This is a genomic window from Staphylococcus sp. McC-251-APC-3A2 (assembly GCF_009695665.1).
Taxonomy (GTDB): Bacteria; Bacillota; Bacilli; order Staphylococcales; family Staphylococcaceae; genus Staphylococcus; species Staphylococcus cohnii.
In genome coordinates, this window is sequence record NZ_VUNO01000004.1 from 115,344 (window position 1) to 172,161 (window position 56,818).

The window sequence follows — 56,818 nt, forward strand, 5'->3', positions numbered from 1 at the left end:
TTGTATAGTTCTTCCATTTTTTAAGGCAATATCATGTACATGTTGGTCAATGACGATTTCAATATGGTGTTGCATCAGGTTAACGTTTAATGCAAATGTATGTGTTCCATAGCTTAACATACCAGTTGAAAAGCCTTGGACATCTATATTTAGCGTCACGTGTGACCATTGAGGTTCTTGATGACTTGCTTCTAATTTATATTTACCTAGAATCTGTGATAATAAATGTAGCGTATCTTTTTCATTTTCCCAATCCTTGAAATTCATATTATGAATACCACCTCATATATTATTTACTATAAATTTTATTCCACGGATACTAAAGATAAAACACAATATAAAAATGCTTGTACCAAGTATATTAAAGTATCATTTGTTATAATGAAAAAATGATATGAATATATGAACTAATCAAGTATGTGTTAATATGTAGTTCATAACAAAAACGAATGTGAACGCAGTGCTATTTTCTGAATAATCAAAATACAACTTGATATTGTTCTGTATATTGTAAAATTAATCACCGAAATAAGGAGAGTAACCAATGAATAAAGCAGATTTAATTGCTCCAGAAACATATAACATCGTTAGCGAAATTGAAAAATATGCAAATAATCCGTCAAAAAAAGCGATTATTTTTAATGATCAAACTGGTGAAAAACGGGATATAACGTATAACCAATTGATAAAAAATGCAAACAAAGTTGGTCATATGTTTTTAAAATATGGCCTAAAAAAAGGTGATAAGTTATTAATCATGATGCCACGTGCGATTGAGACATATGAAATATATTTAGCCGCATGGAAATTAGGTATTATTATTGTGCCTAGTTCTGAAATGTTGCGTACTAAAGACTTACAATATCGTATAACACATGGTGAAATTAAGGCAGTTGTAGCCACAGGTGATAGCATCGAAGAGTTCAAAGGTGTTAAAGAATATGACTCATTACTTAAATTTATAGTTGGCAGCAAGGAAGATAATTGGATTAACGTTGAAGACGCGCAAACTGATGCCTCAGATGAGCTTGATACAGAAGCAACTTCAAGAGAAGATATCGCTTTATTATCGTATACTTCAGGCACAACAGGCAATCCAAAAGCAGTTGTCCACTCTCATGGTTGGGGATATGCGCATTTACAGATGGCTCCCAAGCATTGGTTAAGTATAACTGAAGATGATATCGTATGGGCAACAGCAGCACCGGGCTGGCAAAAATGGGTATGGAGTCCATTTTTATCAATTATGGGTTCAGGCGCAACGGCATTTGTTTATAATGGTAAATTTAATGCTGAGAAATATCTTGAATTATTAGAAACGTATCAAATCAATGTGCTTTGCTGTACACCAACAGAATATCGTTTAATGGCAAAATCTCCTGATTTAACAAAATATAATTTGTCACATTTACATAGTGCTGTATCTGCTGGAGAACCATTAAATAAAGAAGTTGTTAATAAATTCCAACAAAACTTTAACTTAACTGTTAGAGATGGCTATGGTCAGACAGAGAGTACGTTGTTAATCGGTTTCTTAAAGGATACAAAAGGACGTCCTGGGTCAATGGGTAAAGCTATTCCAGGTAGTTATGTTACAGTAATCGATGAAGATGGTAATCCTGCACAACCCAATGAAGTAGGGAATATTGCAGTGCCGTTAGACTTACCTGCATTATTTAAAGGCTATTATAAAGATGAAGCACGTACTGCGGACCCACAAGTTGGAGAATACTTTATTACTGGAGATTTAGCAAAAATGGATGAAGATGGTTACTTTTGGTTTGAAGGTAGAAGAGATGATATCATCATAAGTTCTGGCTATACCATAGGACCATTTGAAGTAGAAGATTCACTGACGAAACACCCATATGTAAAAGAATGTGCAGTCGTAGCGAGTCCACATGAAATTAGAGGGAATATCGTCAAAGCGTTTGTCATCTTGCAAGATGATGTTACAGGTGATGAAACTATTGTTAAAGAATTACAAAATTTTGTTAAACAAGACGTAGCACCTTATAAATATCCAAGAGCGATTGAATTTGTAGAAGATTTACCTAAAACAAATTCAGGTAAGATTAGACGCATTGAATTAAGAGAAGCGGAAAAAGAAAAATATTTATAAATCAATGTTGATTCATTAGAAAGAAAGCGCCCATCATTATTATTGTCAGTATGATGGGCGCTTGTTTTGTGTGTGAGTAATGTTATATCAAAATAAAAACATGGAACGCTACCGTTCCATGTTTTTAGTAAATATATTTATTATTGGAAACTTGCTCCGATTAAGGCAAATCCAATTGATACAACGATGTATACAATTGCCCAAATAATTGAAGCTTTTTTAGACAAGCGATTCGTTGCAAAGAGCATGATGCCAAATACATATGCGCTGATGAGTGTTTGTAAGTTAAGTGTGCCTAACATTTGGTTGCCTTTATCAAAGACATTTAAGCTTGCAATATTATAATCTGTAGGCGATAAACCAGCAATCCATTGAATTAATAAAATAATTAAACCTACGATGCCAGTAATTATAGTAAAACTTAATGTTGCAGAAAAGATAGGTTTTGCAGTTGCATCAGATTTCATTATCTTAGAAATAACTAAAAAGATTAAAAATGTAATACCAATACCAAATATACCACCAATTAAACCAGCGACGATGCCACCAATTAAACCAATCATTTGCATATTGCCCATATCTTGAGCACTTGCACCTGCATCTTGATAAATTTCATTGTAATCAATTGACATAGCACCTACTGCAGTTGAGAGTGCAATGACTACGATTGCAATGATTAGTTTGAGTCCCCATTTAGGTTGTTCACGTAATTTTGAAAAATGTTGTGCGAATGGTAAGTTAGAATTTTCCATGAATCCCTTGCCCCCTATATATATTATTTTCCAAAGCATAACATTACCTACAATATTTTAAAACACTTTTAAGAAAAACTTTAAATAAAATTAAAAAAATAAAATCTTTTTGATTACTATTGCCAATATTACAATATTGTTAGGTATATATTCACTGAAAAATATTGTATATAAAATAATGTTATGCATTATATTTTTTGTTGTGTGATTATGATAGTATCTAAAATGAATAATAATTTAAAGGAGTGTTTTAGCATTGAAGAAAAAGTGGATGTGGATTATCGGTGTTATTGTCGTTATCGTATTAATTGCAATTGCATTAATTTTAAAGCAAGCAAATAGTAGCTCAGACAAAAAGGATGGTTATGATACATATAAAGTGGAGAAAGAAAGTCCACTCAATTTAGAAGGTAAAGCTTCACCTAAATCAGTTAAAACATATAATAACAACAGTCAATTGGGAACGTATGTAAGTACTCAAGTTGATGATGGTCAATCAGTTAAACAAGGTGACCCACTCATCAATTATGAAATTAATAATAATAAACGCCAACAATTAGTTGATAAAGTGGACAATGCAAAAGATGAAAATGAGAGAGCGGAAGCACAACAACAACTTAACCAATATGATCGTCAAATGAACGATAGTATTTACGCTGCTTTTGACGGTAAAATTGATATTCAAAATAAAGAAAACGTTTCTGACGGAGAGCCTATTTTACAACTTGTTGCAGATGAACCACAAATTAAAGCAACTGTAACTGAATTTGATTTAGGGAAGATTAAAGAAGGCGACAAAGTAGACGTTAAAGTAACAAGTACTGGTAAAAAAGGTAAAGGCGAAATCAAGAAAATTTCAGAGTTGCCAAAAAGTTACGAAGAGAGTTTAAGTAAATCTGGAGGCGGAGCAGCAGCTGGTTCAGGTAGTGAGGAAGACGGCGGTGCTCAAGCTTCTAATCCAGTTTCTGACCCAAGCAGTGGAAGTGACTCAGATTCATCGAAATATACAATCGTAATTAGTGATATTGATATCCCTGTACGTGCAGGTTATTCCATGGAAGTTGAAGTGCCATTAGATGCCATTAAATTACCAAAATCAGTATTAACTAAAGATAATAATGTTTTTGTATTAGGTAAAGACAATAAAGTTGAAAAACGTGATATTAAAATTGATAAAGTAAACGGTGAAATTTTTGTAAAAGAGGGTCTGAAAAAAGGTGACAAATTAATTAAAAACCCTAAAAAATCTATGAATGATGGAGACAAAGTTGAGGTGTCATCATGATAGAACTTGTAGATATCAATAGACATTTCAAAAACGGCGATGAAGAAAATCACATTTTAAAAGACATCAATATCAACATTAAAGAAGGAGAATTCATAGCAATTATGGGGCCTTCGGGTTCTGGTAAAAGTACACTCATTAACATATTAGGGTTTATTGACAGAGGCTATGAAGGTGCTTATTTGTTTAATAAAGAGAATTATAAAAAAAGTTCGGATAATGAACTGGCAGAAATTAGAAATAAAACAGTAGGATTCGTTTTCCAGAACTTCAAATTAATTCAAAACAATACGATATTGGAAAATGTGAGCATTCCGTTAGTTTATGCAGGATTAGGGTCACAAGCACGTAAAGAAAAAGTAATCAATACATTACATGATGTTGGGCTATATGATAAAGAAAATTTAGTACCTAATAAATTATCAGGAGGGCAACAACAGCGTGTAGCCATTGCACGTGCTATCATCAATAACCCGAAATTTATCATTGCTGACGAACCTACAGGGGCACTTGATTCTAAAACGTCTGAAGATATTATTAATTTATTTATGAAATTAAATAAAGAACATCGCACAACGATGATTCTCGTAACACATGATCGCAAAGTAGCAGATAAAGCAGATCGCATTATTCATATACTAGATGGTCGTGTCCAAAGAGAAGAGGTGGTTGAATGAAGAATTTATCAAATATCATCGCCATTTCATTCAAATCCATTTTAAAGAATAAGCGTCGTAATATTTTTACTATGATTGGTATCATCATTGGTATTGCTGCAGTCATTACGATTATGTCTCTAGGTAATGGGTTTAAACAAACGGCATCAGAACAATTTGAAGATACAGGTGCAGGCAAAGATTCTGCTACGGTTAATTATATGACGAGTAGTGGTGAAGGTGCGAAAGATAATCCTTTTAGCCAGCAAGATTTGGATATTGCTAAACAAGTAAATGGTGTTACAGATGCAAAAATCAAAGAAAGTGACGATCAAGGTTATTCTGCAAAAATGACGAATGCCCAGAAAAAAGGCGACGTCAGCATTTTAAAGAAAAAAGAAATGACTAGCCCAGAAAAAGGCAAAGGCTTTAATGAAGACGATAATGAACTGAACAAAAAAGTCGTTACAGTCGATGACAAAATTGCCAAAGATGTATTCAATAATGATGCGATAGGTAAAACATTATATATTGATGATCAAGGATTTGAAGTTGTAGGCATAGCAAACGACGCTATGAACCCATCAGCTGTTAATATGCCTGCAAATACATTTGATAGATATATGGGACAATTAACGCAAGATTTTCCATCACTCCAATTATCATTAGCAGATGGTGCTGACAAGAAAGAAGTCGCAGACAAAGTCGCTAAAGAATTGAATAAAAAAGGTTCAGGCGCAGGCGATGGTAACTATAGTTACACAGATATGGAAGAATTTATGAAAAATATTAATAAAGTATTTGATGGCATTACTTACTTTGTGGCTGCTGTTGCAGGTATTTCATTATTTATCGCCGGAATCGGTGTTATGAATGTGATGTATATTTCAGTAACAGAGCGTACAGAAGAAATTGCAATTCGTCGTGCATTTGGTGCGAAAGCGCGCGATATTGAAATCCAGTTCTTGGTAGAAAGTGTTGTACTATGTGTAATTGGCGGTATCATTGGTCTAATCATAGGTATACTTGTCGCAAGCCTGGTAGATGCAGTAACACCAGACTATATTAAGAGTGCGGTTAGTCTAAGCTCAGTACTCATTGCTGTAGGTGTTTCTACATTAATTGGTATCGTATTTGGTTGGATTCCAGCACGTTCAGCAGCTAAGAAAGAACTCATTGATATTATTAAGTAATATTTTAAAAAGATGTAAAAAGAGACATTATCTTATATAAAATAGTTTCGTCATTTCATGCTATTCAAGTTGGCTAGAAAAGCGTAAACATTATAGCTCATGTATAAATATGACATGCAACAGGCTGGGACAAAAGAATTGTCTCAGCCTTTTATCCCATTGAACTCTAATTATCTTTGTTGGGTGGAATGATGTAGTCATTTTAAATACAATTAACAGTTAATGGCTTTTAGTTATTAAGTATTTAGATATACATTTAATTAAAAATAATAAAAATAAATATTTTTGAAAAATGTATTGTGTATTATTACGAGGTGTATTATGTTAATTTAGAAAGTGATTTAATGTAAAAGGTTAAGATTTTATCAAAAAATGAAATATAGGGGGTTATCATGGAGTATTTGCTCAATGTACAAAATTTAAACAAAACTTACGTTGATTCAGATTTTAATTTAAATCAAATTAATCTAACAATTGAACCCAATACAGTGGTAGGACTTATTGGAAAAAACGGTTCTGGTAAATCTACGTTGATTAATACATTAGTGGGAAATCGCTTTGCAGATGCTGGGGACATTCGGTTTTTGATACACAGATTTCTCGCGATGACTATGCGTATAAAGAACACCTAGGCGTTGTATTTGATGATCTTCGACTGCCTAATAAACTTAACGCAAAACAAATTAGTAAAGTGTTTTCTAATATTTATCGCACATGGGATGAACAACATTTTTTTGAAATGTTGGAGAATTTTGAATTACCGAAAGAACGTCAAATTAAAACTTTTTCCCGTGGTATGAGTATGAAAATTTCAATATCTATTGCTCTGTCTCATGATAGTAAACTTTTAATCTTAGACGAAGCTACGGCAGGGATGGATGTTTCGGGACGTGAAGAAGTATTAGAAATACTTGAAGATTTTGTTGATGAAGGTAACGGTATTTTAATTTCATCACATATTTCGGAGGATATTGAGACGCTTGCAGATAAATTAGTATTTATGAAAAATGGGCGTATTTTATTACAAGAGCATAAAGATACATTACTAAATGATTATGGCATTGTTTCGTTTGAAGAAGGGGAATTTGATGTTAATCACAGTAATGTTGTTGCTTATCGCATACATAAAGGAACAGGGAAAGCACTTGTAAACCAAAATAAAGATATAGAGTTAGCACAGCCATTAAAAAATATTGATGATGCCACAAAAATATTAATGAGAGGAGAATTAGCATGAAGGGTTACTTACTGAGTTATTATTTTACAAATCAAAAATCAATTTATATATATTTATTGTTAAGTATTCCAATTTGTTTGTTTTTCTCCTTTACAAATCCAATAATGGCTAGTTTCATGCCTATGATATTTTTAGTTTCACCAGCTACAGATAATTTAAAAAATGAAAAAGACTCAAAGTGGATGTATTTTGTTTCTACATTACCCTATAGCAGAAACACTTATGTGAGTAGTCATTTTGCATTTTATAGCTTATTGGCACTAACAGGGATGGTGGTGTCACTTGTGATTAATGCAATTGTTGCAGGTAGTATTGTTAGTGGAGTGAATTCAGCGTTGCTTGGTACAGGATTTATCGCGTTGTATTCGCTTATTTTCCCATTTACTTTTAAAATGGGTGCGGAAAAATCAAATGTCATATTTATGATTGTATCTATTATCGTAGTCATTTTGTTCTTTGTTTATTATTTTGTAGGTATGGCCATATTATCAGGAACAGGTAATCTTATAGAAGAAATTAGTAAAAACCTGTGGTATGGTGGTATTTTTGCATTGATTGGCTTAATCGTTATGGTGCTTTCATTTATTGCTTCTAAACAAGCATTTAAGTATAAAGAGTTATAATGAACAAAGCTTAACTACTGTCTATCTTGACAAACACGAATAATCGTTATATCTTATTAATATTAAAAGTTTAAAATTTAGGCATACTTTTCTATGTTTTTCTATATAATTAAAGCTTTAGCAAGTTGTTAATCAGTGTGTATTGGCAAATTGAAAAAGTGAATAAATAGTAGTGGAAATAAGAAATTGTACGTCTTAACGTAAAAAAATATAAAATTAGCATATTTTAAAATAAATGAATATATAATAGGTAGCAAAGCAAAACACTCATCATATGTGCGTTGTAATGAAGCCGACAATGATAATAAGTCAGTATCGATTTATTATTAATTGTCGGCTTTTTTCGTGGAAAATATAATTTTAAATTAAGTGTTTTATTACTATTATAAATTTAAATGTCGTAGTACAGAAGGTAAGGTGATAATCGTGATTGACGCGCATATTTTTATAACATTATTATTTCTAACTCTAATTATTTCAATTTTAAGTAGTCTCTTTTTCTTAATAAAAAAAATATCGCCTAAATATGCACGAATACATATTTATTTTGTAGCATTACCGGCAATTGTGGCTAACTTAGGTCTTATATTGTCACAGAAAAATATAGAGATAGGTATATGGCGGTCTGACGTATTATCTTGGCCCATGGTTGGTTTTGTCCTCGTTATTGGTGTGATCATCCAACGTTACTGTATTCGTTATTTAGCTGGTGATAAAAGCTATAAAAAATACTTCACTTTATTTACTTTTACGACTACCTTCGCATCATTTGCTTGGTTAACTGCGGATATGAGAATTATGGTGATCAGTTGGGGATGTACATTATTAGGACTTACGATTTTGATTAGTTTAACAAGCGCCTGGAAAGTTACACGTGAAGCAGCGAAGGTAACAGGTAGGTTATTCATGTTAAGTTGGGTTGCGTTATTAAGTGCTGTTTTGTGGATTGGATTATCTACCGGTGAATGGCATTATTCTGTAGCTTTAAATGAAGCACATCTATCCATGCTTAACGGTTTGGCACAATTTGGTATTAATTTACTCATTGTACTAGCTGTTATGATTCCAGCGGCACAATGGCCCTTTCAACGTTGGTTAATCGAATCTGTAGCAGCACCTACACCAGTTTCTGCGATTATGCATGCTGGTATCGTTAATGCTGGTGGTATTATGTTAACCAGGTTTTCAGGCATTTTTAGTGGCGACATTGCATCTGTAATTTTATTAATTTTTGCAAGTGTCTCAGTATTACTAGGTGCAGGCATTAGTTTAGTCCATGTGGATTATAAAAGATTATTGGTGGGTTCTACGATAGGCCAAATGGGCTTTATGTTAATTCAGTGTGCATTAGGTGCATATATTCCTGCAATCATTCACTTGATTTTACATGGTTTATTCAAAGCGACTTTATTTTTACGCTCTGGATCAGCAGTGCGTCATTTTAGTGTACCGAGTCGTGCAAATGAAAGAATGTCATATGTATGGATAGTCAGTGGCCGTATTTTAGCGTTCCTGATTGGGTTAGGCTTTTGGTTGAGTGCACCAGAAGAAAGTTATCGTCTAGTGAGCGGTCTTATCTTAGCGTGGTCCTTATCTGTCTCATGGACACAGTTAGTAGCTTTTGGTGAAGGCAATTTTGGCCGTGTTATAGGTATGACGATACTCATCGTTGTAGGTGCAGTTTATTTTGTGGTGCATCATTATTTTTCAGATGCTTTACATACTCTGACAATTCACAGCGTACAACCACCTACTTTTATCGTTATTGCCGTAGCAATCATTTTATTGTTGGGTAGTTTGATTAGTACCTGGGTAGCACGTCACCGGTCTTCTGTCGTATTTTCAATTCTGTATATGTGGATTGTTCGTTTAGGAGATGCAAAGGTTGAAACGGTTGAACGTCATCCTAATTATTTAAAATCTTATTTGTCAAAAGGAGGGCACTAAATGGGAAAGCATAAAGAAATGACAAACCAAAATCAGCACAAAGATGATATCGATCAAATAATTTCTAAAGCGAGTAGGGTTATCGTTCCTTTATCGCCTATTTCTGTGTTTGCCGCAAGAAACCCTTGGTCAAATTTGGAGCAATATGAATTTAAAGATGTGGCACAATGGTTAGCAAATGTCCGTGACGTAGATATCTATCCTACAATGTATATGTTTGAACAAGCATATCAGCGTGACGAAATTGATAAAGATATGATTGAATTTAAATTACAAAAATGGTTAAATCAATCGGTGATCTCGATAGATAGACAGTTTGCTGAAAGTTATGCTAGAGCGATGTTAGATTTGTCTAATATAGTAGGTGTAACGCGTCATTCTGAAAATAAAAGACAAGTCAATCAACATAATGAAAAAATAAATTTAGACGATGAAACTAATACTGTGCCATTAGTAAGTACATATATTACGGATAAAAATGATAGACGGTTGATAGATGTTGTAGATTATCACGTTATTAAATGGTGCAAATTATATTTAGATGATGCGCAATCTGGATGGACGATGCCTAATAGAGAAAAGGGTTTATTCTTTGCATGGCAACGTTTGGTACAACATGATCCAGCATTGACCAAGCAACAACGTTCACGCTTGAAAACATTGCCAAATCAAGCTGAATCGCTCATTCATATGGTTTTACAAAAGCTGGGTATTGCTGAGGCACAGTATCAAACATATTTGGAAAATCATTTGCTATCATTACCTGGATGGGCTGGTATGATGCTATGGCAAGATGAACAAGCGTCTAATGCTGACCAAATGTTATTGTCTTATTTAGCTATTCGTCTGGGTATAGAATGGGCCATTGTTGAACCATATTTACCTGTGAATTCAGCAGAGAATCCAATAGCATATGAACGCGATGAATTTGCAGAGCATTGGATGTCTATTGGTATGTTTACGACAGAACAATGGCAACAACTATCTAAACTTGAAAAAAACGCTTATATAAATTTTGCATTACAATTTGAAAAACAAGGTCGTAGACAAATTTTATTAACGGCTTGGGAAGCAACATACGAGCATCAATTGGAAGGTACTGTAACCACACACACACATAAAGATAATGAGCAAGAAAGACAAAAGCCGCAAGTACAAATGGCATTTTGTATAGACGTACGCTCGGAACCTTTTCGACGTCAAATAGAAGCGGCTGGTGCATTTGAAACAATCGGTATTGCAGGATTTTTTGGTTTACCAATTGTCAAAGAAGCGTTGGGTCAATCACATAGTCATCCGTCTTTACCTGTGATGAACCTCCCGCAACATAAAATTAAAGAATACACACATGAGCAAGAACCTACAACTTTTCGTCAGCATCAACATATACTAAAATCGATTACGTATACATTTAAAAAAATGAAACAAAATGCTTTGCCGAGTCTACTATTGCCAGAATTAAGTGGCCCTTGGTTAACACTTCAAATGTTTTCACGAAGTTTCGCACCGAGACCAATAGGACAATTGATACGAAAGTTTTATGATAGTTGGTTACAAAAACCAAATGACACAGCGTTATCCTTAGATCATCGTAATATTCATGAAGAGGGTATACCAGTGGGTTTTACAAATGAAGAAAAAGTAGATTATGCGCAACAATCATTGCGCTTAATGGGATTAACTTTAGATTTTGCGCCATTAATCGTATTGTGTGGGCATGGCAGTCAAAGTGTGAACAATCCATATGCTTCTTCACTTGACTGTGGTGCGTGTGGTGGCGCAGCGAGCGGATTTAACGCGAAGGTATTAGCACAGCTTTGTAACTTAGCTGAAGTTAGAACAGCGTTAAATGAGAGAGGTATTGTCATTCCAGAAGACACTGTCTTTGCGGCAGCAGAGCACCAAACATCTACCGATGAATTAAATTGGATATACTTACCAACTATGTCAAAATCTGCGCAAAATGCTTTGAATCAAATTCAAACTGCAATGTCTGATATTACTTATCGAGCAAATGCACAACGATTGAAAGCATTACCAGATAATCACATCTTAAAACAAGACCCAATTAAAGAAGTACATCGTTTATCAAACGATTGGAGTGAGATTAGACCAGAATGGGGCTTAGCGAGAAACGCTTCGTTTATTATAGGGCCACGTGATTTAACAAAAAACAGCGACTTAAAAGGGCGAGCATTTTTACACAATTATGATTGGGAACAAGATAGTGATGGCAGCCTCTTAGCGAATATCATTAGTGGCCCAGCTACCGTGGCTCAATGGATTAATTTACAGTATTATGCCTCAACTGTCGCACCGCATTATTATGGTAGCGGTAGTAAAACAACACAGACAATTACGGCAGGTATAGGTGTTATGCAAGGTAATGCGAGTGATTTGTTGACGGGTCTACCTTGGCAATCTGTAATGTCGGCAGACAATAAAATGTATCATTCTCCTATTAGACTACTCATTGTCGTGCACGCGCCAAATGATTATATTAAACAGCTATTAAATGAACATCATGATTTTTATCAAAAGGTACACAATGGATGGGTTAAATTGGCAAGTATTGATGAATTTGGTAATTGGCAACACTGGTCAGTTGATTAACTTAAAAAGCGCTGTTCCGATTTGTTAATGGACAGAATAAGCAAATGATTTTTATATGATTTATCAAATTATTTTCTAGGTAATTGCGCATAACTATGGAGAAAAATATATAAAAATGATAATGTTAGCATTATTAAATAATACGACAATTAATTTTGATTCTATGGGAGATGCATTCGACATGAAAACAACTAAAGGTACCTATGAGTCTGAAATCAGTAAAGCAATTACACAATGGGAAAAAGACTTTCTTGGTCGTGGCTCACTGTCTGTAAAAACTGATATTTTGCGTGATATGATTATTGTTAGTTTACAAGGTGTGTTGACACAAGCTGAATATAAAGTTTGTGAGACACATGAAGGATTATTAACAATTAAACGTACTAGATCTAAACTTGTAGAATCCGGTATAGAAGCACTTGATGATATTGTTTTTTCAGTTACTGGTGAAGCAGTCAAAGGATTTCACACGGATTTAAGTTCTAAAACAGGTGAACGTGTCATGATATTTAAACTTTACAATAATCTTGAGCAAAAAATAGCAGAATAAAGAAATTATTGATGAAAGTGATAACTAAAAACTGAGGAAATGCTTTATTTCATGGGATGTTTGTAGTAATATTACTTACTGAGTATTAGAGAATCATAATTTTAAATTATGGTTCTTTTTCTTTTGTCTTTTTTAAATTACATAATTTAAATTTAATTAAACGTAAAAATTATATAAACTATAATTAAAAATTGATAGTATAAAGTGGGTAATGATAATATGGGAATTTCTGATTATAATCATACAAGCTGTAGCATGCTTTCTATGTAAATGAAAGTAGATATATACCCAAAATGATACGTTTATTCGTTAGACAAATTTAGTCGGAAGTTGGATGTGTTTAACAGTTTAAATAATTATAATAGAATGAGAAGAGTCTTTGACTAAGGGAGGAAATATTATTGGATCAAATCAAAAGTATCATGTATTCCTTAATAGAACCTTTAACTAAACCAGAAACATATCAAACGCTAATTTCCAATCTTATTATGATTGTGATATATATCATAGTAGCGTGGATAGTATTGCGTTTTATTAATAAAGGAATAGAACAATTTTTCAAAATACAAAATAAAGGTAAAAAAGCGAATAAAAAACGTTCAGCAACATTAATATCATTAGTTCAAAATATCGTAGCGTATGTGGTATGGTTTGTAGTGTTAACAACCATTTTAAGCAAGTTTGGTATTAGTGTTGAAGGTATTATTGCAAGTGCTGGGGTTGTTGGTTTAGCTGTTGGTTTTGGTGCACAAACAGTTGTTAAAGATATTATCACTGGTTTCTTCATTATATTCGAAAATCAATTTGATGTAGGAGATTATGTTAAAATAAATAATGGTGGTACAACTGTTGCAGAAGGTACAGTTAAAGTCATCGGTTTAAGATCAACAAAAATAAATACCATTACAGGTGAATTAACGACATTACCAAATGGCAGTATGGGTGAGATTACAAATTATTCAGTGACTAATGGTGAAGCAATTGTCGAAATCCCAGTTTCAGTAGAGGAAGATATTGATCAAGTAGAAAATGTCTTAACAGACCATTTTCAATCTATACAAACAAATTATTATTTGTTTATCTCTACACCGCAAGTTATTGGTATCAATTCAATCAGTCGAGATGAAATTGTATTGAGTGTATCTGCTGAAACAATTCCGGGCGAAGGTGCTTCCGGAGCGCGTATTTTAAGAAAAGAAATATTTAAATTGTTTAAGCAAAAAGATATTAAAACACCTAAGCCGATGATGTTACAATATGATCCTAATCGACAAAATAATGCTTAAATATTCGGAGGAGTGACAGAATGACATCAAATTACGGTTTAAATGACATTGTAGAGATGAAAAAGCAACACGCCTGTGGGACGAATCGTTTTAAAATCATTCGTGTAGGGGCAGATATCCGAATAAAATGTGAAAATTGTCAAAGAAGCATTATGATTCCGCGACAAACATTTAATAAAAAACTGAAAAAAATATTAGTATCTCATCAAGATACTGAAAATAAGGAGAATGAATAAATGGCTCTAACAGCAGGTATCGTTGGGCTTCCAAACGTAGGGAAGTCAACACTTTTTAATGCAATTACTAAAGCGGGTGCGCTCGCAGCGAATTACCCATTCGCAACGATTGATCCTAACGTTGGGATTGTTGAAGTTCCAGATAGTAGATTAGATGTATTGACAGATATGGTACAACCAAAGAAAACAATTCCCACAACTTTTGAATTCACTGATATTGCAGGGATTGTTAAAGGGGCTTCAAAAGGTGAAGGATTAGGAAATAAATTCCTATCTCATATTCGTGAAGTTGATGCAATTTGCCAAGTCGTACGTGCATTCGATGATGATAATGTGACGCATGTCTCTGGTCGTGTTAATCCTATTGATGATATTGAAGTTATCAATATGGAACTTGTATTGGCGGATTTGGAATCAGTTGAAAAACGTCTACCAAAATTAGAAAAAATGGCAAGACAAAAAGATAAAGATGCGGTTAATGAAGTTCGCATTTTATCAAGAATTAAAGAAGCTTTAGAAGAAGGTAATCCAGTAAGAAGTTTAGAATTTACTGAAGAAGATCAAAAATACGTAAACCAAGCACAATTATTAACATCTAAAGAAATGTTATATATTGCTAATGTCGGAGAAGACGAAATTGGCGATGAAGATAATGAAAAAGTTCAAGCTATTCGTGAATATGCTGGTAAAGAAAGTTCAGAAGTCATTGTCATCAGTGCTAAGATTGAAGAAGAAATTGCTACATTGGATGATGATGATAGAGCAATGTTCTTAGAAGATTTAGGCATTGAAGAGCCTGGTTTAGATCGTTTAATTCGCACAACTTATGACTTATTAGGTTTGGCAACTTACTTTACAGCGGGTGTACAAGAAGTACGTGCATGGACATTCATTAAAGGCATGACAGCTCCACAATGTGCAGGGATTATTCATACTGACTTTGAACGTGGCTTCATACGTGCAGAAGTGACAAGCTATGATGATTATGTAGAGTTTAATGGTGAAAATGGTGCTAAAGAAGCTGGGAAACAAAGATTAGAAGGTAAAGAATATATCATGAAAGATGGAGACATCGTTCACTTTAGATTTAATGTATAAAATAAAAGCTTACGCGTTACTTAATATTGTAATGCGTAAGCTTTTTTCAGAAATTTGGATAGTGAGTATGCCGGGAGTCTAGAATATTCATTTGGTTCATAGAAATGTTTTCATTAAATTTAACTGGCATAAGGTTAAAATTTTAAACTATATATACTTCTTAATTCTTGATGAATGAAATACATAAAAATATACGGTGATTCGAATATAGGTTATAAATAAAAGTGACATGACGTTGGTTGTGTTAAGTTTTACCTATCAAAATAATATTACGAATGCTGCAATGAAAAACTTAAGATGTAAACCACGATGTATCTACACCAGGCCCTGTATAATTGGCGTCGACATTTTGGTTTAATTCAGGTGAGGCATAGCTATCTGTATATTGCCATAACACATGTTCTTGCGTTGGTTGTTCTTGGTTATAGTTAGCGAGCCAATAGCCATCATATTGTCCCACTGATTCTGTAGCATGTTCTTTCATAAAGTTTTCATATGAATAAAATAAGATTTTTTTGTCTCCTGCAAGGCTACGCATTTTGTCATACCATGCAGTTGTACTTTCATCAGCGGTACCCGATGTCACAGTATTTTCTTCAAAATCATTAATATAAAAACTGGCTTTAGGTGCACGATTGTACAAGGTTTGTGCTTCATATCTGGCATCATCAGGGTTTTCATACATACTATAAGAGTAAACACCAAAATCTAAGTTATATTTATCTAATAAATTTGAGTTATGCTCTAATGCCGCATCGACTTTTTCAGAACCATATTGTGCACGAATAATAATGAAATCATAATTTGCTTTTAAATCTTTGACTTGTTGCGCTGAAAGCTTACCTTGCCATTCAGAAATATCTAAGACACGTTCACCAGAAGCTGTTGTACTGGCGTTAGAACGAAAGGCACTTTCTTGAGTTTCATTATTTTTTTCTTCCGGATGCTTTTCAATATATTTTTGATAGCCATATCCCATTGTTCCTTTTTGATTTGCTGTATTTTCAGCTGCGTGTACAGTATTAAATGTTATTGTAGTGGCAAACAGGACACTCATGGACAGCAATCCTTTTTTAATAACTGAAGTCATATAAATCTCCTTTGATTAATTTTGAGTTATGTAAACACGCCCTATGATTGTAATGATACAAATCAAGAACGTACATGATATGCTATTAGAATTAAAATGATTTATCAAGTTTATCTGGAATGACTTTTAAATTTATTTATAATCATTTTAAAGTGAATATAATATGTAATTTTTTATATAAATATTTGTATTAATGTGCGAGCTGTGGATGCTGAGTTGATAAAATGTTTCATATGAAACATGATGCAAAAATGTCATTTTGAACGTCTGATAATCATTGTAAAATGTAAAGCTCTGTGCTATAATTCTTGATTGTGAGTAATGAAAATTATTCCTTGCTTACCACAATGATGGTGAGCCGCATAGACCACAAGGAGGTGCAATTATAAAATGAGAACATATGAAGTTATGTACATCGTTCGCCCGAACATTGAAGAAGATGCTAAAAAAGCTGTCGTTGAACGTTTCAACGGTATCTTAGCTTCTCACGGATCAGAGGTTTTAGAAACTAAAGATTGGGGCAAACGTCGTTTAGCTTATGAAATTAATGATTTCAGTGAAGGTTACTACAACATCGTACGTATCCAAACTGAAGACAATGAAGCGACTGACGAATTCCAACGTTTAGCTAAAATCACAGACGATATCATCCGTTATATCGTAATTCGTGAAGACGAAGATAAGACAAGAAAATAATAAATGGGGGTCGTTTAAATGATAAATAGAGTTGTTTTAGTCGGTCGTTTAACGAAAGATCCAGAATATAGAACAACACCCTCAGGCGTGAGTGTTGCGACTTTTACTCTAGCAGTAAATCGTACGTTTACAAATGCGCAAGGGGAACGCGAAGCTGATTTCATTAACTGCGTTGTTTTTAGAAAACAAGCAGAAAATGTAAATAACTACTTATTCAAAGGTAGTCTAGCTGGCGTTGACGGTCGCATTCAATCACGTAGCTATGAAAACCAAGAAGGTCGTCGTATATTTGTAACTGAAGTTGTCTGCGATAGCGTTCAATTCCTTGAACCTAAAAACCAAAATCAGCGTCATGCTCAAGAAGGAAATAATAATTTCCAGAATTTTGGTGGACAACAATCCGGACAAAATACGTCATCTTATCAAAACAATAACAATAATAATAATTCATCAAACAATAATCAATCAGATAACCCATTTGCAAATGCAAACGGCCCTATTGATATTAGTGATGATGATTTACCATTCTAATTATAATGAACGCATAAAATTAAAAAACTATTAAAAGGAGGCAGTTACCATGGCAGGTGGACCAAGAAGAGGCGGACGTCGTCGTAAAAAAGTTTGTTATTTCACAGCAAACGGAATTACACACATCGACTATAAAGATACAGAATTATTAAAACGTTTTATCTCAGAACGCGGTAAAATTTTACCACGTCGTGTAACAGGTACTTCAGCTAAATATCAACGTATGTTGACATTAGCTATTAAACGTTCTCGTCATATGGCATTATTACCATATGTTAAAGAAGAACAATAATAGATATTGTATCTGAAAACCCCGTAGGCATATACCTACGGGGTTATTTTTGTGGATTTTTATTTGTGAAAAGGGCACTTTTTATTTTTTCTTTTAAATATAAGTAATATAGATAATGTGATAATACTACCTAGATACATAGTTAAGAATAAACCAATTAATAACATACTACCTGTAAAAGATTCATTGAATACTATGATAGGATTATTTTGTTGGTTGAAAACGTATCTCGTTAGTTCTAAGCAAATTAAATGGAATAGTACACTAGGCCAGATCGAGTTTGAATATTCTCTGTATAATTGTAATGTTATTCCAAAAATATATAACTGTATTGATAATACCAAAGGAGGGAATGTTAAGTTCCCTGTGGTAATAAGTGTACCAATTAAGTGACTTAGAAATCCAATTATTGTAAATATAAAAGGTAATAAAAATAATGTGGAGAAAAAAGAAAGCTTTTTTCGTAACTCGCTAAATATAACGCCTCGCATTAGTAACTCTTCTGGGAAAGCTTCATATAAAAAAGCTACTAAAATATTTAAAAGAAAAGCATACCAAGCACTGCCATCGGAACTCAAAGATAAGTTATGTAATGTTCCGGTTGCAAAACCTAAAAGGATTGATAGCATGAATAAGATTATCGGTAATACTAAAGTAATAATTAATGGTCTATTAGCTTTTTTTAATAAACCTATATCAGTTATGATATTCTTATTTGTTTGCTTGTAGATAAATAGAATAAAACTAATGGTAAGTAATGTGAACAATAAACCGCTAAATAATTGTGGTATGTCATTAGGTAAATTCGTTTTGTCTAGTAACTGAGGAGTGTTAGTTGAAATGATAAAAATAAGACAAGTTATAATAATGTAAAATATAAGATTGGTAAATTTAAAGTTCTTAGTGTTCACTATATATACATCCTTTCTAATATGTTCATCATATCTTTAGCCACTTGATCTGTAAGATGGGTGTATATTTCTAGTGTGATTTTATAATCACTGTGACCAACTCTATCTTGTATAGCTTTTAGGTTTATTCCTAATTGAGCAAGTGTAGATATATGCGTATGACGTAGTGTGTGTTGTGACACGCATACTAATTGAACTAACTTAATTATATTGTTCACCTTGTTTAAGTCAAAAGGATTACAAGCAGTGTTGGTAAATATATAACCTATCTATATACTTATCATCTAACTTGTTCTCTATACGGTCATTTAAGAGCAATGAGATTCTTTATGCGAATGTTCTTCATTTTATTTAGACAACCGATTACACGTTCCCATTTGTCTGTGTATGGGTCTTTGTTCTTCTCATAGAACCGATATTGAGTTTGATTATACTTATTAGTGAATTTGCTCATGCCATATGTTATCTTTTCTTGTCGGATTCAGTATTATTTTCTCTATAGTGCTTTAAGTGGTCATAGTTTTTCATAGTAATACTGTAATTGTATGTATAGAAAAATTGTATTGATAATATAAGTATTATAAAGGCATAGATAAGGATAATCATAGGATCTTTGCCAGCAAGTGAAAGTATAAAGATTAAAAAACCATTTATAAGACTACCTAAAAAAATAAAAATTAAAATAATATATCTATAAAGGATTGTGATTTTTAAACGCGAGTATTGTTTTGTTTTAGGATAACGTTTTTCAATCATTTTTCTATAAAAATTAAATTTGAAATTTGAAAGCAACTTTTTATTGCTGACCCTAGAAAAAACTTTAAGTTCAGTTTTTCTTTTTTGTTTATTATGAGCATATAGGTGTTTTTGATATTCAGTCATGTCATAGGATATCAAAGAGGTCCTTAATTTTGATTGAAATCCTAAGAGGAAATAAATTATAAACCAAATAACGAAAATTCCTAAATTAACATATAAATAAAAATAAGGTTTTATTGAAAATTCATTAAAAAATGATACAGCTAATGCGTTTAATACAACAATCATAATAGTTGTTATTATGATGAGGGCAATTGGAAACATCGCAGGCTTGATATTTTTTATGATTTTTACGTCTACAGAAGAATCCATAGGTGAAAGCTTTTTAATAGTGACAATTAGAGTTGCTATAAATGAAAGCATAGAACCCCAGTTGATATAATTAATCAGCCCGCTTAAAGATTCAGAAAAGTGTTGAATTGCTTGTTCATCCATCTAAAAACCCCTTTGTTATATTATTCATCTTTTTCTAATCCTAAAATAACCATTAACACAGCTGAAATGAGCATGAATGGTACAAAAATAGATGTTATTAAAAAACTACCAATCATGATTAGATAAAACTCATCAATTTTATATTTGCCAAATTTCATCATATCACTCCTCATAAAGTTATATTACTTCTTGTTATAGTCATCTATCGTAACGCCATCTTTTTTAACTTTTTTCGTACTTGCTCGTATTAATAAAATTGCATTAGCCATAAAAAATACTGCTAATATTAATGAAGTGGTAAATCCACCAATATTTGTATAATTAAAAATAATGAGTGTTATCATTAAAATGATATTAATTGTATGGTGTATAGCCATTTTCTTATTCATTTTCTCCACTCCTCAAATATTAATCCTCTGCTTTTTAACATTTGGAATCAAAAATATGTAATTAACTATCTAGCATTATTGTATTTTGTCTCGAAATCCATTAATGCAATTGTATAATTCTTCCATCATGAATCCTTTTCGTAATATTCTAAAAGTACTTTTAATTCCAAAATACTATATGTAACTGTACAATCTGAAAATATCAAAGGATAAGAAAGTGTATGTCCTTCATACCAAAAGCCCATATCAACAATTAATCTATTCAAATTATGTCAACTCCTAGAATGATTTGGATGGATACAACATATATTTTATAAAAAGTATGTTAGCATGGAAATATTATTATAACAAAAAGGGGTATTTATATGTGGAATAATATGGAGATAGTTGTTTCATTTATTATATTTGTAGGTGCGCTCATATTTGCTGTTTATTCATTTTACATTAATTCTATTACAGCAGGTATTGGTGCTTTAATTGTGACTACAGTAAATATCTATTACATGGTTCAAGCATTGAGAGACAAAAGAAAAGAAAGAGAAGATAATTACTAAGTGTAGGTATTGTATTAAATAATTATACAGACATCTGGATAATTCAGCACATTATTAATAAATTAAATTAATATATAAGTTTATGTAAATATGAGTGAGGTATTTTTCTAAAAATATTAGTTCAACAGGAGTGAGAAATTTGAAAAATAATATGGATACGAGTTTTATAATTGCTAATTTTATGAATGTAATTTTAGTACTATTATTTGCTTTTGGAGCGTTTAATCACCTTAATAGTTTTATTACAGTGATTTTTGCAATAATAACTGTTTTAAATGCAGGCTTTTTACTTTATAAAAGTATCGAAATTTCAAAGAAAAATAACCATTAAAAGCCTTAACTAAAGTATTTTCTACACTATATAATCCACTAACAGAAATTTAAAAAACATAAATATTAATCTTAAGTATTTTAAAATGAATATTCATATAGCATTTTGGAGGAATTTTATGAATCATGAAAATAATAAGAAAAAATATCAGAAAATAGAAGTTATAGCAAACACATTAGGCATAGCAGCTTTGATATTAGTATTTGCCTCATTGATTCTAGCTTTGATCTTTGAATGGAAATTTCTAGACTATGTTGTTAACGGGTCTGGCGTACTTATTATACTAAGCTTAATCATAGGTGCGATACCGCACGTTATGGAAAAAAATATCAAGATAATCCTTTTTGATATTCTCTTTATCGTAATAATAGCGATTATATTTTATAATTTATAAGGGGTTATGCATGAAATTTATCACTAAAATTGTAAGATGAAATCAAGTAAGTGTTAAAATATACAAATTTAAGATTTACATTAGCGTCACGTAGTTTTATAATTAGTTTTGCATGCCCACGGGTGTGCGAAAATGAGGAGATGGGTTTTCTGTGTGCCCTTGGGCATGCAGAAGATTCATAACTCCCGTTATAAGGCCCCTTTTATTAGGGGTCTTTTTGTATTTAAAAATATTAATTACTATTTACGTAAATAAAGTAATTGTGGTATTGTATTTTCATGTTGGTTATCGTAATATTCATGTGTTTGAAAATATACAAATAAAAAGGAGTTTATGCATATGAGTTTTATAATAATGATCATTGTAGGTGGCTTAATCGGTTGGATTGCAGGCGCTATCGTAGGTAAAGATATCCCAGGAGGTATCATTGGTAATATTGTTGCAGGTCTAGTTGGTTCTGCGATTGGTAGTAGATTGCTAGGTACTTGGGGCCCAGTATGGGGCGGCGTACCAATTTTCCCAGCATTGATTGGCTCAATTGTACTAATATTTATCGTTTCTCTTATCATTAAGTTACTTAGAAAAAAATAATTAAGTTAAATCGACTTACAAAAAGTTAGAAAAAATTTTTATTATAACGGGTAGAAATTATGATCTTTTTTGTAAAAATATTACGATAATCAACAACCATCTCTCAATGATAATATAAAGGTGGTTTAGTATGATAAACATTATTTCAGCTATTGGTTCTATCGGAACTTTTATAATGGCGCTATTTTATTTTGTTTCAGTTTCAATACAACTGTACCAAATGAAAATAAGTTTTATTCCTGCGCTCGGATTTAATCAAATTTTACTTTCTTTAGACAAAGATAATCAATTACAAATGATTAATACAAGTTCTGATTCTGTTGAACATCAAGATTATTTAAAATTGTTTAATCTAGGTGGCGGGGCAGCAAAAGATATTGAGATTGAAATTATTCTTAATGAAGATAACGTAATTCAAAAGAAATATGTAAGTATATTACCAAGTAAAGAAGGTTATTTATTACCAATTAATAAAGACGTTTTTGATGAATTGCAAAGTACAATTCAAAATAATGGTTATGAATCTAATTTAAATATTAGAATTAATTATTACCATAACGTTAGTAGAAAAGTAAAAACAATTATGCTCAATGGTAAATTAGATAGATTTAATACGTATGATGAAAAAGAACTTTATGAATTACAATTTATTAATAAATAATACACTTTGTGCTTTGTGTATATATATAAACATTTTATGAAAAACACTCATTTGATAACTTAAAGGTTATGGTGAGTGTTTTTGTTATGTTTTATGACATAGATTTGCTGAAGATTTGCTTTAAATATACAATGAACCTGAGGTGAAGCGATATGATCAGACAAGCACGACAATCAGACTTACAATCGATTTTAACTATATATAATTATGCAATATTAAATACGACTGCAGTTTATACATATGAGCCAGTAACTATTGAAGAAAGAGAAACTTGGTTTCATAAAAAATTAGAGCAAAACGAACCCATTTTTGTATATTTAAAAGATGGCAAAGTTGTTGGATTTGCAACGTATGGCTCGTTTAGAAATTGGCCAGCGTATCAACACACTGTAGAACATTCGATTTATGTTGATCCAGAAACGAGAAATGAAGGTATAGCTTCACAACTGTTACTTAAATTAATTGAAGATATCAAAAACAGCAATTATAAGACGATTATTGCAGGTATTGACGCATCAAATACCGCTAGTATTAAATTACATGAAAAATATGGCTTTGAATTTTGTGGAAATATAAAAAGTGTCGGTTACAAATTTGGCAGATGGTTGGACTTAGCTTTTTATCAATTGATATTGAAATAATTATGTTTAAAGCCAAACGATGGTATTTTAAAATAAGTTAATAATTTATTATAGAAATAGAACCAAAACCAAAGTTTCGAATGGAAAAATAAGTGGTTGTTAGTTTAATGTATAGAAAGGGTATGGATAAATAAATTATATTACCTTTTCATAAGAGATTTATATTTTTATGTAATGATACGCTTTGAAAATCTTATTAATATGACTTGGGGTGATTGTGATGGCTGTGTTTGCGTTGTTATTTCATTTAGTCTGTTTAATTATTGTTTTAATCGCAGGTTTTAAAGCATTAAAAGAGTTCAGAAAACCTATGAATCAACGTAATCAAAGAAAAATAGATTCCATCTTAGTACTTGTGTTAGTGGTGGCTTTGATTGCGATACTGTCTAGTGTTTTTACAGATATTTAATAAAATGTCGTTGCTCAAATGAGTGACGACATTTTAATTTTGGTTTGGAAAGGTAAAGCATCATTAATATGAAGTATAAAATAATATTTCATTTTGTAATTAATTCAATATTAATATAGAATGAATTAAAGAAGTTTTGTAAGTGAAATTTTTGGTTACCTAATATTAACCGTATTAATATTTTATTTAAGGAGATGTCGTTATGAAGTTTAGATTTAGTGTTTCATTGTTATTAGTATCGAGCTTGCTACTGTCACAAACTGCAATTGCAGCACAAGAAAATAAAAACACGCAAGATACGAAGAAAAATGATACACAAAACAAAGAAAATACGAGCAAAGCCATTGATTATGAAAAAGCTCAAAAAATGAGTCCACAGCAATTGAAAAATGCATTAACACCAGGAGATTTAAAGTTACATAATAAAGATGGTGAACGTCAAAATACTGAAATGAGAAGTTTTTCGGCAAATCGAGCGTATCAAGATGTAAATACATACATAGCAAATAATAATATAAAACCAGCTAAAATCGTACAAGATTCCAGAATGAATAACTTACCAAAGTATAATTATAAATCTGGTAAATATATTGGTGTAGTAATACATGAAACTGCAAATCCGAACAGTACAATCGATGGTGAAGTAAATTACATGTACAACAATTATAATAGTGCGTTTGTGCATGCGTATGCGGGTAGTGATAAAATTGTTCAAACTGCGCCAAGTCAATATTTAGCTTGGGGCGCAGGTGCTAATGCCAATCCATATTTTTATCAAATTGAATTAACAAGATCTAACACATTTGATGGGTTCGCCAGATCTGTTAATAACCAAGCATATTTAACTGCAAAAATGTTGAAAGCCAATGGGCTACAACCTTCGCTTGCTGACAATAATCAAGGAACAGGAACAATTATAAGTCACAATGCGGTAAGCCAATATTGGGGTGGTTCAGATCATTCAGATCCGGTTGGCTATTTCGGACAATGGGGTTATAACATGAACCAGTTTTACAGTTTAGTACAGAAACACTATAAATCTCTATCAGGTGGAGGTAGTGACGGAGCAATTACTGGCAGCACATATAAAGTATCAAAAGGTGATACGCTGTATAGCATTTCGAGAAGAAGTGGCGTTTCAATAGATAATATTAAGAAATGGAATAAATTAACGAGCAACACGCTTTCTGTAGGGCAAGTACTAAAGTTGAAAAATCCAAGCACACCAAGTGATTCCATTACTGGCGATTCGCACAAAGTGGTTGAAGGAGACACACTATATAATATTTCAAAACGAAGTAAAGTTAGTGTGGCAAACATAAAAAAATGGAACCATTTAAAGTCGGATAATATTAGTAAAGGACAAATCTTATATCTAGTTAAGACATATACGGTTAAAAAAGGTGATACATTATACAGCATCGCTAAAAATCAAGGTACCACTGTAGATAAAATTAAAAAAGATAACAAGTTGAGTTCTAATAGTTTAAAAGTTGGGCAAATTCTAAAAATAAAATAGAAGTGTTGCATAGAACGAGCATCGTCTAATTAGACGGCGCTCGTTTTTTTAATAAATCAAAAATTGTTTTTTATTAATATAATTGTGAACGTCATAATTTCGTGTTACTTTAATAATATAAAATTATGGGTGGGTATAGATAATGAAAAAGTTCAGTTTAATACTGTCATTATTATTTTTATCAGTGATTCTGACAGCATGCGGGAACAATGAAGAAAGCAACAATGACATTGAACAAAGCAGTGATACAAACAAACAGGATGAAGATAATAATCAACGTGAGGAACGTCAATCTACAGAACAAAGTGAAGTGAAAACGGATCAATCATTACATAAAGATTCATCGGCTGAAAATGACAAGGGTAAAGACCCAACGTCTAAAAACGATAATGCTTCAAAAATGAAAAATAATGATAATAGTAAAAGTTATTTAAATGGTTTAAGTGCTTCAAAAATCGAATACGCACGTATTTGGCATCAACTAGGTATGGTTAAAGATGTCAAAAATATTTATGTCAAAAAATATCCAAAAGGAACGCCCGTTAATAAAAATGCGGAAAAGAGTGCAATGTATCCTGAGGATGTCGTTAAATTAGAAGCGCCAATGAAAGTGGGTGGTTCAATCACTTATAGTAGTAATGGGGATGGAACTATTAATGTTTATGAAAAAATACCTTATAGATGGGAATCAAGCGCATCTTCGAACCCTGAGGATATTTATCAAGTCACTAAAAATGCAGTTGAACAAGATATAGAAACGGTTGAAATTAATGCAACAGACAACGCACAAATTAAAAGGTTGGCCCAAAGTATACAATTGGTTAATGATTGATTAGTTGAGTCTTAAAATAACAACAATTTTGAAATATTTTAATCATGACTTATATGGGATTAACAATTCTAAATATTTTATGATTATATATAGTGTGATACATTATATGTAATCGAAATTAGTGAATTGTTAATGTGTTATATAGAAAGTTCGTAAAAGTTGAGGTGATACAGATGTTAACTAAAGGTATTAAATATCCATATGTTAAATTTTTATTTGATGTGATTGGTATTTTATGTGTAATAAGTGTATTAGTGCTTGTGTTTGTTAACGGTTTTATCAATAATCAATCTGGGAACTTTAGCATAGGATTCGATGTATCTGGTACACATATGGTAATTATGACTACCTTGGTATTAATGACTATTATTTGTGCGACAACATCTACAATTTTAAGAAAAGTGAAATAATGTTATTAAGATTTGATTAGACGATACTGAAACGAATATTTATGTGAAATAGTAATAGACCAGAAATTAAAAGCTAATTTCTGGTCTATTTTTATTTCTTTATAGATGCACATTTTCTTTAGCATAATGAAATTTTTGGTTTTTTTCAGTAATAAATAATTGGAGAAATGTAAGTATACCAATTTTACCAATTAACATTGTTAGCACAATAACTATTTTCGTAGGGTTATCATAAAATGTCGTGAAGTTCATCGATAGTCCAACAGTGCCGAAAGCAGAAATTACTTCGAATAATACTTTAGTATAAGATATTGCTGAATTTAAATAGCTTACTATAAATGAGACGATTATAACAAATGCTCCGGCAGAAAATGTAATGACCACAGCAGTTTTTAGTGTATGGTCATTTATAGATTTTTTGAAAATAGAAGGGTGCTGTTCGTTTCTTAATGTACTTTTTATAAATAATAACGTTAAGACTAAAGTTGTTACTTTAATACCACCTGCAGCGCTGATAGGAGCACCACCAATAAACATTAATAGCATTAATAATACTGAAGTGGGTGGTGTGATTAGACCGATATCGACGCTGTTAAAACCAGCAGTTCGCGTAGTAACAGACTGAAAGAATGAAGCGCCAAGTTTTTCTAAAAATGATAAATGTGTCATAGAATTGTTATATTCTAAAAAGTAAAATACAATCCAACCAATGAATATCAGTATGACCGATGTCGTTAATACAATTTTTGAGTGTACGGTTAATTTAGTTAACTTCCTAGTTGTAGCGATATCTAAAAAGACAAGCGGTCCAATGCCACCCATGATTATAAGGATTGGGACGATAATAGTTATTATAGGGTCATTAACAGTGCCCATCATATTGTCATTAAATAATGAAAAACCAGCATTGTTAAAAGCAGAAATTGAAGTGAACACACTTAAAAATATTCCTTTACCAATGCCATATTTTGGAATAAATGATAGTGCGATACATATTGCCCCAATGAATTCTGTAAAGATACTATAAACGACAAATTGTAGAATCAATTTGATGACGCCACCAGGTGTCTCAATGTTCCATGTTGTCATAATCAAATAGCGGTTTCTTAAACTGATTTTTCGATGCATTAGAATAAGTGTTAAAAGTGTTACAGTGACTATTCCTAATCCACCAATTTGAATAAGTAATAAAATAATCGTATCGCCTAACCAATTAAATTGGCTAGATATATCTATAGTGGCTAGGCCAGTAACTGTGAAGGCACTGGCAGAAATAAAAAATGCGTCTATAAAGTTTAAAGGTTTTACACCTGTGACCGGTAAATATAACAATAAGGTTCCAACGATTGTGGTTAATGAAAACAACATTAAATACATATATAACGGCTTGTTTAATAGTCTCATTTTTAAAGTCCTTCGTATTTTAATAATCAGTATTTTATACTCATTATTAAAAAAATCAAGTCCATTGATACAAGTAAACTGAAAAAAATAAAATTTTATGTTTGTGAATGAATCCCTTTAGTGACAGCTTCTGCGAAATCATAAATTGAATCTCGGTATTTATTCGTATTTTCTCTCGTTTTTCTGTTTAACTTGTCCTTTTTGAAAAATGATTTTCTAATAGATGTAGATATTTCCAGTTGAACACCTGAACCTGAGTCGTTTTCATTAATGAAATTTTTAGAAGAACGGCCATTAATATTATTTGGACTTTTTTCTACATTAAATCCTTCTTTTTCTAATTCTTTTTTTATGGATTGCGCCATTTTTTTATCTTGACCACCAATATAAACGGTATCTTTATCGCCTTGAAATCCGTGTATAGAAATAGATTCTTGTGAACGATTAGTCATTTCGTTCAATTTAGGATCGTCAAAATTGGTAGATGTAATATGCAATTGTTTGTTATTTGATTTTAATAATCCTTCAAAACTATATAAATTAAAGTCGCCTTTTTTAGAAATGATTTTAGCTAATTCTGAGGTGCCTGGTTCAATACCACCACCATGAATGGCAGTGATGAGTATATCTTTATTGTTTGTTTTTTTAATATTTCTTTGCCAATCACGCTGTTTCACTGTGTCTGATTTTAATTGAGCGAAATTTTGATATTTATCCTGATTTGATGACTGGTTATTGTTCCATATATATGTAAAATATAGACTAATCAGTATTATGCCAACAATAACAAGCATAATTAAATAATATACGTAAGTACTTAGAATATTTTTCATAATTAGCTCCTGAACAAAAATATTTACTAACTAGTAAAGTATAACAAATTTATTAATACTATATAGATTATATGTTATTTACAATTATGTTAATAGCAGTGTAATGAAATTTACATTTTGGGGTATGAAATATAGAGCAAGTAGATAGAAAATGAAATGTATATTTGTCGAGTTTTTATGATACACATGTTAATAATTTCTGGTTTTCTTTATCATGTAAGGTTAAGTCTTTTTCTGTTCAGTTAATAATCGCTGAATCTCTTAAGACAATATAATTATATGTTCTTATTATTAGATGATTATAAAATGTTTAACTTTAAAAGAAAGGTTGTGGGCATTTTGGATATAGTAACTAAAATGCAAGTAAATGTATCTAGTGATCAAGTATTTGAAGCTTTTGTCAATCCAGAATATATCGGAGGATTTTGGTTTTCTTCTAGTTCTAAACGTTAGGAAGAAGGTAAAACGATTACTTTACGATACGAAGAGTATAATGCTGAAATCGATATTTTAATAGAAAGTATTGTTGAAAATGAATCAATTCATTTCAAGTGGGGCAATAATCATGTGACTATTGAATTGGATGGTGATGATAACCATACAATTGTAACTACTACAGAAAAAGATATTGAAGAAAACGATGTAGAACGTCTATTAGGTCAAAAAGAAGGCTGGGTATATATGCTTAGTTGTCTGAAATCATATTTAGAATATGGCAATAAAATAAGAGGTGCATTAATGTAACTGTCCAATAAGGATTGAAAGTGTGGCCAATGTTTAACATTGAACGCTCTTTCAATCTTTTTTAATACACATTGCAAATATCAAAACAAAACTTTTGCACAATATAGTTTAATGTGTTTAAATGTAACTATAAAAGTTTCAATTAAAAATAAAAGGTGATTTCTATGAATTTAGAATTCAATATAGCAGTTCATTTACTGACTTTTTTGCTAAAGCACTATGATGAGCGTTTTAGCAGCAATGAATTAGCAGAACGTATTTGTATTAACCCGGTTCAATTACGCAGGGTAACACGTAAGTTAAACCAACATCATTATTTAGAAACTTCAAGAGGTAAATTTGGAGGATATCAAGCTAATGATATGACAGCAAATGTTAATTTGTCTGAGTTATTTGTGATGTTTAAAGAAGACCGTTCGGAAGGGCGCTTATTTACTGGTGATGCAGGCAGTGACTGTGAAGTTTCAAGAGAAATAGGCAACACGATGTTTAAATTTCATCAAAAAGAAGAAGAGTTATTAATTCATTATTATCAAAATGTAACGATTAAAGATGTCTTAAATGAAACGATTAAGGAGGACAATTATGAAAAAATATGATTTATTAATTATTGGATTTGGTAAAGGTGGTAAAACTTTAGCGAAATTTGCGTCTGGCCAAGGAAAAAGTGTAGCTATAGTTGAAAAATCTCAAAAAATGTATGGTGGTACTTGCATTAATATAGGTTGTATTCCTTCAAAAACACTTGTACATGAAGGTTTAGCGCACGGGTCATTTGAACAAGCTTTTTCTAGAAAATACGATGTAGTAAATGCGCTAAACAATAAGAATTATCATAATTTAGCAGATGATGATAATATCAGCGTATTAGATTATACTGCAGCATTTAAGTCTAATAATGAAGTAGAATTATTAGATGAAAGTGGTGAGGTGCAAGAAACAATTACTGCCGAAGATATAGTGATTAATACAGGCGCACAACCAATTATTCCATCTATTGAAGGTATAGAAACATCACAACATTTATATGATTCTACTGGCATTATGGAATTGGCAACGCAACCTAAGCGTTTAGTTATTGTGGGTGGAGGTTATATTGCTCTAGAATTTGCTTCTATGTTTGCGAACTTTGATACACAAGTAACAGTTTTAGAGAAACATGATGATATTATGCCTAAAGAAGATAAAGATGTTGTGGCAGAAGTTAAAAAAGATCTTGAAAATAAAGGTGTTAATCTGGTATTCAATGCTGATACAGAGCGTTTTGAAGATAATGCATCTGGTACGACAGTACACACAACGAAAGGTAGCTATGAAGCGGACGCGGTATTGCTAGCCACTGGTCGTAAACCTAATACAGACTTAGGTTTAGAAAATACGGATGTTGAAATTGGCGAACGTGGAGAAATCAAAGTAAACCAAAACTTACAAACGAATGTGCCAAATATTTATGCATTAGGTGATGTTAAAGGTGGCATGCAATTCACGTATATTTCATTGGATGACTTCAGAATTGTAAAAGATCAATTATTTGGTAATAGCGAACGTACTACTGAAAATCGCGGTGCTGTGCCATACACTGTATTTATTGATCCGCCATTATCACGTGTAGGTTTAACAGCAGAAGAAGCCAAAGCGCAAGGTTATCAAATTTTAGAAAATGCAGTACCTGTAAACACAATTCCGCGTCATAAAATAAACAATGATACAAGAGGTTTGTTTAAAGCAGTAGTTAATAAAGAAACAAATGAAATATTAGGAGTTACTTTATACGGCTTACAATCTGAGGAAATTATTAACTTAGTAAAATTAGCAATTGACCAACACTTATCATATGAAGTATTAAAAGAAAATATTTATACACATCCTACAATGGTTGAATCATTTAATGACTTATTTAATATGTAAAGCAAATAGTTTTAACACTTATTAAAAAATGTCGAATCAAAAAGAGCAGGGTTAAGAAATCTGGTTTAATTGGATTTCTACCCTGCTCTTTTTTATATTATATGTTATATGATTGATCTAATAATCTGACCTATAAATCCGAAAATACCAATGATTAAACAAACAACGCCAAAGCTTACTAAACTTTGTTTTTTGCCGACACCTTCACTTTTTGGTGTGCGGTTATTTATGATGAGCAACACAATACCAACGATAATGAGTAATATTGAAACAATCCACATTTTGCGTCCCTCCTTACATTTATCGATAAAATAATAACACTTTTACTATATATTTACCCTGTTAACTACTAAAATTAACGCATCCTTATTCTTTACACATAATATGTGATGTGACATCAAAAAACTATTTAAATATATTATAAATGATTATGTAATGTACGGGTATAGAAAGCTATGAAATAGATTGATAAACATAATTTGAGGATGTAATATGAGGAGAATTGATCATACTTATGTATTGGATACAAATAAACTAGGAGACTTTATGAAAATGTTTCACTCAAATGGTTGGATTGGGCATAATAAGGATAAGATTAAAGCAGTTATGAATGCTGAACACATATAGTGATAGCAAAATATAATGGTAGTGTCGTAGAATCGGTTCGATATTTATCAGGCGGTGCTTTTAACGCGTCAATTTATGACAGTGTTCGTAGAATGATTATACAATTAGGTCGGTGTCGTGTGTACATTTAATTTCAACACATGGTGTAGAAAGGCTATATCAAAAATTAGGCTTTCAAAATTAAAAAGAAGTATGGCTATTTATACGAATCAAAAATTAAAAGATGAGTATACTGATTAATGTCTATCAGTTATACTCACCTTTTTGGTCGAGAATCTAGATTATAAAATATTGTGGCTCACATCCTCATGTGAATAGTTTTTCAATAAAGAACAACCTAGTGGATGATGACCATTGTCAACGTAATGGTTGATTTCTTCAAGTACATCTAAAATTTCATATTCTGGAGTATTTACATCAAACGTATATTTGAATACTTGTTTCTTGTCAGATAATACAGTAGCAACGAGTTCATTTTTTTGCATTTTGTAATTTAACAATTTCATAATAATCCCTCACTTTTATCAATATTTTGGTCTAGCTAACGGAAGTACTCAATTGAGAATAAGTTTCATTAACGACGCTATTACATTATAATTATTATAATGTAATCCTTATTATACATTAAAATACATAAAAAGTAGAGCGTTTTGGCCTAAAAATTAATTTAAAACGCTTTCTTTATAAGAATTAATATAATGTATTATAAAATGAAGCATCTGAACTTGAAGTTCTAAGTGTAATTTGATATGATCTCAATAATTGAATAAACCTTTCTAGGGTTCCACAACGATGGTTTTGGTTCGGTCCGAGAGAAAGGCACATATTTATATGTGACACGGAAGGATAAAAGCCTGGGAGATAGTATAGATAACTATCTCCCAGGCTTTTTTTAATTTTAAAGGAGGATTTTGATATGAATTGGTTGAAAATTGTTATTGCAGCCATCTTTGAAGTGGGCTGGGTGATTGGTTTAACTCATGCTTCATCAGTATTTGAATGGATTTTGACAGTTATTGCTATGTTTTTAAGTTTTTATCTTCTTATTGAAGCATCAAAAGTATTGCCAGTGGGTACCTCTTATGCAGTTTTTGTAGGACTTGGTACAACCGGCGTTACGTTATTTGATTTTATTTTCTTTGGTCAACCATTTAATCCAGGGAAAATAGTATTAATCATAACATTGTTGCTAGGTGTAATTAGTCTGAAATTAGTAACAACAAATGAAGGAGGGCGTTCATAATGGCTTGGATTTTATTGATTTGTGCAGGTGTATTTGAAATGCTTGGTATCACATTTTTGAATGCTTATGTACATAGTCGCAAATATAAATCGCTCGGTTGGATGTTAACATTCTTTGCAATTAGTTTTTTAACATTATCTATTGCTATGCAACAGTTGTCGATGAGTACTGCATATGCTGTATGGACCGGTATTGGTGCTGTTGGAGGAGCAGTTTTAGGTATGGTTTTTTATAAAGAATCAACGGATATTAAACGGATTATTTGTATTCTTGTTATATTGGGTAGCACGATTGGTTTGAAATTATTAAGCTAAAAACGAATTGATTTGAATCACAACAATTCATTTTCTGTTCCAAGCTTTTCAAATATTGACCAATGATCCAAATTTAAATTTAGTTCATCTATTATTTTCACTTTATAACAAACGGATGGTAAAAGATTTATTTCGTGTGTTGCGATACCGTGCGCATCTTGATAACATAATTAAGGTGGAGGTGCAGAAAATGGAAGGATTAGCCGCATTTATAACAATTACATTAATGATTATTATCGTTCCAGGACCTGATTTTTTCGTCGTGATGAAAAATTCGATCACTTCTGGTAAAGGTAATGGCGCAATGGCAGCATTGGGCATAACGACAGGCCATGTTGTTTACTCTCTACTAGCGGTATTTGGTATTATTTTTATTTTGGCTAATATGTATTATGTGTTTTTAGTGATTAAAATACTGGGCGCTTGCTATCTTATATATTTAGGTATCAAAAGTATTATTAGCGCACGTCAAAGTATGAATTTTTCAACCACACAAATGAAAGCACAACAAATAAGTTATTTAAGCTCATATAGACAAGGTTTCTTTAGTACCATTTTAAATCCAAAAGCATTACTCTATTACATAAGTATCTTGCCGCAATTTTTAAGTGCGGGCGATGGTGTTACAACACAAATAGCTGTGTTATCTGCGATTGTAACAACGGTTATTTTATTATGGTTTATTTTCTGTATATATATTTTTCAATACATTAAATTACTTTTTGCAAACAGAAAGATTAAAGCTATTTTTGACTATACGGTAGGAGCAGTATTAATTGGTCTGTCGCTTAATTTATTATTTAGCAAAAGTAGTTAATCTAGATTTAACTAAAAACAGCTTGAGGAAGTCAAAACTTCCCAAGCTGTTTTTTAGCATATTTTCATGGCTATCTAATATTCAAAAACAAACGATTTATCTTAGGGGTTAAAATAAGCATTTTCAGAAATTAATACTTTGATGTCACGATAAACATTTTTAATCGTATACCAAATCGTGAGTATAATTAAAATCACTGCAAAAATAATCGTTATAACCATAATTGTTTGATGTTGTTGATTGATTAGCATACCACCTAAACTTGCAATGATAATAATAAATATTGGCCCTAAATATGTGATGATATGATAGAATATCGATTTAGCAGCATGTGTTGATGCTGGTTTGTCAGCAAAAATCCAAATGATGATGGGTAATATGATTGGTGCGAAAAATATACTAAAATAACTTACAGAAGCTAAGACACGTCCGGCTTGTGTATCTGATTTTAAAGGTTGTTCATTCATTTTGATCACCTCACATTTAAAGTAACAAAAATAAATCTTGTTTTATAGAAGTTATACCTCATCTAACAAAAATGTTACCTTATTTAAAAATGCAAAGGAGTACAAACATATGAAGTTATACTTAATTCGCCATGGTGAATCAAAATCAAATTATGATAAAAAAGAAGGAAATCATTATTTTTGTGGTCAATTAGACGTTCCATTAACTGAAAAAGGCGCTCGAGACGCACAATTATTACAACACCATTTTAATAAATTAAAAATTGATCATATCTATATGTCTGATTTAACAAGAACGAGACAGACTTATAATGCAATTTTTGATAAAGATATTCCGGCAAGTGTGACGACATTATTGAGAGAACGTTCTTTAGGTAAGTTTGAGGGCGGAAAAGTGAGTGAAATTGAACAAGATACTCAATTTGCAACATATTTTAACGGCGGTCCAAACAGTTCGTTTAGACACAGTTTTACTCAAAAAGCACCAGCAGGGGAAAGTTATGAAGATGTGTTACAACGTGTAGAATCATTCTTTAAACAAGAACTAGATACATCTTTAGATACGGTTGTAATCATTGCTCACCAAGTTGTAATTAGGTGTTGTTTCGTTTATTTAGGTTATGAAAATAAAATATCTGTGATAGATAAGAAAATAGAAAATTGTGTACCTTATGAAATTGAGCTATAGTATCAATAAAATCATGTATTAAAAAAACCTGAACTGTTTATCTACTCAGTTCAGGTTAATATTTTTTTGCTGCTGTTAAGCTATCGTGAAATCCTTGGAATACAGTGTTGATATTGTCTAAGAAACTACCAACAATAACTGCGAGTATGACGTAAGTAATACTTAAAGCAATAGATTTATATGAAATTACGCCATAAGTTTCTTTTTTCTCAAAGAGATTAAAAGCTATGAAGACAGCAGCCATAGCACCTAGTAAAATCGTAATTACCATAGTGCGACCTCCTTAAAAAAGTTTTCGGCTGTGCTCCTACGTTTACTATGTTCAATCTTATAACATAGGATAACAAATACTTCTCTGAGAAAAAAAGGCATATTATATTAAAAAACCTTACAATCGTGTAAGGTTTTTTACAAACATAAGTCAATATGAATCATATAATCTTAAGTAAGCGCTTAAAAGGCTTTATATTGCTGGAAATAGGTGATGTCATCATTTTGTAATGCATCATGTTTATTTTGATATCAATTTAAAGTGGATTTGATGATTATTCAAAAAATGTTCACAAATTCAAGTAGTTCCATAAAACTGTATTTTACTTATCTATTGCATCACTTTTAATACCCTTATCTTTAAGGAATTTTTTGATTTTTTCTTGTTTTTTACCATTTACGTTACCTGCATTTTCTGCGGGTACGTCTACTACGTTTAGCTTATTTTGAGGTTGATAGTTTACTTCTTCAATTTGTTTATCAGCATCTTTAATAGTGGTATTTAACGCTGTGAAATAGTTTATGATTCGATCAACATCGTCTTTATAACCTTTAGGTAGATGATTGTCTTTGACAAATTTTTTGAAACGTACGTCATTTTTAACCGCATTGTGTGATAAATTAGATAATCTTTTTGCTTGTGCATCAGTAATTTTAGTATCTGTACCGGTTTGTTTATCTAATTTATATTGTAATAAATATTTATTGTCGAGGATATCTGAATTAACATCCAGATATTTTTTAATCGCTTTGTTCATTTCCGCCTCGCTTATATTTTCTCCCTTTTTGTTAGTATCAAAGATATCATTTTCTGTAACTTTTTTTACATTTGAAGGGGCGTGTCTCTCACTGTGTTGCTTATCACCATTTGAATCGCCATTAGCACATGCTGTGAGTATCATAGTTAGCATGAGTACTAATGTTATAAGTATACTTTTTTTCATAAAACGTATTGCTCCTTTAATAATAGTCCGATTTATATATTAATTTATGTGCTTTTGAAATTATAACCTAAGACTATCATTTCAAGCTATTGATTGATATAGATGTCGTAAAGTTAAACGCACAATCTTTTGAACAAAATTTGAAAATTCGAGTCTATACGTTTCATACCAGTGAAAAAAGTCTCTACTATCACATAGAAGCTAAAACAACAAAAATAAAAAGGAGAACCAATTTGGTCCTCCTTTATAATCTATTTGAATAGGGAAGTGATTAGTGTCGAATAATATAATCAAATGCATTTAGTGCAGCATTTGCACCTGCGCCCATTGAAATAATGATTTGTTTATTACGATCGTCTGTGACATCACCTGCAGCAAATACTCCAGGGATGCTTGTAGCATTTTTACGATCAATGATTATTTCATTTGCTTGGTTTAATTCAACGTAATTTTCTAACCATTCTGTATTTGGAAGTAGTCCGATTTGTACGAATATGCCTTCCAATTCTATCGTGTGATCTTCACCAGTTGCTTTGTCTTGATATTTAAGACCAGTAACTGAAGTTTCACCTAATACTTCGGTTGTTTGTGCGTTTTTAATAATTGTAACGTTTGGTAAAGAGCTTAAACGTTCTTGTAATACGTTGTCTGCTCTAAGCGTAGCGTTACGCTCAAGTAGGGTAACATGTTCTACAATACCTGCTAAATCTATTGCAGCTTCAACACCTGAGTTGCCGCCACCAACAACAGCAACGTTTTTATTTTCAAATAGAGGTCCGTCACAGTGCGGGCAGAATGCCACCCCTTTATTAATAAGGGCTTCTTCACCAGGTACTTCTAACTTACGCCAGCGTGCACCTGTAGCAATAATAACAGTTTTACTTTGTAATTTAGCATCATTATCTAAAGTGATAACAATACCATTGTCTGTTTTTTCAATATCACTTGCTCTGACACCTGTCATGATATCCACATTATATTGTTTTACATGATCTTCAAGTGCAGATGAGAATTTAGGACCGTCTGTTTCTTTGACAGTAATAAAGTTTTCGATTGTTGCAGTATCATTGACTTGACCACCAATGCGATCAGCAACAATACCAGTGCGCAATCCTTTACGTGCAGTATAGATAGCGGCACTACCACTCGCAGGGCCACCGCCAACGATTAACACGTCATAAGGATCTTTATCGTTGAATTCTGAAGGGTCTGCTTTACTACCTAGTTCAGATAATATATCTTGTACTGTCATGCGTCCATTGCCAAATTCTTCACCATCTAAATAGATAGCTGGCACTGCCATGATATCTTCAGATTCTTCTCTGAAAATAGCACCATCAATCATTGTATGAGTAATATTTGGGTTTAATAAACTCATTAAGTTCAATGCTTGAACGACGTCAGGGCATTTTTGACAAGTTAAACTAATATAAGTTTCAAAATTGAGTGGGCGATCTAAAGCTTTAATTTGATCTATTACAGATTGTTCTTCTTTAGGTGCGCGACCACTTACTTGTAATAAAGCTAATACAAGTGAATTAAATTCATGACCCATAGGTAAACCAGCGAATGTAATACCTGTATCTTCGTCAGGTTTATCCACTGTAAAACTTGGGGTGCGTTTTAAGTCTTTCTCTTCAATTGTGATATGGGATGATGCTGCAGCAACTTCATCTAGCAACTCTTTTAGTTCTTTTGATTTTTCATCTGTACCAAGACTTGCGCTTAGTACAACATCACCTTCCATTAATTGAAGTAATTGTTGTAATTGTGATTTTAGCTGATCATTAAGCATTCAAATCAATGCCTCCTTAGATTTTACCTACTAAGTCAAGACCAGGTTGTAATGTTTCTGAACCTTCTTCCCATTTTGCTGGGCAAACTTCACCTGGATGTTGACGTACATATTGCGCTGCTTTAATTTTGTGTACTAATGTACTTGCATCACGGCCAATACCGTCTGCATTAACTTCAGCTGCTTGAACTACACCATCAGGGTCAACGATAAATGTACCACGTTGAGCTAGGCCAAGTTCTTCATCTAATACGTCAAAATTACGAGTGATTGTTTGTGAAGGGTCACCAATCATTGTATATTGAATTTTGTTAATCGCTTCAGAATGATCATGCCAAGCTTTGTGCACGAAGTGTGTATCAGTTGAAACTGAATATACGTTTACACCTAATTCTTGTAATTTATCATATTGATTTTGTAAATCTTCTAATTCAGTAGGGCATACGAATGAGAAGTCTGCTGGGTAGAAGCAAACGACACTCCAAGAACCTTTTAAGTTTTCATCAGAAACTTCGAAAAACTCATCTTTCTTTGGATCGTAAGCATTAGCTGTAAATGGTAAAATTTCCTTGTTGATTAAAGACATGTGAAACATCCTCCTATTTAATAACTTAGTGTTAGTTTAAGTATTATTGAATTAGATTATCATAATTTCTTAATTATAATAATTCTAATCTTTCGATTACTATTATTGCATGTAGCTATCGTTTCGTCAACATTAGAACCTTCAAAGCACAATAGTTTTAAATCGTGCTCGTTATTTGCATTGGAAGACAATAAAGTTGATTCAACTACATTCAAAAATGAAAGCATATACATTATTTGTATTTTCTTTCACACTAAATAAATAGCCTTCCTATTCTCAACTAAACATAAGAATTGAGAAGGAAGGCTATGAAAGTTTGATGTGATGGGCTTATAAAAATTGTCACAAATTTGTGAATGCAATTACTGCTTTCGGAATTTGTAATGATAAGCGAATATTACATCATTCTTAATGATAATTCATAGATTTATTGTTCAACACTATCATCGCATTTTTACATTTATTCAACGGTTTCATGCTAAAAATAGATAACTGTATTTATTGAATGATTGAATTGCATAGAGTAATTATTTTAATTTTTGGAAGCATTGGTTTTTATAATCAAACAAACGACTGTACCATCCACCAAATAATAAACGCTACAGGGAAGAATAACCACCAATAGTTAGATAAAAACTCCCAACCATTCATAGGTCGATCTTTCTGATTAGAAACAGGTTGTTGATAGGTTTCAATAATCGTCTTTTTAAATGCTTTATCTCCTTTAATGAGTTCATCTAAAGATACGTCGAATAAATCGCTCATTTTAATAAGCATATCAATACTAGGATAGACTTTGTTTAGTTCCCATTTTGAAATGCTTTGGCGTGAAATATTTAATATTTCTGCAAGTTCGTCTTGTGACCAATTTTTGAGTTCACGTTGTTCTTTGATTCGTGTTCCAATTTCCATAGTTATCACTCCTTTTATTTGAAATTAACTGTATAAACATGTAATGTCACGCACTTAATCGTTTCTTAGTGTGCAACTAGTAGTTGCGATTGCATATTTGGAGGTGTTTTGGAATGAATAGAGCTTAAAATTAAATCTTTAAATATTTAGTATGTATTTACCCATATATACATAAAAAAGACGAGAAAGAAATTAAATTACAATGAAAAATTTCTTTCTCGCCCTTTTGTATAATTAAATATATCATTTAATGGACAGATGATTTTAATTTTATAAGTTTATCTGTCCCAATATCTTGCGCGTTCAAATGCTTGAACAATTGTTTGAGTATCATCTGAAATAAATACACCAGGTGCGTCCAAGTCTAGTTTTGCACTTGATAGTTTTTCTGATGCGGCTTGATTAACTACTAACGGTTTGTTGTGTTTGTAAGTGAGTTCAGCAAATGCCTCTGCATCAGGTGATAATTGTGTACCATCTGAAATTACAAATACACTATCAAATAATGTAGGGTGTGCAGTATCATACGTCTCAGTTATGCCGAAATCTTTAGTGATATCCTTGGGTTGCTTACCTACAAAAGCGTAGTTGAGTTTGTTGTCGACAAATGTTTTTGCGTATGATTTTAATGTTTCCTCATTTATTTCACCATTCACTAGTACTGCTACAGAATGTCCAGGTAACGGTATATCGAATTTTTCCATTGTTAACTTACTATCTTTTGCATCAGTTTGTACTTCTTCATTTTCTGCTGGCACTTCGACACCTACGTTTGCTGCGACACGCTCTGCCAAAGTACGATCAACTTTGTTCAATTGATTTACTGCATTTTGTTTAACCATAGCTGATTTACATTTACCAATTTCAAATGAAAATCCGTCTACGGTATGGTCAAATTCAGGCTCTGTTAAACTGTTTAAATAAAGTTTAGCTTGACTGTAATAGTCTTTAAAGCTTTCACTACGTTTTTGTATTTTACGGCCTTCAACTTTTTCTTGATAATGTTCATAGCCGCCTTCTTCTTTAGGTGTTGTGTGAGGATCGTTATTGTTTAAAGCATTGTTGTGGTATGCTGTTTGTCCTTTGTGGATATTCATTTGATGCATAGCGTCTCTTTGATTGTTGTGTACTTCGTTAACTGGTCGATTAATTGGGATTTGATTAAAGTTTGGTCCGCCCAATCTTGATATTTGCGTATCTGTATATGAGAATAAACGTCCCTGTAATAGAGGATCGTTAGAAAAATCAATGCCAGGTACGATGTGACCAGGATGGAATGCGGCTTGCTCTGTTTCGTCAAAAACATTAGATACATTTTGATTTAACGTCATTTTGCCAACAATTTCAACTGGAACCTCATCTTCGGGCCATATTTTTGTTGGGTCTAAAATATCAAAATCAAAATCAAATTCTTGTTCTGGTCGTATGACTTGAAGACCTAATTCCCACTCAGGGTAGTCTCCCTTTTCAATTGCTTCATATAAATCTTTACGGTGGAAATCAATATCTTTACCAGATAAGATTTGTGCCTCATCCCATACCAATGATTCTAAACCTTGAACTGGCTTCCAATGGAATTTAACAAAATAGGATTGACCTTTACTATTAACTAAACGGAAAGTATGAACGCCAAAGCCTTCAATTTGTCTAAAATTTTTAGGGATTCCTCTGTCACTCATAGCCCAAACAGCCGTGTGCATTGTTTCTGGGTTTTGTGCGAAAAAGTCCCAAAATGTATCGTGTGCAGTGCCACCTTGAGGCATTTCATTGTGCGGTTCAGGTTTAACAGCGTGAATCAAATCTGGAAATTTAATAGCGTCCTGTATAAAGAAAACAGGTATGTCATTACCTACTAAATCAAAAATACCTTCATCTGTATAGAATTTTGTAGCAAAACCACGCACGTCTCTTACTGTGTCTGGAGAACCTTTTGACCCTTGGACAGTAGAGAATCTGACAAACACTGGGGTAGTCTTTTCAGGATGTGTTAAAAAGTCTGCAGAAGTGTATTCAGATAACTCTTTGTAAACTTGGAATTCACCGTGAGCGCCAAAACCACGTGCATGTACGATTCTTTCAGGAATACGCTCATGGTCAAAGTGCATAATTTTTTCTCTAAAATGAAAATCTTCTAGTAAGCTAGGACCACGTTCACCAACAGTTAAGGTGTTTTCATCCTCGCTAACTTTAACACCATTATTCGTCGTCATTGCTTTACCGTCATTGTTTTTTTCTACATTTTTTAATTGTTCCTGTTTTTTGTTACTCAAATGAATTACCCCCTTATTACTATCGTTCCACATTAATGATTTTAAAAACATTTCAATTTTTGAATTAATTTTGAACATTATTATTTTTTTAATGAGGTATTTTACAAAACGCAAAAATGTTTGTGCTTATGCGAAGTCTGAGAGAAAAATTTTTAGAAGTATGTGTTGTATATTCATTTATGACATATGTGTGTTAAGATGACTTATTTTTGAGTCACATAAACGTTACATTAGAGCTTTATTTTGTTCATATATTTTATGAATACCTAATATTTAATAGGGGATTAACATTTAATTAGAGTGAAAAAAGGGTAAACAAATAACAAGCAATTCATTACGAGCTTTGTTAACATTTAAATACTATAAACATTTACATAAAAGAGGAGCGGATAATACATGTCTGATTATGTATACAACTTATTGAAAAAACACCATTCAGTCAGAAGCTTTAAGGATGAACCTATTTCAGAAGAACATATTAAAAAATTAATTGAGGCGGGTCAAAGCGCTTCAACGTCAAGTTATTTACAAGCTTATTCAATTATAGGCATAGATGATCCTGAAATTAAAGAAGACTTGAAAGAAGTCTCAGGTCAACCTTATGTGGTAGAAAACGGTTATTTATTTGTTTTTGTCATGGATTATTACAGACATGCAATTGTAAATGAAAATACTAAAAAAGATATGGCGACATCATTTGAATCAGCAGAAGGTTTATTGGTCGGCACGATTGATGCGACATTAGTTGCTCAAAATATTGCTGCTGCAGCTGAAGATATGGGATATGGCATGGTTTATTTAGGATCACTTAGAAATGATGTTGAACGTGTGCGTGAAGTTTTAGACTTACCTAAGCATACTTTCCCATTATTTGGTATGGCATTAGGTCTGCCAGCAGATGATGAAAATGGAAATCCTAAGCCACGCTTACCACTTGAAAATATCTTCCATCACAATAAATACGACAGCGATAAAGAAACGCAACGTAAAACATTGGCAGATTACGATGAAACCGTAAGTAAATATTATGCATCTCGTACAAATGGCGAACGTAATGAAACATGGTCGGAACAAATTTCTAATTTTATGAGTGCTAAGCAGAGACTAGATATGTTAGAACAATTGAATAAATCAGGTTTTATTAAAAAATAATTCACTGACAACTTCTGTTGCGTGTCATTTATGATGGATAGGCCATATCTAAGAAAGGGGTTGGTTATGTTGAGCATGTTTGATAAATTTTTTGGTAAGAAAACGCATGGAAATCATAAAGCTAATGAGCAATATATTTATTCTTCTAGCAGTAAACTAACCCCTCAAGAAGCTCAAGCTTATTGGGTGAAAATGGCCCAAAAGTTAGTTGTCGGAGCAATTAATTCCGTTGATCACACAGCAGAACGTATATTTATTCTTATTTCATTTAACGAAGATGATTCTACGATAGATATATTCTTCCAAATGGACGGCCAGTTAAGAATGTGGAATGATTTAGATAATCAAACGCATAAAAAAACCATATCTAATAGTTTAATTTCACAAGCACCGAATCTCGTGAAACATGTGAACTGTTTATATGATAGTGTTGATTTAACTCGGCTCGCATATTCACAGATTCAATATGAATTTGAAAGCAAGGCATGGTATTTACACGATATTAGTGAAGATAGTGCCGAAGCGCATCTAGACAAAAACCCTGCATTTTTAAAGTGGTTTGATGATGTATCGAATACGATTGACACCATTCCGTTAGATGGCAAACAGAAAATCACTTGGGGCCCCTTCAAACCAAGATAGCAAATATTAAAAAGTGACGATAAAATCATCTTTAATGAAATTATAGAAGAGACGTCGTTAAGAAAAATAATTAAGCATGAAACATTTTCATATTAAATAGAGTTATTAAGTTGATTAACTCAATATTGTCAATGCTTTAAGTGTTTGTAATTTCAACAGTTTGGCTTAAACAGTAAACGTCAATTTCTATTGTAACAATATAGAAATTGGCGTTTTTTTATGGAATTTTTGAGTTTGTTGCGCAATGACAGTGCTTAATATTTTATGATAATAAAGAAAATTCAAGTGTTTGTACAACTTTTAATAGCTTTTGAACGTATATCCAGGTTTAATGATTATTCGTTTTCATAAATCCATTAACATAATATAATAATCAATTTGTTAAATTGTTTATTATATTATATAAAATTCTCTATTTTGTGAATTTATTCACAAATATTTCATAAAAGTCTGTTTTTTGCCATTGTAAGTGCTTTCACAAAGTTTTATGATGTGGTTGGAAATAAAAAAGTGATAGATATCAATGAAAATAGAAAGAGGTTTGAGGAAATGGATATTATTTTAGGTGTAGGAACGCTACTCATTGTTTTGTTAGCTATGACGCTATTTTTAAACTTTGCACCTTATGGTAAGAAAGGACTACAAGCATTATCGGGCGCTGCCTGTGCAACCTTCTTACCGCAAGCATTTTTAAGTTATGCCATTGGCGGTGTCTTTGACATTAAATTTTTGCAAGAGATTGGTGACTTAGCCGGTAGTTTAAGTGGTGTGGCAGTCGGCTTTCTTACTTGTTTAAAATTAGGTGTCTCGCCAGTTTTTGCCGTAATCGTTGGTTTAGTACTTCATGATTTTAAATTACTACCTGCTTTTTTAGCTGCTTATTTAGTTTCTTTTGCTATTAAATTTTTAGAAAAGAAAGTCCCTGAAGGCTTAGATTTAATTACTGTAATTTTATTTGCTCCTGCTGTTTCATTCCTTCTTGCAAGTATTATGAGCCCGGGTGTTATCGCATTATTAAAACAAATTGGTAGTGCCGTGACAGCTGTTGGTGATAACAATCCTTATGTCTTAGCAATTATTTTAGGTCTCATTATTCCTGTTACAGGTATGACACCACTTAGTTCTATGGTATTAACAAGTTTATTAGGACTAACTGGTTTGCCAATGGCAATTGGTGCACTGACATGTACGGGTAGCTCATTTGTCAATTTCATTATGTTTAAACAATTAAAAATAGGTAATGCTTCTAAAGCTTTTGCTGTTGCAGTTGAACCATTAACCCAAATAGATATTATTGCGAAGTATCCTTTACAACTCTATGGTACAAATGCGCTTATTGGTGTTGTAAACGCATGTATCGTCACATTTAGTGGATTAGTAATCAATGTGACAGGTATGGCGACGCCAATTGCCGGTGCTATTGTATTGTTTGGATTCAATGATCCAATTAGGTCTGTAATAACGATTGTTACGGTATCAATTACTAGTATTTTATTAAGTCTAGTTATAGGAAAAATGATTAATAAATTTAATATGACAAGCTTAAATTTCAATCTACCTAGAATGAGAAAACAGACAAATTAAGGAGAGAGAAGAATGGCAAGAAAACAAGATTATCAAAGTGCTTTTGATGTGATTGGTCCAATTATGATGGGGCCTTCTAGTTCTCACACGGCAGGTGCAGTAAAAATAGGTAATGCTGCACGCACAGTACTACAATGTGAACCTCAAAAAATTGTAATTCATTATTATGAATCATTTGCCTCCACGCACAAGGGGCATGGAACAGATTTAGCGATTATAGGTGGATCATTGGGTTTCAGTACATTTGATGAACGTATTAAAGACGCTATTTCATTTGCTGAAGCTCAAAATATTGATATAGAAATTATAGAAGAAACAAGTGCTAGCTTAGGTGAGCATCCTAACTGCGCATTAATTAAATTAGATGGCAACGAACGACATGTGGAAATTAATGGTATTTCAATCGGTGGAGGTACAATCAAGATTAAAAGTATTCACGTGGACGGTCTTTGTATCCTTATGCATCACGCATTACCTATTTTGGTTGTAGATGGAGCAGCCAATATTTCATTAATTAACCATTTGATTAATGACTTGATTGAGTATGAAGTAGATATTAATGAAGAGATAAAAACAATTAATGATGACAAGTGTTTATTGGCATTACACTTAAATAAAGCTTTAAATATAGATAGTTTAAGTAGGTTACGCGAGAAATATAAAGAATTAAATTTTTCATATATCTGTTAGAGGAGTGGCAATATGTATCATTCAATGCGAGAAATTATAGATTATGCAATGACGCACAACACAACATTTGCTGAAATGATGATTCGTGAGGAGATGGATTTAAAAGGGATTTCAAGGGATGAAGTTCGTGCATTAATGAAACAAAACCTTGATGTTATGAGAGAAGCTTTAGAAAAGGGACTTTCTGGCGAAGGCGTAAAAAGTGTTACGGGCTATACAGGACAAGATGCCGTGAAACTAGATCGATATAATGAGCATTACCATGCTTTATCTGGACATGATATGGTAGAAGCTTTAAAAGGCGCAATATCGACAAATGAAGTAAATGCTGCGATGGGAATCATTTGTGCAACGCCAACTGCTGGTTCATCAGGTACAATACCAGGAATACTATTCAAGTTAGAAAAGACACATGGATTAACACAAGCACAGATGATCGACTTTTTATTTGCAGCCGCACTATGTGGCAAAATCATCGCAAACAATGCAAGTGTTGCGGGTGCCATTGGTGGCTGTCAGGCAGAAGTGGGATCAGCATCCGCAATTGCAGCAGCGGCAGCAGTTGAGATATTTGGTGGAACACCTGAAGAAAGTGGTCATGCGATGGCTTTAGCTATCAGTAATTTATTAGGATTGGTTTGTGATCCTGTGGCAGGGTTGGTTGAAATACCGTGTGTTATGCGTAATGCTATAGGTTCAGGTAACGGACTAATTTCAGCTGATTTAGCATTAGCGGGAATAAAAAGCAGAATACCAGTTGATGAAGTGATAGAGGCGATGGATAGAGTAGGACGTAACTTGCCAGCATCGTTAAGAGAAACTGGATTGGGAGGTCTAGCTGGAACGCCTACTGGAGAAGCGATAAAGAAAAAGATATTTGGAGAAACAAGTGTTGAAACTTAAATAACTAAGAACATATAAATTACTAGCATAAAAATTGAATTGAAAAAATACATGTTTCCCACTAAACTGAATTAAAAGAGGTGGGAGACATGTTACTGAAGCTAGGGCTTATTTTTATTGTGTTTGTTATAAATAGTATCGTAACGTATTACTTAACTACAGACGGTACATGGGTCAACCTATTGTTGAAATCATTGTCGCTAAGTTTGATTATTGTCTTTATTTATAATTACGTAAAACTAATGATAACGATAAAACGACAAAAATAGTAATATGATTAAAATAGAATTGAAAATATAGTGAAAGTATAGAAATGAAAAAAGGTTGGAACGACAAGCGTTCCAACCTTTAATTATATTTATAAAAGATATCCAAAGTTCATAGTATGTGTTGTCTTGTTATTATGAACTTGTGATTTCACCGTATTCTTTTGAATGATAAGTGTCAGTATCTAAGTTGTTTGTCAATTTAGCTGTACCTGTACCAGCAAGCATAGAGTCGTTAACATTTAATGCAGTACGACCCATATCGATAAGTGGTTCTACTGAAATCAGCACACCAGCTAATGCAACAGGTAAATTTAAAGTAGATAATACAATGATAGAGGCGAATGTTGCGCCACCACCAACACCAGCAACACCAAATGAACTAATCACGACGATGCCGATGACAGATAATATAAATTGTAAATTAACTTCAACACCAGCTGCTGGTGCTACCATTATTGCTAACATTGCTGGATAAATACCAGCACAGCCGTTTTGACCAATAGAAAGACCAAACGAAGCTGAGAAGTTTGCAATACCATCCGGTACACCTAAACGATTTTTTTGAGTTTGGACATTGAGTGGTAATGAACCAGCACTTGAACGAGAAGTAAATGCAAATAACAATACTTCAGATGTTTTCTTAACAAATGTAACAGGGTTTAGTCCCATACCAGTTACAATGAGTAAGTGAATGATATACATTACAATTAATGCCGCATAAGATGCGATAACAAATTTACCTAACGTCCATATTGCACCAAAATCACTTGTCGCGATTGTATTCGCCATTATAGCTAAAATACCATATGGTGTTAGGCGTAGTACAAATGTCACAATCGCCATAACGATATTATAAATTGCATCGATACCACGTTTAAGTAAATGACCGCTTTCTGGTTGTTTACGCATAACGCGTAAGAATGCAAAGCCAACAAACGCAGCAAAGATTACAACAGCGATTGTTGATGTTGTACGTTGACCAGTGAAATCTAAGAATGGGTTACTTGGTAATAATTCTAAGATTTGTTGTGGTAGCGTGTTCGCTGTCATATCCTTAGCTTGACTTGCGAGTTCACTACCTCTTGAGCTTTCGGCACTACCTAAATCAATTGTAGATGCGTCTAAACCAAAGACAAGTGCTGAGATAATACCGATAATTGCTGCAATTGCTACAGTTCCAATTAAGAAAATGAAGATATAGATGCCAATTTTAGCAAATTTTTCTCCAATATTAATTTTAGTAAATGCTGAAACGATTGAAATAAAGATTAAAGGTATAACAATCATTTGTAAGAATGAAATATAGCCATCTCCAACTATACTAAACCAATCTGTGGTTTGTTTAGTGACCTTTGAGTCCACACCGTATATTAAATGAATAGCAATTCCAAAGACAATCCCGATGCCTAATGCTGTAAAGACACGTTTAGGAAATGAAACATGTCTTCTTGCCATTACATATAATCCGATAAGGAAGGCCGCAAAAATAATGATGTTTAAAATTGTTAGTAACATAAAAACAAGACCTACACTTTCTATTATTTAATTTATTTTGTTAAATCCGATACGCATACTAAGGATAGTAGCAAAACGAATAATATTCAAGTCAATTACTCAAAAAAATTATGAAATTTACATGACTTTATTTTTGAAACAGAATTGGAGAAGCTATAAACCTAGGTAGGGTGTGGTGTCAAGGCGTTTGTGGCTAAATTAATTAGCAATACAGCAAAGATGAAATTAAGGGGGAATTTTGATTTAGAAATGCTGGTGGCCATTCTTAGAAGGGATTCGATTCGAGCAATATGATAGTTAAACGAGGATTTAATAAGTCGTAGTAGCCCTGAATGTTAGGAAAATAGTTACACAACAAGCTACGAGATTTCATGCAAAACAAAGAAACGTCAATTTCTATACTATTTCAATAGAAATTGACGTTTCTTTTTAACCAAAAGCTTTTATGCCTTGGAATCATCTGTCACTTATAAATTAAAGAGGCGTGCGAAAAATCCTTTACGTTCTTCTTTGTGCTCTTCTTTAGCAAGTGGCGAAGCGTATGAAGTAGCCTCTTGAGATGCATTTGATTGCTGTGAATCTGACTCATTTGTAGTAGATGACGCTGATGCGACCTCTTTATTATTATCTGTTTGTTGCTCAACTTCAGAAGTTTCTTTGTGAGTATCTGATTCAACAGGATCATCTGATTTATCAGCTGAGTTTGCTTTGGAATTTTGTTTTTCAGCTTCCGAATTTGCTGATTGTGCCGCAGGTTGTTCACTAATTTGTGTGATTTCTTCATCAACAGTTTCTGCTGATACATTTTCAGAAACTTCATTTGTATGAGGGTCTGTTGTGTCAGCCATTTTTTCAGGTGTTACTTTAGTATTAGCTTGTTCAGTTGTATTTTCAGTGAACGCATTTGTGTCGTTATCTGTTGAACTTTGATTTGTATACACATGCTCAGATTCGACATTAGATTTCACAAGTTCAGTTTGTTCTTTTTGAGAATCTTGAATGACACTTTGTGTAGATTTAATTTCGTCTGTAGATGATTGAATGGCTTTAAGTGATTCTGTATTTTCTTCTAATTTAGAAGTAATCTGATTTTGCATTTTATGCAATTCTTGCTGTTGTTGGTGTACTTGATTAATCATTTGTCCTAGCATTTGGCGCTCGTCACGCATATTTTGAATTTCAGTACGTAAGTCCTCTACGAGTAGAGATACATTTTGGTCTGAAGGTAGATTGTTGTCATCTTCTTTGACTAACACCTGTAGAAAATCTTTTTCCTTTTCGAGTTCTTCAAAAGCTAAATCATAGCTATTTGTCTGTTTAACTTTTTCAGCAATATCTTGGAAGAGTTCAATATCCTCTTCTTGGAAATCTGTAGCTTCGCGGCCACGATATTCAGTTTTACTAAGTTGATAACCGCGTTCTTCTAAATGTTGAACGATTTTACGGACTTGCTTTTCACTTAGCTCAACACGTTGTGCAAATTCTTTAGTTAACATAGAAATGAGTCCTTTCATAAATGATTTTATGTATACGGACGTTTGTCTTCGGTTAGTGAAACGTCAGTCTTACCTCTATGTTAGTCTAAACTGTTTTAACAGTGATTTCAAGTGGTGTACACTATGATTTACGTAAATCCATTTCTTCTAACAATGGGTAAATAATACTTCTAGAAATTCTATTTGCAAATACATACTTTAATATATAGTTTGATTTAATACATGGTCCATATATGTCTTTTGTCAGTTCTATATTAGATTTGATAAATAAATCTTTCGGTGATCCCTCTGAATATCCATTTAAATTTGGGGCTAGATAATCTAAATCATATTGCTTTTCAAAGCCATGACTAAATAAAAATTCACGTCTATTACTGAGCACTTGTTGCTCATCTTCTGAAACAAGTTCTGGTTCTTTCGGTACCTCTAGCATAATAAAGTTTACATCGTGTTCATGTAATTGATTGGATAAATAATTAATTTCCTTTTCAATACGTGCCAAAGTATTTGTAATTAATTCATCGTGATCCGGTTGATCATTTGCAATCAGATAGATTAAAAATGCAGAATTTGTCGTCGCTTCATAATGTGCAGTTGCTAAACTAACAACTTTATCTGACTGTAAGCCTACTAAAAAGATATAGTCATCTTTGGTATGTTCATTTTTTAAAGATTGTTTAAATATTTGTTCATCTTCAGATAAATCAATGTCAAATTGTCCATCGTATAGTTTTATTGCTGCTTTAAATAATGGATCATCAATTGATTTGATAGTCTTAAAATCCATGAATAGATGCACCCCCAATAATAATGCGTTTATTATAACATAGTAAATTAATGGAAATCAGTGAAAATATTGTATGTATCATTTGTAATAGAAATAAAATAGGAGCGAGACAGAAACCACAAAATACATAGTGATTTTCTGTGTTCGCTCCTGATAAAGGTTCTCTATATGTTAAGCAATAATTTGAAAGTATGTTGTGACCATTTTTAAATAATTACATTAAATCACAATTTGATTAAGCGAAGATTAGGATTTTGGTCCGTTTGTTTCTTCTGCGTAATGCTTATCTTCAACAGTATTACGTGCATATGCAGCGTTTGCTTCTTGAACTTCTTCATGAGAAGAGTTATCTCTAGTTGCAACAACTAGAAAGTTATTATCAAGAAGTTCTTTTTTATAACGTTCTTTGTCATAATCATTAATATCGTAATAAGCTAAAACAGTTTCTTCACCGTCTTCTCCAGTTAAAATTTTTGCCATTTTGTCACTGAATGAACCACTCGTTGCTGTTAGGTTTACTTCAGAATCATGTAACTCATCAAAATGAAGTTTTGTCTTACTTAATACTGAAATTTCAGATTCAACATATCCTTCTGACAATTTTTGTTGGATAGTTGGTAGTATTTCATCTTTGCTTTGTACAATTGTAAAATCAGCCATTGTCTTGTCCCTCCGTCCACTTTTCTATTGTTTATCTAATACTTTCCCTATTAACCACTAGGTAAAACGAATATATTTTTATTATATAATGAAGTGACGTATCTGACAATCTTGATTTTAAAGTAAAGAAAACGGTTACTAGAAGCGTTGGTTATTATTAAATCTCTTTATTTAAAGCGCTTACTTATAATGTTCGTATTGAAAATCATGCTGAAATTTGCTATCATCAGTTAATAATTTATCTAACTCATATAATCTAGAGGATATGGCTCTAGAAGTTTCTACCATGTTGCCATTAACGACATGACTATGGGTAACCAATACAAAAAACATTCAACTCCAATCGTTTTAAAGCTTTATTAGGGAAATGAAGTTATACATATAATCTTCTAAAACAATTGTAGTGTTTTCAATTTTTACATAATTAGGGAAATGAATGTTGAAGACTTAATTTGCAACGTACATGTTGTAAGTTAAACATCAGTTCTTTATAGTATTGCACGTTCACTCATAGATCCTGAAACTAAGTTAGTTTAGGATTTTTTTTGTATAAAAAATGAGGAGGTTTTTTGAGTGGATTTGTTAAAACGGAAAGTTGAGGCAGACGGTGTCGTCATTGATGAGAAAATTTTGAAAGTAGATGGGTTTTTAAATCATCAAATAGACGCAAAGCTGATGCACGACGTAGGACTAACGTTTTATAATCAATTTAAAGATGAAGGGATTACTAAAGTATTAACGATTGAGGCATCTGGTATTGCACCAGCAATCATGGCAGCAATGCACTTTGATGTGCCGTGTTTATTTGCTAAAAAAGCAAAGCCTAGCACGTTAACGAAAAATACTTATCAAGCTGATATCCATTCATTCACTAAAAATACGACGAGTACTGTAGTGGTTTCAGATGAATTTTTAGACGAAAATGATCGCGTATTAATCGTCGATGATTTCTTAGCAAATGGTGATGCATCATTAGGTTTAAATGAAATTGTTCAACAAGCCAATGCCGAAACTGTTGGCATAGGTATTGTAGTTGAAAAGAGTTTCCAACCAGGCAGAGAACGTTTAGAAACAGCAGGATTGAAAGTATCGTCTTTATGTAAAGTTGCTTCTCTAAGTGGTAACAAAGTGACATTTTTAGAGGAACAATCATGAAGACATTCATCTTAAGTTTACAACATCTATTGGCGATGTATGCAGGCGCTATACTCGTACCAATTATTGTAGGGACAAGCCTAGATTTTACTCCAGAACAAATTGCCTTCTTAGTCACTGTTGATATTTTCATGTGTGGTGTAGCCACATTTTTACAAGTTTGGAAAGGTACAGGCACTGGGTTGCCCATTGTCTTAGGCTGTACATTTACAGCCGTTGCACCGATGATTTTAATCGGGCAAACTAAAGGTATCGGTGATTTATACGGTTCCCTTTTCTTATCAGGTATATTAGTTGTCATCATTGCTCCATTTTTTTCATATTTAGTTAAATTCTTTCCACCAGTTGTGACAGGCAGTGTCGTTACAATTATAGGTATCAATTTGATGCCAGTAGCGATGAATTATTTAGCAGGTGGAGAAGGTGCTAAAAATTTTGGTGATGCCAAAAACATTTTACTTGGTGTAATTACATTAATAGTCATATTAATTGTGCAACGTTTTACAACAGGTTTCTTAAAATCAATTGCCATATTGATTGGCTTAATTGTAGGTACTGTATTAGCGTCAATATTTGGCATTGTTGATGTGAAACAAGTTGGTGAAGCACATTGGTTTTCATTACCACAACCATTCAGATTTTCAACATTCAGCTTTGATTTTGGTGCAACTTTAGTATTCTTTATTGTTGCATTAGTCAGTCTGATAGAATCAACAGGTGTTTACCATGCATTAAGTGAAATTACAGGTAAGAAATTGGAGAGAAAAGATTTTCGTAAAGGTTATACTGCTGAAGGTATCGCGATTATCTTAGGATCCATTTTTAATGCGTTCCCGTATACCGCTTATTCTCAAAATGTGGGATTAGTATCTTTATCTGGTGCTAAAAAGAACAAAGTTATCTATGGCATGGTTATCTTGCTTATTATTTGTGGATGTATCCCTAAATTGGGTGCCTTAGCAAATATGATTCCTCTACCAGTATTAGGTGGTGCAATGATAGCAATGTTTGGCATGGTTATGGCATATGGTGTTAGTATATTAGGTAATATTAATTTCAAAAATCAAAATAATTTGTTGGTAATCGCGGTATCAGTTGGACTAGGAACGGGTATAAGTGCAGTACCTCAAGCATTTCAAGCTTTAGGAGACCAATTCGCATGGCTAACTCAAAATGGTATTGTACTTGGTGCTATTTCAGCAATTGTTTTGAATTTCTTTTTTAACGGCATTAAGAATCAACAAAACATAGAAACTATGGAATAATGGAGCTATAAAACAAATATTAGGAGGCTGTATTCATATGTGGGAAAATAAGTTTGAAAAAGAATCTTTAACTTTTGATGATGTGTTATTGTTACCAGCAGAATCAGATGTATTGCCGAAAGAAGTAGACTTAAGTGTTCAATTATCAGAAGGTATTAAATTAAATATCCCTGTTATTTCAGCAGGTATGGATACTGTAACTGAATCCAAAATGGCGATCTCAATGGCTAGACAAGGTGGTCTAGGTGTTATTCATAAAAATATGAATATTGAAGATCAAGCAGATGAAGTTCAAAAAGTTAAACGCTCAGAAAACGGTGTAATTTCAAACCCATTCTTCTTAACACCAGAAGAAAGTGTGTATGAAGCAGAAGCGTTGATGGGTAAATATCGTATTTCAGGTGTACCTATTGTAAATAATGAAGAAGAGAGAACATTAGTCGGTATTTTAACAAACCGTGATTTACGTTTTATTGAAGATTTCTCTATTAAGATTTCAGATGTTATGACTAAAGAAAACTTAATTACAGCACCTGTAGGCACTACTTTAGATGAAGCTGAAGAACTATTACAGCAACATAAAATAGAAAAATTACCGTTAGTTAAAGATGGTAAATTAGAAGGTTTAATCACAATCAAAGACATTGAAAAAGTACTTGAATTCCCCAATTCTGCTAAAGACAAACTTGGCAGATTGCTAGTAGGTGCAGCAATTGGTATCGCAAAAGATACGGATATTCGCGCTGAAAAATTAGTTGAAGCGGGTGTAGATGCCTTAGTTATTGATACAGCTCATGGACATTCTAAAGGCGTTTTAGAACAAGTTAAACACATTAAAGAAAAATTCCCACAAGTAACATTAGTTGCCGGAAACGTGGCAACTGCTGCAGGAACTAAAGCTTTATATGAAGCAGGTGCAGATGTTGTCAAAGTAGGTATCGGACCTGGCTCAATTTGTACGACTCGTGTTGTTGCTGGTGTAGGTGTACCACAAATTACAGCTGTATATGACTGTGCAACAGAAGCACGTAAGCAAGGAAAGTCTATTATAGCTGATGGTGGTATTAAATTCTCAGGAGACATTATCAAAGCGTTAGCTGCAGGTGGACATGCTGTGATGTTAGGTAGCTTACTTGCAGGTACTGAAGAAAGTCCTGGTGCTACAGAAGTATTCCAAGGTAGACAATATAAAGTATATAGAGGTATGGGCTCATTAGGTGCAATGGAAAGTGGTTCTAACGACCGTTATTTCCAAGAAGATAAAGCTCCTAAAAAATTCGTCCCTGAAGGTATTGAAGGTCGTATTGCTTACAAAGGTCCATTACAAGATACGATTTACCAACTTATGGGCGGTGTGAGATCAGGCATGGGCTACACTGGTTCAAGAAACTTAGAAGCATTAAGAGAAGAAGCACAATTTACACGTATGGGACCTGCTGGTTTAGCAGAAAGTCACCCACATGATGTGCAAATTACAAAAGAATCACCAAATTATTCATTCTAAGTTAAAGGAGATTTAAAGTTATGGAAATGGCGAAAGAGCAAGAGCTCATACTTGTTTTAGATTTTGGTAGCCAATATAACCAATTAATTACACGTCGTATACGTGAAATGGGTGTGTATAGTGAACTGCACGACCATGAAATCAGCATTGAAGAAATTAAACGCATGAATCCAAAAGGGATTATCCTTTCAGGAGGACCAAATTCAGTATATGAAGAGAACTCTTTTACGATTGACCCAGAAATTTACAATTTAGGTATTCCTATTCTAGG

66 protein-coding genes, 3 pseudogenes and 2 riboswitches (2 of these 71 only partly in view) are annotated in these 56,818 nt (G+C 32.6%); of the genes and pseudogenes, 44 read left to right on the forward strand and 25 right to left on the reverse strand.

The window, feature by feature from the left end:
* Window positions 1-267 carry the start of a DUF5996 family protein gene (locus FYJ81_RS09635; RefSeq protein ID WP_107384198.1) on the reverse strand. It extends 633 nt beyond the left edge of the window, so only the first 267 of its 900 coding nucleotides appear in the window; its start codon is at window positions 265-267; its stop codon lies beyond the left edge, outside the window.
* A 277-nt stretch (window positions 268-544) separates the two neighbouring features.
* On the opposite strand from FYJ81_RS09635, the gene mbcS reads away from it, so the two are divergent.
* Window positions 545-2,122, forward strand: coding sequence for an acyl-CoA synthetase MbcS (gene mbcS / locus FYJ81_RS09640; RefSeq protein WP_107385866.1), 1,578 nt, complete (start codon window positions 545-547; stop codon window positions 2,120-2,122).
* 140 nt (window positions 2,123-2,262) lie between these two features.
* Here mbcS and FYJ81_RS09645 read toward each other — a convergent pair whose 3' ends face one another.
* On the reverse strand, window positions 2,263-2,874 hold the full coding sequence (locus tag FYJ81_RS09645; protein WP_107384200.1) for a YIP1 family protein: 612 nt from the start codon (window positions 2,872-2,874) through the stop codon (window positions 2,263-2,265).
* Window positions 2,875-3,130: 256 nt separating this feature from the next.
* On the opposite strand from FYJ81_RS09645, the gene FYJ81_RS09650 reads away from it, so the two are divergent.
* From FYJ81_RS09650 to ychF, 11 genes and pseudogenes are all read left to right on the forward strand, one after another.
* Window positions 3,131-4,159 (forward strand): efflux RND transporter periplasmic adaptor subunit, encoded by a 1,029-nt coding sequence (locus tag FYJ81_RS09650; protein WP_107384201.1) that lies wholly within the window; start codon window positions 3,131-3,133, stop codon window positions 4,157-4,159.
* Window positions 4,156-4,836 carry an ABC transporter ATP-binding protein gene (locus FYJ81_RS09655; protein ID WP_107384202.1) on the forward strand — a complete coding sequence of 227 codons (681 nt, stop codon included), beginning with the start codon at window positions 4,156-4,158 and terminating at the stop codon, window positions 4,834-4,836. The genes FYJ81_RS09650 and FYJ81_RS09655 overlap by 4 nt, the downstream gene beginning before the upstream one ends.
* Window positions 4,833-6,008 carry an ABC transporter permease gene (locus FYJ81_RS09660; RefSeq protein ID WP_107384203.1) on the forward strand — a complete coding sequence of 392 codons (1,176 nt, stop codon included), beginning with the start codon at window positions 4,833-4,835 and terminating at the stop codon, window positions 6,006-6,008. Before FYJ81_RS09655 ends, FYJ81_RS09660 begins: the two co-directional genes overlap by 4 nt.
* A 392-nt stretch (window positions 6,009-6,400) precedes the next feature.
* A pseudogene (locus FYJ81_RS09665) lies at window positions 6,401-7,245 on the forward strand (ABC transporter ATP-binding protein).
* Window positions 7,242-7,868 (forward strand): ABC-2 transporter permease, encoded by a 627-nt coding sequence (locus FYJ81_RS09670; protein ID WP_107384205.1) that lies wholly within the window; start codon window positions 7,242-7,244, stop codon window positions 7,866-7,868. Before FYJ81_RS09665 ends, FYJ81_RS09670 begins: the two are co-directional and overlap by 4 nt.
* A gap of 417 nt (window positions 7,869-8,285) precedes the next feature.
* Window positions 8,286-9,815, forward strand: a complete 1,530-nt coding sequence (locus tag FYJ81_RS09675; RefSeq protein ID WP_107384206.1) for an NADH dehydrogenase subunit 5 — start codon at window positions 8,286-8,288, stop codon at window positions 9,813-9,815.
* Complete coding sequence (locus FYJ81_RS09680) at window positions 9,816-12,428, forward strand: DUF2309 domain-containing protein (protein ID WP_154409603.1); 2,613 nt, start codon at window positions 9,816-9,818, stop codon at window positions 12,426-12,428.
* A gap of 181 nt (window positions 12,429-12,609) precedes the next feature.
* Window positions 12,610-12,978 carry a DUF2294 domain-containing protein gene (locus tag FYJ81_RS09685; protein ID WP_107384209.1) on the forward strand — a complete coding sequence of 123 codons (369 nt, stop codon included), beginning with the start codon at window positions 12,610-12,612 and terminating at the stop codon, window positions 12,976-12,978.
* A gap of 401 nt (window positions 12,979-13,379) precedes the next feature.
* A complete protein-coding gene (locus FYJ81_RS09690; RefSeq protein WP_107385196.1) occupies window positions 13,380-14,264 on the forward strand; it encodes a mechanosensitive ion channel family protein in 885 nt (294 codons plus the stop codon).
* Between the two features lie 20 nt (window positions 14,265-14,284).
* A complete protein-coding gene (locus FYJ81_RS09695; RefSeq protein ID WP_046836920.1) occupies window positions 14,285-14,500 on the forward strand; it encodes a DUF951 domain-containing protein in 216 nt (71 codons plus the stop codon).
* Window positions 14,501-15,598 (forward strand): redox-regulated ATPase YchF, encoded by a 1,098-nt coding sequence (gene ychF, locus FYJ81_RS09700; RefSeq protein WP_107385197.1) that lies wholly within the window; start codon window positions 14,501-14,503, stop codon window positions 15,596-15,598.
* A 292-nt stretch (window positions 15,599-15,890) separates the two neighbouring features.
* Here the strand turns inward: ychF and FYJ81_RS09705 are convergent, their stop codons facing one another.
* A complete protein-coding gene (locus tag FYJ81_RS09705) occupies window positions 15,891-16,688 on the reverse strand; it encodes a GH25 family lysozyme (RefSeq protein WP_107385198.1) in 798 nt (265 codons plus the stop codon).
* 390 nt (window positions 16,689-17,078) lie between these two features.
* Here FYJ81_RS09705 and rpsF point away from each other — a divergent pair, with 390 nt between their 5' ends.
* From rpsF to rpsR, 3 genes are read left to right on the forward strand one after another with little or no spacing between them, the layout of a single operon-like run.
* Window positions 17,079-17,384 (forward strand): 30S ribosomal protein S6, encoded by a 306-nt coding sequence (rpsF, locus tag FYJ81_RS09710; protein WP_019469843.1) that lies wholly within the window; start codon window positions 17,079-17,081, stop codon window positions 17,382-17,384.
* Between the two features lie 18 nt (window positions 17,385-17,402).
* Window positions 17,403-17,915: a single-stranded DNA-binding protein gene (gene ssb / locus FYJ81_RS09715; RefSeq protein ID WP_107385199.1), complete on the forward strand. Its 513-nt coding sequence runs from the start codon at window positions 17,403-17,405 to the stop codon at window positions 17,913-17,915.
* A gap of 49 nt (window positions 17,916-17,964) precedes the next feature.
* Window positions 17,965-18,207, forward strand: a complete 243-nt coding sequence (gene rpsR, locus FYJ81_RS09720) for a 30S ribosomal protein S18 (protein WP_002484306.1) — start codon at window positions 17,965-17,967, stop codon at window positions 18,205-18,207.
* Window positions 18,208-18,266: 59 nt separating this feature from the next.
* Here rpsR and FYJ81_RS13020 read toward each other — a convergent pair whose 3' ends face one another.
* The 7 genes and pseudogenes from FYJ81_RS13020 to FYJ81_RS09745 form a co-directional block, all read right to left on the reverse strand.
* A complete protein-coding gene (locus tag FYJ81_RS13020; protein WP_157948818.1) occupies window positions 18,267-19,118 on the reverse strand; it encodes a CPBP family intramembrane glutamic endopeptidase in 852 nt (283 codons plus the stop codon).
* A pseudogene (locus FYJ81_RS09730) lies at window positions 19,118-19,436 on the reverse strand (tyrosine-type recombinase/integrase); the annotation flags it as partial. The pseudogene FYJ81_RS09730 and the gene FYJ81_RS13020, both read right to left, overlap by 1 nt.
* Before the next feature lie 28 nt (window positions 19,437-19,464).
* Window positions 19,465-19,572, reverse strand: a pseudogene (locus FYJ81_RS13330) (hypothetical protein); the annotation flags it as partial.
* A gap of 8 nt (window positions 19,573-19,580) precedes the next feature.
* Complete coding sequence (locus FYJ81_RS09735; RefSeq protein ID WP_107524090.1) at window positions 19,581-20,372, reverse strand: hypothetical protein; 792 nt, start codon at window positions 20,370-20,372, stop codon at window positions 19,581-19,583.
* Between the two features lie 20 nt (window positions 20,373-20,392).
* Window positions 20,393-20,530: a hypothetical protein gene (locus FYJ81_RS13025; protein ID WP_181187407.1), complete on the reverse strand. Its 138-nt coding sequence runs from the start codon at window positions 20,528-20,530 to the stop codon at window positions 20,393-20,395.
* Between the two features lie 24 nt (window positions 20,531-20,554).
* Window positions 20,555-20,761 carry a hypothetical protein gene (locus tag FYJ81_RS09740; protein ID WP_107383836.1) on the reverse strand — a complete coding sequence of 69 codons (207 nt, stop codon included), beginning with the start codon at window positions 20,759-20,761 and terminating at the stop codon, window positions 20,555-20,557.
* A 125-nt stretch (window positions 20,762-20,886) separates the two neighbouring features.
* A complete protein-coding gene (locus FYJ81_RS09745) occupies window positions 20,887-21,027 on the reverse strand; it encodes a hypothetical protein (protein ID WP_154409604.1) in 141 nt (46 codons plus the stop codon).
* Window positions 21,028-21,126: 99 nt separating this feature from the next.
* Between FYJ81_RS09745 and FYJ81_RS09750 the strand changes: the two genes are divergently transcribed.
* The 10 genes from FYJ81_RS09750 (at window position 21,127) to FYJ81_RS09795 (ending at window position 27,103) form a co-directional block, all read left to right on the forward strand.
* Entirely contained in the window at window positions 21,127-21,315 is a 189-nt protein-coding gene (locus FYJ81_RS09750; protein ID WP_107383837.1) for a hypothetical protein, read from the forward strand.
* A gap of 130 nt (window positions 21,316-21,445) precedes the next feature.
* Window positions 21,446-21,646 (forward strand): hypothetical protein, encoded by a 201-nt coding sequence (locus FYJ81_RS09755; RefSeq protein ID WP_233431507.1) that lies wholly within the window; start codon window positions 21,446-21,448, stop codon window positions 21,644-21,646.
* A 118-nt stretch (window positions 21,647-21,764) separates the two neighbouring features.
* Complete coding sequence (locus FYJ81_RS09760) at window positions 21,765-22,040, forward strand: hypothetical protein (RefSeq protein WP_107383839.1); 276 nt, start codon at window positions 21,765-21,767, stop codon at window positions 22,038-22,040.
* A 339-nt stretch (window positions 22,041-22,379) separates the two neighbouring features.
* On the forward strand, window positions 22,380-22,631 hold the full coding sequence (locus FYJ81_RS09765) for a GlsB/YeaQ/YmgE family stress response membrane protein (protein WP_107383840.1): 252 nt from the start codon (window positions 22,380-22,382) through the stop codon (window positions 22,629-22,631).
* Between the two features lie 130 nt (window positions 22,632-22,761).
* Entirely contained in the window at window positions 22,762-23,292 is a 531-nt protein-coding gene (locus FYJ81_RS09770) for a hypothetical protein (RefSeq protein WP_107383841.1), read from the forward strand.
* A 152-nt stretch (window positions 23,293-23,444) separates the two neighbouring features.
* Window positions 23,445-23,933, forward strand: coding sequence for a GNAT family N-acetyltransferase (locus FYJ81_RS09775; protein ID WP_107383842.1), 489 nt, complete (start codon window positions 23,445-23,447; stop codon window positions 23,931-23,933).
* Window positions 23,934-24,153: 220 nt separating this feature from the next.
* Window positions 24,154-24,342, forward strand: coding sequence for a hypothetical protein (locus FYJ81_RS09780; protein ID WP_046207074.1), 189 nt, complete (start codon window positions 24,154-24,156; stop codon window positions 24,340-24,342).
* A 202-nt stretch (window positions 24,343-24,544) separates the two neighbouring features.
* Window positions 24,545-25,861: a peptidoglycan recognition protein family protein gene (locus FYJ81_RS09785; RefSeq protein WP_107383843.1), complete on the forward strand. Its 1,317-nt coding sequence runs from the start codon at window positions 24,545-24,547 to the stop codon at window positions 25,859-25,861.
* A gap of 142 nt (window positions 25,862-26,003) precedes the next feature.
* Window positions 26,004-26,693: a hypothetical protein gene (locus FYJ81_RS09790; protein ID WP_107383844.1), complete on the forward strand. Its 690-nt coding sequence runs from the start codon at window positions 26,004-26,006 to the stop codon at window positions 26,691-26,693.
* Window positions 26,694-26,866: 173 nt separating this feature from the next.
* Complete coding sequence (locus FYJ81_RS09795; protein WP_107383845.1) at window positions 26,867-27,103, forward strand: hypothetical protein; 237 nt, start codon at window positions 26,867-26,869, stop codon at window positions 27,101-27,103.
* Between the two features lie 99 nt (window positions 27,104-27,202).
* Here the strand turns inward: FYJ81_RS09795 and FYJ81_RS09800 are convergent, their stop codons facing one another.
* Complete coding sequence (locus FYJ81_RS09800) at window positions 27,203-28,507, reverse strand: TrkH family potassium uptake protein (RefSeq protein WP_119517705.1); 1,305 nt, start codon at window positions 28,505-28,507, stop codon at window positions 27,203-27,205.
* A gap of 95 nt (window positions 28,508-28,602) precedes the next feature.
* Window positions 28,603-29,340 carry a poly-gamma-glutamate hydrolase family protein gene (locus FYJ81_RS09805; RefSeq protein WP_154409605.1) on the reverse strand — a complete coding sequence of 246 codons (738 nt, stop codon included), beginning with the start codon at window positions 29,338-29,340 and terminating at the stop codon, window positions 28,603-28,605.
* Between the two features lie 306 nt (window positions 29,341-29,646).
* On the opposite strand from FYJ81_RS09805, the gene FYJ81_RS13275 reads away from it, so the two are divergent.
* The 4 genes from FYJ81_RS13275 to merA all read left to right on the forward strand — a co-directional run bounded on the left by FYJ81_RS13275 (window position 29,647) and on the right by merA (window position 31,992).
* The gene (locus FYJ81_RS13275) at window positions 29,647-29,793 is read left to right on the forward strand and encodes a hypothetical protein (protein ID WP_326752193.1); all 147 of its coding nucleotides are present in this window, start codon (window positions 29,647-29,649) and stop codon (window positions 29,791-29,793) included.
* Between the two features lie 15 nt (window positions 29,794-29,808).
* Entirely contained in the window at window positions 29,809-30,084 is a 276-nt protein-coding gene (locus FYJ81_RS09810) for an SRPBCC domain-containing protein (protein WP_326752239.1), read from the forward strand.
* A 164-nt stretch (window positions 30,085-30,248) separates the two neighbouring features.
* Window positions 30,249-30,683 (forward strand): redox-sensitive transcriptional regulator HypR, encoded by a 435-nt coding sequence (gene hypR / locus FYJ81_RS09815; RefSeq protein ID WP_107383848.1) that lies wholly within the window; start codon window positions 30,249-30,251, stop codon window positions 30,681-30,683.
* On the forward strand, window positions 30,670-31,992 hold the full coding sequence (gene merA, locus FYJ81_RS09820; RefSeq protein WP_107383849.1) for a hypothiocyanous acid reductase MerA: 1,323 nt from the start codon (window positions 30,670-30,672) through the stop codon (window positions 31,990-31,992). Before hypR ends, merA begins: the two co-directional genes overlap by 14 nt.
* A gap of 104 nt (window positions 31,993-32,096) precedes the next feature.
* Here the strand turns inward: merA and FYJ81_RS13030 are convergent, their stop codons facing one another.
* Window positions 32,097-32,273, reverse strand: a complete 177-nt coding sequence (locus FYJ81_RS13030; protein WP_181187406.1) for a hypothetical protein — start codon at window positions 32,271-32,273, stop codon at window positions 32,097-32,099.
* 211 nt (window positions 32,274-32,484) lie between these two features.
* On the opposite strand from FYJ81_RS13030, the gene FYJ81_RS13240 reads away from it, so the two are divergent.
* The gene (locus FYJ81_RS13240) at window positions 32,485-32,619 is read left to right on the forward strand and encodes a hypothetical protein (RefSeq protein WP_258230505.1); all 135 of its coding nucleotides are present in this window, start codon (window positions 32,485-32,487) and stop codon (window positions 32,617-32,619) included.
* Window positions 32,620-32,900: 281 nt separating this feature from the next.
* Here the strand turns inward: FYJ81_RS13240 and FYJ81_RS09825 are convergent, their stop codons facing one another.
* Window positions 32,901-33,125 carry a hypothetical protein gene (locus FYJ81_RS09825; protein WP_107383850.1) on the reverse strand — a complete coding sequence of 75 codons (225 nt, stop codon included), beginning with the start codon at window positions 33,123-33,125 and terminating at the stop codon, window positions 32,901-32,903.
* 259 nt (window positions 33,126-33,384) lie between these two features.
* Window positions 33,385-33,482: riboswitch (guanidine-I (ykkC/yxkD leader) on the forward strand.
* A 53-nt stretch (window positions 33,483-33,535) separates the two neighbouring features.
* On the opposite strand from FYJ81_RS09825, the gene FYJ81_RS09830 reads away from it, so the two are divergent.
* The 3 genes from FYJ81_RS09830 to FYJ81_RS09840 all read left to right on the forward strand — a co-directional run bounded on the left by FYJ81_RS09830 (window position 33,536) and on the right by FYJ81_RS09840 (window position 34,993).
* Window positions 33,536-33,862 (forward strand): DMT family transporter, encoded by a 327-nt coding sequence (locus FYJ81_RS09830; RefSeq protein WP_107383851.1) that lies wholly within the window; start codon window positions 33,536-33,538, stop codon window positions 33,860-33,862.
* Complete coding sequence (locus FYJ81_RS09835) at window positions 33,862-34,176, forward strand: DMT family transporter (protein ID WP_107383852.1); 315 nt, start codon at window positions 33,862-33,864, stop codon at window positions 34,174-34,176. Before FYJ81_RS09830 ends, FYJ81_RS09835 begins: the two co-directional genes overlap by 1 nt.
* 190 nt (window positions 34,177-34,366) lie before the next feature.
* Entirely contained in the window at window positions 34,367-34,993 is a 627-nt protein-coding gene (locus FYJ81_RS09840; RefSeq protein ID WP_154409606.1) for a LysE family translocator, read from the forward strand.
* Between the two features lie 101 nt (window positions 34,994-35,094).
* Here the strand turns inward: FYJ81_RS09840 and FYJ81_RS09845 are convergent, their stop codons facing one another.
* Window positions 35,095-35,460 carry a DUF4870 domain-containing protein gene (locus FYJ81_RS09845; RefSeq protein ID WP_107383853.1) on the reverse strand — a complete coding sequence of 122 codons (366 nt, stop codon included), beginning with the start codon at window positions 35,458-35,460 and terminating at the stop codon, window positions 35,095-35,097.
* Between the two features lie 109 nt (window positions 35,461-35,569).
* On the opposite strand from FYJ81_RS09845, the gene FYJ81_RS09850 reads away from it, so the two are divergent.
* Window positions 35,570-36,148 carry a histidine phosphatase family protein gene (locus tag FYJ81_RS09850; protein ID WP_107383854.1) on the forward strand — a complete coding sequence of 193 codons (579 nt, stop codon included), beginning with the start codon at window positions 35,570-35,572 and terminating at the stop codon, window positions 36,146-36,148.
* Between the two features lie 55 nt (window positions 36,149-36,203).
* Here the strand turns inward: FYJ81_RS09850 and FYJ81_RS09855 are convergent, their stop codons facing one another.
* The 6 genes from FYJ81_RS09855 to FYJ81_RS09880 all read right to left on the reverse strand — a co-directional run bounded on the left by FYJ81_RS09855 (window position 36,204) and on the right by FYJ81_RS09880 (window position 42,925).
* Window positions 36,204-36,419, reverse strand: coding sequence for a hypothetical protein (locus tag FYJ81_RS09855; protein WP_107383855.1), 216 nt, complete (start codon window positions 36,417-36,419; stop codon window positions 36,204-36,206).
* A 322-nt stretch (window positions 36,420-36,741) separates the two neighbouring features.
* On the reverse strand, window positions 36,742-37,362 hold the full coding sequence (locus FYJ81_RS09860) for an NDxxF motif lipoprotein (protein WP_107383856.1): 621 nt from the start codon (window positions 37,360-37,362) through the stop codon (window positions 36,742-36,744).
* 271 nt (window positions 37,363-37,633) lie between these two features.
* Window positions 37,634-39,157 carry an alkyl hydroperoxide reductase subunit F gene (gene ahpF, locus FYJ81_RS09865; protein WP_107383857.1) on the reverse strand — a complete coding sequence of 508 codons (1,524 nt, stop codon included), beginning with the start codon at window positions 39,155-39,157 and terminating at the stop codon, window positions 37,634-37,636.
* A 16-nt stretch (window positions 39,158-39,173) separates the two neighbouring features.
* Complete coding sequence (gene ahpC / locus FYJ81_RS09870) at window positions 39,174-39,743, reverse strand: alkyl hydroperoxide reductase subunit C (RefSeq protein ID WP_107383858.1); 570 nt, start codon at window positions 39,741-39,743, stop codon at window positions 39,174-39,176.
* A 561-nt stretch (window positions 39,744-40,304) separates the two neighbouring features.
* A complete protein-coding gene (locus FYJ81_RS09875) occupies window positions 40,305-40,655 on the reverse strand; it encodes a helix-turn-helix domain-containing protein (protein WP_107383859.1) in 351 nt (116 codons plus the stop codon).
* A gap of 278 nt (window positions 40,656-40,933) precedes the next feature.
* Entirely contained in the window at window positions 40,934-42,925 is a 1,992-nt protein-coding gene (locus tag FYJ81_RS09880) for a catalase (RefSeq protein ID WP_119517702.1), read from the reverse strand.
* A gap of 396 nt (window positions 42,926-43,321) precedes the next feature.
* Between FYJ81_RS09880 and nfsA the strand changes: the two genes are divergently transcribed.
* The 6 genes from nfsA (at window position 43,322) to FYJ81_RS13140 (ending at window position 48,165) form a co-directional block, all read left to right on the forward strand.
* The gene (gene nfsA, locus FYJ81_RS09885; protein WP_107383861.1) at window positions 43,322-44,077 is read left to right on the forward strand and encodes an oxygen-insensitive NADPH nitroreductase; all 756 of its coding nucleotides are present in this window, start codon (window positions 43,322-43,324) and stop codon (window positions 44,075-44,077) included.
* Window positions 44,078-44,152: 75 nt separating this feature from the next.
* A complete protein-coding gene (locus FYJ81_RS09890) occupies window positions 44,153-44,719 on the forward strand; it encodes a hypothetical protein (RefSeq protein WP_107383882.1) in 567 nt (188 codons plus the stop codon).
* 549 nt (window positions 44,720-45,268) lie between these two features.
* Window positions 45,269-46,303 carry a PTS sugar transporter subunit IIC gene (locus FYJ81_RS09895; RefSeq protein WP_107383862.1) on the forward strand — a complete coding sequence of 345 codons (1,035 nt, stop codon included), beginning with the start codon at window positions 45,269-45,271 and terminating at the stop codon, window positions 46,301-46,303.
* Window positions 46,304-46,315: 12 nt separating this feature from the next.
* Window positions 46,316-46,993 carry an L-serine ammonia-lyase, iron-sulfur-dependent subunit beta gene (gene sdaAB / locus FYJ81_RS09900; RefSeq protein WP_107383863.1) on the forward strand — a complete coding sequence of 226 codons (678 nt, stop codon included), beginning with the start codon at window positions 46,316-46,318 and terminating at the stop codon, window positions 46,991-46,993.
* A 12-nt stretch (window positions 46,994-47,005) separates the two neighbouring features.
* Window positions 47,006-47,896 carry an L-serine ammonia-lyase, iron-sulfur-dependent, subunit alpha gene (gene sdaAA, locus FYJ81_RS09905; RefSeq protein ID WP_107383864.1) on the forward strand — a complete coding sequence of 297 codons (891 nt, stop codon included), beginning with the start codon at window positions 47,006-47,008 and terminating at the stop codon, window positions 47,894-47,896.
* An 89-nt stretch (window positions 47,897-47,985) separates the two neighbouring features.
* Window positions 47,986-48,165: a hypothetical protein gene (locus FYJ81_RS13140; RefSeq protein ID WP_107383865.1), complete on the forward strand. Its 180-nt coding sequence runs from the start codon at window positions 47,986-47,988 to the stop codon at window positions 48,163-48,165.
* Window positions 48,166-48,297: 132 nt separating this feature from the next.
* Here the strand turns inward: FYJ81_RS13140 and FYJ81_RS09910 are convergent, their stop codons facing one another.
* From FYJ81_RS09910 to FYJ81_RS09925, 4 genes are all read right to left on the reverse strand, one after another.
* A complete protein-coding gene (locus FYJ81_RS09910) occupies window positions 48,298-49,680 on the reverse strand; it encodes an L-cystine transporter (protein ID WP_107383866.1) in 1,383 nt (460 codons plus the stop codon).
* Window positions 49,681-50,147: 467 nt separating this feature from the next.
* The gene (locus tag FYJ81_RS09915; RefSeq protein ID WP_107383867.1) at window positions 50,148-51,176 is read right to left on the reverse strand and encodes a hypothetical protein; all 1,029 of its coding nucleotides are present in this window, start codon (window positions 51,174-51,176) and stop codon (window positions 50,148-50,150) included.
* 121 nt (window positions 51,177-51,297) lie between these two features.
* Window positions 51,298-51,963: a hypothetical protein gene (locus FYJ81_RS09920; protein WP_107383868.1), complete on the reverse strand. Its 666-nt coding sequence runs from the start codon at window positions 51,961-51,963 to the stop codon at window positions 51,298-51,300.
* Between the two features lie 246 nt (window positions 51,964-52,209).
* The gene (locus FYJ81_RS09925) at window positions 52,210-52,623 is read right to left on the reverse strand and encodes a general stress protein (protein WP_107383869.1); all 414 of its coding nucleotides are present in this window, start codon (window positions 52,621-52,623) and stop codon (window positions 52,210-52,212) included.
* A gap of 227 nt (window positions 52,624-52,850) precedes the next feature.
* Window positions 52,851-52,953, forward strand: a riboswitch (purine riboswitch).
* A gap of 243 nt (window positions 52,954-53,196) precedes the next feature.
* On the opposite strand from FYJ81_RS09925, the gene xpt reads away from it, so the two are divergent.
* The 4 genes in view from xpt to guaA are tightly spaced (at most 37 nt apart) and all read left to right on the forward strand, a layout consistent with a single transcriptional unit that may run on beyond the window.
* Complete coding sequence (xpt, locus tag FYJ81_RS09930; RefSeq protein WP_107383870.1) at window positions 53,197-53,778, forward strand: xanthine phosphoribosyltransferase; 582 nt, start codon at window positions 53,197-53,199, stop codon at window positions 53,776-53,778.
* Window positions 53,775-55,043, forward strand: a complete 1,269-nt coding sequence (pbuX, locus tag FYJ81_RS09935) for a xanthine permease PbuX (RefSeq protein WP_046207045.1) — start codon at window positions 53,775-53,777, stop codon at window positions 55,041-55,043. The genes xpt and pbuX overlap by 4 nt, the downstream gene beginning before the upstream one ends.
* Window positions 55,044-55,080: 37 nt before the next feature.
* Window positions 55,081-56,547, forward strand: coding sequence for an IMP dehydrogenase (gene guaB / locus FYJ81_RS09940; RefSeq protein ID WP_107383871.1), 1,467 nt, complete (start codon window positions 55,081-55,083; stop codon window positions 56,545-56,547).
* 20 nt (window positions 56,548-56,567) lie between these two features.
* Window positions 56,568-56,818, forward strand: partial view of a glutamine-hydrolyzing GMP synthase gene (guaA, locus tag FYJ81_RS09945; protein WP_107383872.1) — the 5' end (the start) only. The gene runs 1,291 nt beyond the window's last position; only the first 251 of its 1,542 coding nucleotides appear in the window; its start codon is at window positions 56,568-56,570; its stop codon lies off the right edge, out of view.

Excerpts from the sequence above, each read along its gene's own strand:
- mbcS (WP_107385866.1), top strand. The coding sequence starts at position 545 with ATGAATAAAGCAGATTTAATTGCTCCAGAAACATATAACATCGTTAGC.
- FYJ81_RS09645 (WP_107384200.1), bottom strand. The coding sequence starts at position 2,874 with ATGGAAAATTCTAACTTACCATTCGCACAACATTTTTCAAAATTACGT.
- FYJ81_RS09655 (WP_107384202.1), top strand. The coding sequence starts at position 4,156 with ATGATAGAACTTGTAGATATCAATAGACATTTCAAAAACGGCGATGAA.
- FYJ81_RS09660 (WP_107384203.1), top strand. The coding sequence starts at position 4,833 with ATGAAGAATTTATCAAATATCATCGCCATTTCATTCAAATCCATTTTA.
- FYJ81_RS09670 (WP_107384205.1), top strand. The coding sequence starts at position 7,242 with ATGAAGGGTTACTTACTGAGTTATTATTTTACAAATCAAAAATCAATT.
- FYJ81_RS09680 (WP_154409603.1), top strand. The coding sequence starts at position 9,816 with ATGGGAAAGCATAAAGAAATGACAAACCAAAATCAGCACAAAGATGAT.
- FYJ81_RS09685 (WP_107384209.1), top strand. The coding sequence starts at position 12,610 with ATGAAAACAACTAAAGGTACCTATGAGTCTGAAATCAGTAAAGCAATT.
- FYJ81_RS09695 (WP_046836920.1), top strand. The coding sequence starts at position 14,285 with ATGACATCAAATTACGGTTTAAATGACATTGTAGAGATGAAAAAGCAA.
- ychF (WP_107385197.1), top strand. The coding sequence starts at position 14,501 with ATGGCTCTAACAGCAGGTATCGTTGGGCTTCCAAACGTAGGGAAGTCA.
- FYJ81_RS09705 (WP_107385198.1), bottom strand. The coding sequence starts at position 16,688 with ATGACTTCAGTTATTAAAAAAGGATTGCTGTCCATGAGTGTCCTGTTT.
- rpsF (WP_019469843.1), top strand. The coding sequence starts at position 17,079 with ATGAGAACATATGAAGTTATGTACATCGTTCGCCCGAACATTGAAGAA.
- ssb (WP_107385199.1), top strand. The coding sequence starts at position 17,403 with ATGATAAATAGAGTTGTTTTAGTCGGTCGTTTAACGAAAGATCCAGAA.
- rpsR (WP_002484306.1), top strand. The coding sequence starts at position 17,965 with ATGGCAGGTGGACCAAGAAGAGGCGGACGTCGTCGTAAAAAAGTTTGT.
- FYJ81_RS09735 (WP_107524090.1), bottom strand. The coding sequence starts at position 20,372 with ATGGATGAACAAGCAATTCAACACTTTTCTGAATCTTTAAGCGGGCTG.
- FYJ81_RS13025 (WP_181187407.1), bottom strand. The coding sequence starts at position 20,530 with ATGAAATTTGGCAAATATAAAATTGATGAGTTTTATCTAATCATGATT.
- FYJ81_RS09740 (WP_107383836.1), bottom strand. The coding sequence starts at position 20,761 with ATGAATAAGAAAATGGCTATACACCATACAATTAATATCATTTTAATG.
- FYJ81_RS09750 (WP_107383837.1), top strand. The coding sequence starts at position 21,127 with ATGTGGAATAATATGGAGATAGTTGTTTCATTTATTATATTTGTAGGT.
- FYJ81_RS09760 (WP_107383839.1), top strand. The coding sequence starts at position 21,765 with ATGAATCATGAAAATAATAAGAAAAAATATCAGAAAATAGAAGTTATA.
- FYJ81_RS09765 (WP_107383840.1), top strand. The coding sequence starts at position 22,380 with ATGAGTTTTATAATAATGATCATTGTAGGTGGCTTAATCGGTTGGATT.
- FYJ81_RS09770 (WP_107383841.1), top strand. The coding sequence starts at position 22,762 with ATGATAAACATTATTTCAGCTATTGGTTCTATCGGAACTTTTATAATG.
- FYJ81_RS09775 (WP_107383842.1), top strand. The coding sequence starts at position 23,445 with ATGATCAGACAAGCACGACAATCAGACTTACAATCGATTTTAACTATA.
- FYJ81_RS09780 (WP_046207074.1), top strand. The coding sequence starts at position 24,154 with ATGGCTGTGTTTGCGTTGTTATTTCATTTAGTCTGTTTAATTATTGTT.
- FYJ81_RS09785 (WP_107383843.1), top strand. The coding sequence starts at position 24,545 with ATGAAGTTTAGATTTAGTGTTTCATTGTTATTAGTATCGAGCTTGCTA.
- FYJ81_RS09790 (WP_107383844.1), top strand. The coding sequence starts at position 26,004 with ATGAAAAAGTTCAGTTTAATACTGTCATTATTATTTTTATCAGTGATT.
- FYJ81_RS09795 (WP_107383845.1), top strand. The coding sequence starts at position 26,867 with ATGTTAACTAAAGGTATTAAATATCCATATGTTAAATTTTTATTTGAT.
- FYJ81_RS09800 (WP_119517705.1), bottom strand. The coding sequence starts at position 28,507 with ATGAGACTATTAAACAAGCCGTTATATATGTATTTAATGTTGTTTTCA.
- FYJ81_RS09805 (WP_154409605.1), bottom strand. The coding sequence starts at position 29,340 with ATGAAAAATATTCTAAGTACTTACGTATATTATTTAATTATGCTTGTT.
- FYJ81_RS13275 (WP_326752193.1), top strand. The coding sequence starts at position 29,647 with ATGTTTAACTTTAAAAGAAAGGTTGTGGGCATTTTGGATATAGTAACT.
- hypR (WP_107383848.1), top strand. The coding sequence starts at position 30,249 with ATGAATTTAGAATTCAATATAGCAGTTCATTTACTGACTTTTTTGCTA.
- merA (WP_107383849.1), top strand. The coding sequence starts at position 30,670 with ATGAAAAAATATGATTTATTAATTATTGGATTTGGTAAAGGTGGTAAA.
- FYJ81_RS13030 (WP_181187406.1), bottom strand. The coding sequence starts at position 32,273 with ATGTGGATTGTTTCAATATTACTCATTATCGTTGGTATTGTGTTGCTC.
- FYJ81_RS13240 (WP_258230505.1), top strand. The coding sequence starts at position 32,485 with ATGAGGAGAATTGATCATACTTATGTATTGGATACAAATAAACTAGGA.
- FYJ81_RS09825 (WP_107383850.1), bottom strand. The coding sequence starts at position 33,125 with ATGAAATTGTTAAATTACAAAATGCAAAAAAATGAACTCGTTGCTACT.
- FYJ81_RS09830 (WP_107383851.1), top strand. The coding sequence starts at position 33,536 with ATGAATTGGTTGAAAATTGTTATTGCAGCCATCTTTGAAGTGGGCTGG.
- FYJ81_RS09835 (WP_107383852.1), top strand. The coding sequence starts at position 33,862 with ATGGCTTGGATTTTATTGATTTGTGCAGGTGTATTTGAAATGCTTGGT.
- FYJ81_RS09840 (WP_154409606.1), top strand. The coding sequence starts at position 34,367 with ATGGAAGGATTAGCCGCATTTATAACAATTACATTAATGATTATTATC.
- FYJ81_RS09845 (WP_107383853.1), bottom strand. The coding sequence starts at position 35,460 with ATGAATGAACAACCTTTAAAATCAGATACACAAGCCGGACGTGTCTTA.
- FYJ81_RS09850 (WP_107383854.1), top strand. The coding sequence starts at position 35,570 with ATGAAGTTATACTTAATTCGCCATGGTGAATCAAAATCAAATTATGAT.
- FYJ81_RS09855 (WP_107383855.1), bottom strand. The coding sequence starts at position 36,419 with ATGGTAATTACGATTTTACTAGGTGCTATGGCTGCTGTCTTCATAGCT.
- FYJ81_RS09860 (WP_107383856.1), bottom strand. The coding sequence starts at position 37,362 with ATGAAAAAAAGTATACTTATAACATTAGTACTCATGCTAACTATGATA.
- ahpF (WP_107383857.1), bottom strand. The coding sequence starts at position 39,157 with ATGCTTAATGATCAGCTAAAATCACAATTACAACAATTACTTCAATTA.
- ahpC (WP_107383858.1), bottom strand. The coding sequence starts at position 39,743 with ATGTCTTTAATCAACAAGGAAATTTTACCATTTACAGCTAATGCTTAC.
- FYJ81_RS09875 (WP_107383859.1), bottom strand. The coding sequence starts at position 40,655 with ATGGAAATTGGAACACGAATCAAAGAACAACGTGAACTCAAAAATTGG.
- nfsA (WP_107383861.1), top strand. The coding sequence starts at position 43,322 with ATGTCTGATTATGTATACAACTTATTGAAAAAACACCATTCAGTCAGA.
- FYJ81_RS09890 (WP_107383882.1), top strand. The coding sequence starts at position 44,153 with ATGTTTGATAAATTTTTTGGTAAGAAAACGCATGGAAATCATAAAGCT.
- FYJ81_RS09895 (WP_107383862.1), top strand. The coding sequence starts at position 45,269 with ATGGATATTATTTTAGGTGTAGGAACGCTACTCATTGTTTTGTTAGCT.
- sdaAB (WP_107383863.1), top strand. The coding sequence starts at position 46,316 with ATGGCAAGAAAACAAGATTATCAAAGTGCTTTTGATGTGATTGGTCCA.
- sdaAA (WP_107383864.1), top strand. The coding sequence starts at position 47,006 with ATGTATCATTCAATGCGAGAAATTATAGATTATGCAATGACGCACAAC.
- FYJ81_RS13140 (WP_107383865.1), top strand. The coding sequence starts at position 47,986 with ATGTTACTGAAGCTAGGGCTTATTTTTATTGTGTTTGTTATAAATAGT.
- FYJ81_RS09910 (WP_107383866.1), bottom strand. The coding sequence starts at position 49,680 with ATGTTACTAACAATTTTAAACATCATTATTTTTGCGGCCTTCCTTATC.
- FYJ81_RS09915 (WP_107383867.1), bottom strand. The coding sequence starts at position 51,176 with ATGTTAACTAAAGAATTTGCACAACGTGTTGAGCTAAGTGAAAAGCAA.
- FYJ81_RS09920 (WP_107383868.1), bottom strand. The coding sequence starts at position 51,963 with ATGGATTTTAAGACTATCAAATCAATTGATGATCCATTATTTAAAGCA.
- FYJ81_RS09925 (WP_107383869.1), bottom strand. The coding sequence starts at position 52,623 with ATGGCTGATTTTACAATTGTACAAAGCAAAGATGAAATACTACCAACT.
- pbuX (WP_046207045.1), top strand. The coding sequence starts at position 53,775 with ATGAAGACATTCATCTTAAGTTTACAACATCTATTGGCGATGTATGCA.
- guaB (WP_107383871.1), top strand. The coding sequence starts at position 55,081 with ATGTGGGAAAATAAGTTTGAAAAAGAATCTTTAACTTTTGATGATGTG.